Below are 57671 nucleotides of genomic sequence, written 5' to 3'. Positions count from 1 at the left end.
GGGATAATGCCGAACTTCTTCTTGTCCATGCGCACAAAGCGGCCCGAGAGGCCTTCAGCAGGTGTTGCAAGCAAGCTGAAGTTGAGGCCCAAGCGTTCGGATTCCTTGTCGCAGAATTCGCGCATGTGACCGATAATCTTAAGGCCGAGTTCCTGTGAAGCTTCGGATTCGCCGTGGTGCTTGCCCGTAAGCATCACGAGCGTTTCGGCAAGGCCGATAAAGCCAATGGAAAGCGTACCATGCTTGATGACTTCGCCCACGGTATCTTCCCAGCCGAGCTTGTCTGAATCAATCCACACGCCCTGTCCCATGAGGAACGGGAAGTTTTTCACCTTGCGGCGGCTCTGCACAGCAAAGCGTTCCATGAGCTGGTCGCTCACGAGTTGCATCATGCGGTCGAGTTCCTTGAAGAACAAATCGACGGACTTCATCTTGATAGCGATACGCGGGAGGTTAATCGAGGTAAAGCTCAAGTTGCCACGGCCATAAGAGATTTCGCGGCTCGGATCGTAATGGTTACCAATCACGCGGGTACGGCAGCCCATGTACGAAATTTCGGTTTCCGGATGGCCCGGCTTGTAGTACTGCAGGTTGTACGGAGCGTCCTGGAAGCTGAAGTTCGGGAACAGGCGCTTGGCGCTCACGCGGCAGGCAAGCTTGAACAAGTCGTAGTTCGGTTCGCCCGGATTCAGGTTGATGCCGTCCTTGACGCGGAAAATCTGGATCGGGAAGATAGCCGTTTCGCCACCGCCGAGGCCTTCTTCAGTCGTGAGGAGCAAGTTCTTCATGACCATGCGGGCTTCAGGTTCCGTACACATACCGTAGTTGATGCTGCTAAACGGAGTCTGGGCACCGGCACGGCTGTGCATGGAGTTCAAGTTGTGCACGAAAGCTTCCATAGCCTGGAAAGTGGCCTTGTCAGTTTCTTCGAAAGCCATCTTTTCGGCAAACTTCTGGGCGTTCTTCACCGTTTCGGCGTCATAAGTTTTGGAAAGTTCGTGGACTTCAGTTGTCTGGAACTTTTCATTCGGCACAAGCGTTGCGACCATGCCCATTTCGGCCATTTCAGTGTGAAGCTTTTTCACCACCGGCAAAATTTCTTCTTCGGTCTTGCCCGTCAAAAGGATAAGCGCCTTCACCATGTTCGAAAGGTAAGCCTTGCGATACGTGATGCGAACGCCATCGGCCATAGCGTAATCAAAGTTCGGCACGGACTGTCCACCATGCTGATCGTTCTGGTTACTCTGAATGGCGATTGCAGCAAGAGCGGCGTAACTGCGAATATCCTTCGGTTCGCGCAAGTGACCATGACCCGTATTGAAGCCATTCTTGAACAACTTAATGAGGTCAATTTGGCAGCAAGTCATCGTCAAAGAATAGAAGTCAAGGTCATGGATGTGAATGTCGCCATCCATGTGGGCGCGGCTGTGTTCCGGCTTGAGCATCATCATCGTGTAGAAATGCTTAGCGGATTCGCTACCATACTTGAGCATCGTACCCATAGCGGTATCGCCGTCGATATTAGCGTTTTCGCGCTTGAGGTCAGATTCCTTGGCGGAGCTGAACGTAATGTCATGAAGCGTCTGCATGAGGCGAGTATTGACTTCGCGCACGCGGGTACGTTCGGCACGATACAAGATATAGCTCTTAGCAGTATCGGCGTAACCACCTTCGGTCAAAGCCTTTTCAACGGCGTCCTGGATTTCTTCAATGTCCGGCTTGGTCTTGTTTTCGGCTTCGAGATGCCCAACAGCTTCGGCTGCAACCTTGAGGGCAGCGTTTGTAAGAAGGTCGTCGTTTCCAAGCAAATTCATTTGCGCTTGGGCGGCCTTAATCTGTTCATCCAATTCGCCAGAGGCTCTAAACGCTTTGATTACAGCGTCTGCAATCTTCTCGATATTGAACGGCATTTCGCGGCCGTCGCGCTTCTTGACAGTAAAAATCATCTACAAAAAAACCTTCAATTCCCTTTTTCACAAATATAGTCAAAATCCTCCGATTTTACTATATCTTGTGCTTGAGGTCGAACCACCCCCACAAGATGTAGATCAACCACACTACAAGTATAATAAATAACGGACCATTTTGGAAGATTTTTCGCACGTATTATGTAATTTTTTTATAATATTTCCTCAACTTATCAACAGAAAAAAAATAATGAACAATCAAATCACAATTCTTCTATCGCATCCGAACATTTCTAACTCCATGTTCAACAAACACTTAGTGGATATCAACAGAAAAAATCCCAATTTTGTGTTTCACCACCTTGACAAAATCAGGGTTAATGGTTACTTCGACTTGGAAGCCGAAAAAAAATTGCTCCGCGAATCGAAAGCAATTGTTTGGCAGTTCCCTATATATTGGTATAACAGCCCGGCAAGTTTGCGCGACTGGCAAGACCAAGTCATGAGCCCGATCGTGTACAGCGCCGACAACTTCTTGAAAGGCATGCCCGTTCGCGTAGTCTTTACCGCAGGCGCCGCCGCCGAGCACTACACCCACGAAGGCCTAAACCGCTACACCGCCGAAGAAATGCTCATCCCGTTCGAAATGACCGCAAATGCAGCAGGCATGAAGTGGTTTAAACCGTTTGGCATTTACGGCTGCGGCCCGGATATGCCAAAGGCAGCCCTCGAAAAGGCTGCCCAAGATTACGAAAATAGTTTGTTAGAATTACTTTAGTTCAAAAACAACTTGAACAGAAGCGCTGACCTCGACGGAATCAGCAATAGCGCTTTCGTCGGGAACAGCTTCTGCAGCGCCATCCATCATCACGCTTTTCGCCATCATAACGCCATTCGTGCGCAAGCGCATTGGCCTGTAGTAAACTCCGCCGCCTTCGCCATTGATTTGCAACACGCGGCCAATCTTTGCCCCAACGCCTTCGGCGTAATCCTTTGCTTTGGCCTTAGCCTTCTCGCCTACAGCCTTGATGACCTTAGATTGCACGCCATCCACGTCCTTGAGCTGTGCCGACGTGCGATGAATTTCAACATCCGCTTCCGAAGAAAGAGCCTGCACAAGAGCAGCAGCATCAATCTTTCGGTTCACCGTAATCACAAAATTCTGCGTGGCCACATAGCCAACGAGTTCGCGCTTGCTGTTGCGATAAGACCATTCCTTGCGAATGTCAATGCTGTTCTGTTCCACGTCCGATTGCGGAATGTCGAGCGATTTCACATTCTCGAAAATCACCGAGCGGCGTTCCGCCAAGCGCTTGGAAACAGCTTCTTTATCCTTACCGCGGATTTCGAGGCTAAAGCCCATCTCGAACTTGTCGGCGGCAAACTTCTTGGTTTCGGACGCCGAGACTTCGATGTGCGGCACATCGATTGCCGTAGTGCCATTGGCATTGGAGGTTGTAACTGCAGGAACGCTTGCCGGTTGCGCATTGAATACGCGAATAATCAAGCACACGCACACAACAAGAACGATGAGATAGATGATATTGAGCATTTTTTGCATCATCATTTTACCCCTTTTTTATTGGTTCAACTTTTATGAACTTAAAATAGTCATTTTCTAGACGAAAGACCACATTACTTGAGTTCCGCAATCACATTGACGCGAGAACTGACCTCGACGGAATCGGCAATCATGCCCGAAACATCGGCACCCCCCAAAAGACCGGCCAAACCTCCATCAAAATAAGCGCCATTCGAAATTCCACGGCTGTTCCCAAGCACGCTCTTGCCTCTAGCACTGGATTCATAAGAAATCTCGTTAACCACATTGTAATCGTAAGACGTGTTGTTCCCCACATACACGACATCGCCCACCTTGCCACCAAAGCCTTCGGCAATCGCATGCGCACGAGCCATGGCCTTACGCCCAGCAATTTCAGTCACGAGGACCTCAAGAGAATCGCGATTTTTCAATACAGAACGAACATCACCAACAGTCACATTTTCGGCGCCACCGACTTCCGCCAAGAATGCGGCCGCATCCTGCTTGGACGTAAAACTGACGGTCACAAACTGGCGAGCCCTAAAACGATTCTTTTTAGACTCGTTGTTCGTAAATTCCCATCGGGATTTAATACCTATCCTTGCCGTATGGACATCTATTTCAGATTCCGCGACACCCAGATTTCTGGCAAGAGCCACAATGGAATCCTTCACAAGCCCCACCTGACCGTAAATTTTCTCTCTGTCATCGCCATCTACGACAGCCCCTGCAGAAATCGTAAACAGATCCGCCAAGAATTTCTTCGATTCTTCCTGACTCACCTGGACATAAGATTGCTTGGGTTCATCACGTCCCTTTAGCTGCACAGACACATTCAATTCTGCGCGGATGCCAACAGAATCCGAATAGCTAGCATACTCTTTAACGTTGGAATTGCCTTCGGCAGCTAGAATTCTCCCCGCCGTAGCCCCGACGCTCCGGGCATATACATCGGCCTGTTTCAGCACTTTCTTACATGTACGCTTTATCGTTTCAACCTCTAACGAATCCGCATTTTTCAATACGCCAACTGTCTCAAAATCATCAATAAAATCAAGAGTTGCAAGTTTACGCCCAACCGCATCGCTAAGGGACTTGTTCGGAAGCTTTATCTCGACTCCCTGTCTGGCATCATAGCCCACCTTAACCCTCTTGCCATTGTTGCGACGTTCGAAATCACTAGAAATGCTCATCGAATAGAGATCGTAGTTTGATTTATCGACATTCAATTCCTTGAGCATCAAAAGAACCTTTTCTCGGCTTTCGTTCAGCAAGCTAAAAGCGCGGCTCTTTTCCTTATGCTTTTGAACAATCTTGAACGTTATCTTATACTCGTCAGCGAGAAACATTTCTTGTTCGCTCGTCGAAAGAGAAATGACATTCCAGCCGTCCTTGACTTTAGCCTGTTCGCTCGCAACCTCAGGAGCTGTCGATGCCGCAGCATCCCCCTTGTTCGCCAGGTCATCACGCCCGAGTTTCATCGAAAGAATCAGGCACACGAAAGCAAGTACAATGATAACGATGTACGAGACCTTGTTCTGCATATATTTCTCCTTTTTCAAAACATCCACAAAAAAAAAACGCAGGCGAATCATCCCTGCGGAATTCATTCAACGATAAACTACTTAATTTCTTAGTTGCAATTCAGAAAAATAATATTTACGGGATTTCTACAAAATATTTTTCGTTTGGGGAATATTTTTCATAAGAATCTCTTTTATCCCAATACCATGCGGTATAATGATAAAGAGTATCGTTTGTATTTGGAAAAACGATTGGCTCCACTTTATTCCAATCAATATTACGATCGGTTCTATACTTGTATTGCTCTTTATCAGTTCCAAAATACACTTGCGTTAACAAAACAGATCGAAAATAGCCATCCATATTAATGGTCTTTTTAGCAAGCAAAATACGGTTTCCATTTTTTTCATTCTTTAAAAAAATATCAAAGTTGGCTTTACCCGTCAACGGAGAGCCACAATTAAAAACATCACTGCCAGAGAATCGCCTATTACAGTATTTTTTTTTCAAAAGCTTTTATTCGACCATTTTCATTCCAATCATAATTTAAATCCCGATAAGTCATATAAAAGTCTGGACTTACATTTTTATCATTAAGAACATATTCTAAAGAATAATCATCGAAAATCTCTCTGGGGCCATCTAAATAGCCCCAAACAAACATCCGTTCAGCATTATTGTAATAAAAGCAGGACGTTAGTAAAAAGGACAATACTATCAGAAATAAACATTTAACCATATCAATAAGACCAATAATTTCTATAAGCCCATGGAATAAAAAGGAAAGCTTCAACAATAATAATTTTAAATTTCATGTTAAATCCTTTTTTTGAAATTTTACATTAAAATAAAAAAAATTATGGAATTTCAACAAAAAATCGGTCTTCAATGAGATTGTTTTCATACTTTTCTCTTTTATCCCAATACCATGCAGTATAATGGTAAAGAGTATCATTTGCACCTTCAAATACAATCGGCTTCATTTTACTCCAATCAATATTAAAATTCAACCTGTTTCTATATTTTGCAGTATCAGTCCCCAAATATACCTGCGTGAGTAAAACAGAACGATAATAGGCATCCATATCAATAGTCTTTTTCGCTAACAAAATACTGTGCCCCGTTACTACACTTTTCAGAAATACTTCCACATTAACTTTACCTCTCAAAATGTATCCACAACCAAACACATCCATAGCAGGAAATACCACATTACAAAAGCCTCGAAAAAATCTTTTTATCACTTTTTGAACAGCACCATTTTCATCCTTTTCAACCATCAACAGAATAGGAACATCAGCAGTATCTCCATTAAACCGGTACACCAACGTATAATCTAAGGTTTCACCGAGATCATAATTATTTTTTCTATCATTATCACTATCAATAATTCCCATCACAGCCAATCGTTCTGCTTTGTCATAATAACTAAAGCACGATGAGAGCAGAACAGACAGCGATATTAAAAACAAATTCTTAATCATACAAAACATAATGTATAAAAAAATCCGCAAGTGGGTAATCCTGCGGAATTCATTCTACGATAAACTACTTAATTTCGTTACCGCAATTCGGAAAAATAAACTTTACGGCAAAGACGCGATTTGCAATCTCTAAAAAAATCTTTTCCAAAAGTGGCTAATTAGAGCGAGTTTTGGTAATCTTTTCCGACCTTGTTCACCACAAAACTCTATTATGCTTGTAAACATAAATAAAAGTATATATCATATTCCCTAAAAAGACTATAGTAGAACTATACCACCGCACCCCATAAACAAAATCCGGATCTACCAGATTTGTCAAATATATACTGACCAAAATGGGACCACCAAAAGATCCCAATACAACGACACTACTCAATAGCCGTAAAAGAAGCAATACAAAATCCCATTTCTTATCCGTGACATAATCATGAGCCTTTACAAGCAGTACAAACAACGCTATAAAAGGAATACTGATTAAGAAATAAAGAACTATCATCCGCGTTTTGCGCAAACAAGGGGCGACACAAACTTCAACACCACCGCCACCACAATTGTCGTGGTCATGCTGATGAAGGGCATCCACGGCCAGCTGAACGTTTTTTCAAAAACCGCAGGCACATGAAATGCAGGGATTCCCTGGATAAGTACGAGGCTTACCATGCCGCAAATAACGGCGGTAATGACTTGCCAGCTTTTGAGATTCTTCACGAAGAACGCGAGGAGGAACATGCCAAGGAGCGGGCCGGTAAAGAGTCCTGTAAAGAAGAGGGCGTTCTTGAGGAGGCTCCCCTGCTGCGTTGCCGCGAATAGCGCAAAGAACACGCCGAGCACGCCCCAAATAACCGTCCAGATTTTAGCGCGCTTGAGACCGCCCATTCCCGCGGATTCATCCCAACCGAGAAAATCGTGTTCCGAAGTATTGCTAAGCGAATTGATGGCACCCGAAAGGCTACTCATGGCCGCCGCACAAATCGCAGCGACAATCAAGCCCGTCACACCGACCGGAAGCCCGTTCACGATAAAGTACGGGAATACGTCATTCTGCCCGATGCCCGCCGGAACTGTAGCCACTTTCGAAACGTTGTAATAAACATAAAGAGCGGCGCCCACCCAATAAAAGAGAATCGAGACCGCGCAACCGAGCACCATCGAAAGGATGCTTGAACGGTTCGCCGCCTTCACGTCCTTGCAGCTGAGGTAGCGCTGCACGAACTGCTGATCACAACCGCGAATGGCGATTTCAAGAATGGCATACGCAAAACCCGCCGAGATGAGCGTGCGCGCATTAGAAACATCCATCGACGCATTCCACCAACGCGTCTTGCCCGCTTCGCTTGCGAGAGTTGCCATTTCGCCAAAGCCACCCACTGCATTTGCAATAAGCAAAAGCACCAACGCGCCACCGCCAAAGAACACCACAAACTGCATAACATCGGTCCAGATGACCGCCTTGATGCCGCCAAACCACGTGTAGAAAATGGCGACCGCCGCCGAGACGATAATTGCAAGTTTCAAGTCGATGTGCAAAATCTGCGCAAGCACAAGCGATGGCGCATAAAGTAAAATTCCCGTGCGGAGCAGCAAATGCAAGCAGTAAAAAATCGCAGCCAAGCGGCGCACCGACTTGCTCCCGAAACGCACTTCGAAAAGTTCATAAGCGCTGGAAATGCCCGACGTGCGGAATCGCGGAATGAACACAAAACCCACCACGAAAATGCTGAGCAAGGCGCCAATCTGGAACATCAAAAACGTCATGTCGTCGCCATAGACGTCGGCAGGCGCGCCCAGGAACGTCGTTGCACTCACGGATGTCGCGATTAGGCTGATGCCCACGGCCACCCACGGCATGGAGCCACCGCCGAACATATATTCCTTGAGGTTCTTGTTGCCGCGAGAAACCCAGAGTCCAATCGCAAGCGAGAGGAGCAAGTAAGCGAAGAGAACTATCCAATCAATAGCAGTGAACATAGGTTAGTAGGAAGTAGGAAGTTAGAAGTGGGAAGTAGGAAGTTAGAAGTAGGAAGTTAGAAGTTAGAAGTAGACAGTGGTTAGTGGTTAGTAAACAGTAAAAATGAAATCGTCATCCTGAGGGGTAATCCCGAAGGATCCAGTGAAATTTATTGCATGCAGAACTTAACTGGATTCATCCTCCCGTTGGTCGTCAGAATGACGGCCCCCAAAGCTCGTGATACATTCAATACCTGACCTCTTTCGTCTATAGCCACGCAGCGGCGTTCTTTCGTCTTTCGTCTGTAGGCTCGTAGAGCCGTTCTTTCGTCTAAATCACACCGCATCCGTTTCAATTTTTTCAAATTGAACGACCTGATTGCGCCCGCCTTCCTTAGCCTTATAAAGCGCTTGGTCAGCATTATTAACAGCCTTCTTCATATCCGCAAATTCCGGTTCCACAAGGAAGGCGCCAATGCTCACCGTCACGCGGAGCGGATCCGTCAAGTGCACGTTGAATTCAAGCTTGCCCACAGCCTTACGAATACGTTCAGCCGTTTCAATCATGCCTTCCGGAGTCGTATCGATAAGAGCGACCACAAATTCTTCACCGCCATAGCGCGCAACGACATCAATTTCTTTACGGATTTCGCCGCTAATCGCATTGGCAATTCCTTTAATAACAACATCGCCGATCGGGTGACCATACGTATCGTTTACACGTTTGAAATGGTCAATATCCATCATCAAGACGCCAATGTTATACTTTTTGCGGTCTGCGCGAACTTTTTCTGTGCGGAGAGCTTCCTGCAAAGAGCGGTGGTTCATGAGCCCCGTTAAGCCATCGCGAGTAGCGAGGTCCTTGCCCTTTTCGAACTGGCAGGCGCGAGCATAGGCAAAACCGGCAACGCCCGCGAATGCCTTGAGCAATTTCTTTTCGTGTTCCTGATAGCGGTTGTTGTAGCGGCTTTCAAGGCAAATGGCAAGTTCAGCAGTCTTGGAATCCGGTTCCGACGATACCGGCATTACAAACAACTGACGAAGTTCCATATTGCGCTTTTCGGAATCATTCAAACGCGGCACATAATCGGCATAGCCCGAATTGAACGAGCGGAATACCGGGCGGTTCCTCATAAGAGCAAGGACAAAAATTCCCTTATCAGACAAGGTAAATTGTTTATCGACAAACTGTTCGGAATCCATGCCCACGCAGTAAATCACGCGGCCAGTCCCTTCTTTCGGCTTGTCGAGCAAAAGAATCGTCAAGCGGTCAAACGGCATGTTTTCCTTAACGTATTCAAACATTTGTTTGTAAATATCCTTCACAGACATCGTCTGGAAGAACTTGCGCTGGTAATGGTAAAGCGTACTGAACTGTTGCTGTTCAATGTAGTTCTGTGCCGAGATAAAGCTCTTGAAGCTCACCATGTACATTGCATGAGCAATGAACGTAAGCGCCTGCGCTTCGGCGGCCGTAAATGCATTCGGGTGCAGCGAGTCCACAAGCAAAACACCAAGGCGGCGTTCATCGCGGTCAAGCAGCGGGACACCCACCAAAGACCGAATTTGACGATTTTCAATGTAATACGTGAGGCGCTTTCCGACAAGCAAATCGCCTTCCAAAATGCGTGAAACTTCTGGGCGCAAGAGCTGGCTCAAGATGCCCATATTTTCTGTAATTTTTGCACTTGCGTCAATGATATTAGGAATATCGCTTTGGAACGTTCTCAAGCGAAGTTCGTTCGCGCTCCCGCCACTCGTAAAGATGGTAAGCGTATTCGCCTGCGGCATAAGCACCTTGAGGCAACGCAAAATATCGGCAAATGCTTTATCGACATCCGAGTTTGCACGCGCCCATACCTGATTGACACGGAGCGAAGAGTTCGGCTCGTTCGTATCCATTTTGACGTCGTTCGTAAACTCATTACGGAGATCCGGAGAGACCACCGGCGTAAGCGCTGTCGAACGTTTATTGCTCTTGATAACCGGAAGTACAGATGTGTTCGGCGGAACATTCGGGCGGTTCATACAAGCAAGCGAAAAAGCAACAACCGCAAACGGGATAAGGAACAGAAACATCCCCCCCTGAAAAGCGAGACCTAGCAACGCACCAGCAACCACAAACAAAATTTCAGACACGGACATTTAAAACCCTCTACAAGCGGAATGATCGGTATAACATGACAAACGCGAGACCGGCATAAATAAAGTGACTGTTCCACGCCGCCCAGAACGGCGACAAAGCCCCATTTTCACCCATTTTAAGGCCTATTCTCTCTAGAATATAATAGCTAAAAACGAGCAACAGACCAACACCGAATTTTTGGGAAAGGCCCCCAGAACGGCTATAACGGTGGCAAAGCGCCGCCCCGATCAAAAGCACAATCAAGTTCATCCAATGCGCAGAATATTTGAACTGGAGCGCAGTCTCCATGGCACGGGTATCTTCGCCCGAACGGCGCAGCACGTTGATGCGCTCCTTGACCATTTTGGAATCCATTTCGTCAGCGAGTTGCCTTTCGTTGATGAGGTCATTGGGGTGCGTATTGACTTTACCCTTCATGCTTTCCATGCGAACTTGCGAAACTTCGACAGAACCATCTTTGTTGAACACGCGATGGAAGCCGTTTTCAAAGCGCCAGAACCCCGCCTTAGTCACCGAATCTTTTTCGATCCAGCGGATTGCACGAACATCGTAACGTTCGACCAAGCGCCCACGATCGCGTACAAGCAGAACAACATCTCGGCCTATTTTGTTCTTACCGGAGTAATGCTTAAAGAACCAGCTGTTCTTTTCGCTATCGATAAACGTAAAGTCTTGTTTTTCCTTGATGCGCGGATTCTTACGTTTTTGCGCATTGGTTTCCATAATTTCAAAACGCTTGTGGTTTGCATCCGGGAGCCAGTGTTCGCTCATTTCGTACGAACCAATCGACATGAGAATGCCCAAGAAGAATATCGGCAGAAGCGTCTTGAACGGACTTTGCCCAGAGCTCTGCATCGCACTCATTTCAAGGTGACGCGCCATATTGCCCACCGAAGCGAGAACCGCAATAAACAAAGCAACCGGAGTAATCAAATACAAAATATACGGGAGATAACTCAAGTAATAATCGGCTACAGCCTTCATGTCACGGGCAAGCCAAGTCTTGATATTACCAACAAAGTCAATCACAACAAAGATGAGAATGGCCCCGCACACCACGATGAGGAACATCTTCAAGAAATTCCAGATAAGGTATCGAGAGAACTTCATCCGAACCTCTTCTTGAGTTTACCAAACAACCAACCAGCAGCCCTGATACAATAGATAACGCCTGTATACTTGCCAACGATTTTAAAGAAGCGTAAAACCTTGGAATTGCCCGAGAAGCGGTCGCGAATCATCGCTCGCGTAAGGAGAATCCCGATTATGCCGATGATGACGTTCGAAATCCACATGGCAAGTTCCGGAGAGACAATCAAGCGGTCGGCCAAGTTTTCGCCACCGATAAGGCAAATCCAATAAATGACAAAGAACGCGAGGCTATAGAGAATGCCTGTGCCAATGCCGCCCTTGCGCGCCATGATTCCAAGCGGAGCACCAATCAGCACGAAAATAAAGCAAGCAAACGCGGTGCTGAACTTTTTATGAATTTCAACCATGTACTGCGCAGCGCGTTTGAGTTCGCCTTCCATGCGGCCCCAAGCGCGTTCTGTTGCACGGAGCGAGGCTGCCTCTTGCACGCGGATTTTGCGGAGCCCCTGCACGAACTGTAAGGAATCACTCATCGGAACACCACTGGCATCCGCAGGCAAAACACTATCGCCCACAGCATATTCACGAATGCGGGCAAGCGTAGGCAAACGTCGAGACTTAGCCTGCACTGCCGCCGTATCGTACTTGGCACGAGCATCCGTCACCACGTCCCACATCATCTCGACTGGCATTTCGCGGTCGCTGCGGTAACTGCGGCTACGGCGTTCGAGGCGGTCATCCACGTTTTGCATGGCCAAATCCTGCGAGAAGAAACGGATACGGAAATAGTTGTCCGCATCATCAGGATCGACGAGATGCGTCTCGCCACTGCGGAGGCGGAGCATAAGCGTTGCGCCGTTATCCACATAGTCCATCGTAGCGCTGTCGGCATATACAATACGCGGAGCGCCCTTCTTTTCCATTTCAAAAATCTGGATCCCGTACAACGTTCCCGAAACAGGATCGATGCGGTTCACCCAGAGTTGCACACCCGGGAACTGCGTAATGAGTCGCCCGGCATCGACAAACACATGAGGCTTCTTGCGCGATACGGCGTTCATGAGTTCCACCGAGCGGTGGTTTGCCTCCGGGAGCACCCAGTTGTTGAACACGACCATCAAGACCGAAAGCAAAAGCGCTACAAGCAGCACCGGACGCATCAAAGACAAGGGCGAAATTCCAGCCGCCTTGACAGCCGTGATTTCTTGGTCACCGGACATGCGCCCAAACGTCATGAGGCTTGCCACAAGCACCGCCATCGGGATCGAAAGCGAAAGCATCCATGCCAAGTTGAGCGCAAAAATTTCAAGAACTGTAGATGTAGGCAAGCCCTTGGACAACACATTGTCCAAGATTTTGACTAAAAAGTCAACTACAAACAAAAAAGTAATGCCAAAGAGCGAAGCCAAAAAAGGACCTATTAGCTCTTTCAAGACATAGCGGACTAAAATCATTTTTCTCTAGAGTCGTTTTTTTCTACTTTACAGCATGAAAGTTAGAATTAACCAAAGAAAAAAAATGAAAAAAGTTTTCAAGAGTACCCTGTTCGTTCCTCTTTTCCTTTATATGGCAACCATGATAGGTTGTTCCTCTACTTCGTCGAACGAAAAAATGACCCACACCGACTGGTGCCAAAAGCGCTACGAAGGTGCAGAACAACTTTTCAAAGCCCAGAAATACGGACGCAGCGTCGAAAGGCTCGAAGAAATTCTTTCTACCTGTGCAGGTTCTGGCTACATGGAACAAGCGCAGTTCTTGCTTGCCGAAAGCCATTTCAACCTGGAGCAGTGGATTGAAGCCCGTGGCGAATACGGCAGCTTTATCGTGAACTTCCCCGGCTCTCCATTTGCAGAAACCGCCGAATTCCGCAAGGCAGTCTCTTCGTTCAACATGGATTACAAGATTGACCGTGACGAATCGAACACGACAACCGCCATGAAGGACTTTGAACGCTACCTCGCCAACCACCCGAGCACACCGCTCCGCGACTCGGTGGACTACTACTACAACTTGCTCGTGGACCGCGTCGCCGAAAAGGAATTCCAGACGGGTCGCCTTTACTTGCGCATGGAAAAGCCGCAGGCTGCCGTAATTTACTTCAAGGAATTTTTGGAAACATACCCGAAGGCAAAGCGCCGCCAAGAAGCGCTCTTCTTGATTTCGGATGCCTACACGGACCTCGACCAGTTCGAAACCGCAAGAGAATTCCTCGCCATCGCCCAGAACGAATCTAGCGAAGACAAGGAAATTCAAAAGCGCGTGAAGAAGGCCGAAGATAAGATTGTCAAGGCCGAAGAAGCCTACGAAAAGCGCCTCAAGAAGGAAGCAGAAAAGAAGCGCTTGCAGAAAGAAGAAAAGACTTTGGCTAACTAGGCGACCGGATGAAATCGAAGTCCAGAAATATCATTTTTTCGCTCGTTGCCGTTTTGTTGATTGCAGCAACAGGTTTTGCCGCGAGCGAAGAAAAGCTGGACCACGACAATTCCATTCTGTCGGTCTTTTTGCAACCGTCGATTTCGTTCATCAGCTTTGAAGAACGCAAATACTTCCAAGAAGCCATCGACACCCTCTATTATGGATTCAAAGAAAACGCTGTGAACAGCGCCGAATCCTTGAACGTCGCAAAACAGGATTTCCAGAAAGTCAATTTTTGCTTTCCGATTACCGCCGGAATCCAGTGGCAATTTGTCGAAGACCACTTTTTAAGCGCAGGCGTCGGCTTTATCTACGACAACGAATCAGTGGTTTTGACCGACCGCAAGAGCAACACGCACAGTTACGAATACACACTGCAAGGCATTCCTTTTTATTTGGAATACAGATTTGCATTGCCCAAGAATTTTATCACGCTCAGCACGGGCGGACTTTTCAGCTTGGCCGTGCGTTGGTACTGGGTGCTGCCGGGCACCGAAATTTACACCACCTGGGGTAAACTCGATGCCGAAACACCGCTCTTGGGTGCTGGTTTTGGCGTAAGCGTGGGCTACCTTTTTGCAACCTGGAAGAGCTTTAAACTTTATGGCGACATCGGATTTAATTCCATCTCCGTGAAGTCGAACAAGAAATTCTCGGACATTGTGCCAAATGGTCCAGATGAAAAAGCTAAGTGGAACCTTGGTGGGATACAATTGCAAATTAGAGGTTCATTTGGGCTGTGGAACAAACCAAAGCCTAAAGACGACGACGATGATGATGACGATGAAAAGAAACCCAAAGTCAAGATTATCGACGATACGAAAAAAGATTCGACAAACGTAATTGCAGATAGCGCGAAAGTTGACTCGACAAACGCAATCACCACTGTTACAGATTCGTTGAAAGCAGTTCAAGATTCTGCAAAAGTCGCAGCCGACACCGCAAAAGCAATTGTAGATAGCGCAAATGTTGTAACAGGTACCGCGAAAGTCGCAACAGATACAGCGAACGCAACTCTGGATTCCGCTAAAACCGCGCCAAAAGCTGCAAAAGAACCGGCTACACCAGAAAACGCACCGGCCAAAAGCTCGCCTACCGCACCCGCCGAAAAAATCAAAACGAAAGGGGACTGATGAGTTTTTTACCAGGGGAAAAATTGCGTTATGCCGAAACGCATTTTAAGTTCAAGCTACCCTGGTCGCTCCTTTACAAACCGTGGCCCGAAATCATTTTCGACGCACCGTTCCAATTCGTACCAGGTGTTGAACCCATGTTATGGATTGTCGTGCGTGACGCCGACCGATTCCCGACAACGATTAAAAATGCGGAAATCGTTTTAAAAGTGCGGGCAGAAGATGCGCAGCCTCAAGATTCGCAAATAAAAAATGCGCAACAATCGGGCATCGTCATCCGCAAAGACTTGAACATCGAAGTCCACGAGCAGATGAAATTTATCCCGATTGCGCTTGGAAAAATTCCGGCGAGCACTTACGAAGCGCACTGCAAATTGACAGTCGAACGCAACGGAAAAACGCAAACATTTGAACGCTGGAACTTGCCGCGTTTAAAGCCCGTTCCGCTCCGCTTTAAAGTTTTGAACGAAGAGTTGCCCATAGCTCTCGGCTACGCCGCGGGCGAAATGCATTGCCACACGTATTACTCCGCAGACCACGTGGAATACGGCGCCACGCCCGAAGTCTTGCAACAGGCGGCAAAAGCAGTCGGGCTCGATTTTGTGAGCTGCACCGATCACGCTTATGATTTCGCCTTCACGCAAGAAGACTTCACCAAAGAAGCCGATTCGCCTGTACCCAGATTCCAAAAATTGCGCGAAGAAATTGCGGCGCTCCCGAAAACAGACGAAAACGGAAATCGCTTACCGCTCATGATAGCAGGCGAAGAAGTTTCCGCAGGCAACAGCAAAGGCGAAAACGTGCACATGACCGTCCTCGGCCCCGAAGGTTACCTCCCGGGACTTGGCGACTGCGGCCGCTATTGGCTCGAAAACAGGCCCACACGCAGCATCAAGCAAATTCTGAACATGACCGAAGCGCATTGCTTTGCAGCGCACCCGTTCCAGCAAATGGGACTCTTGGAAAAATTTGTTTTCCGCCGCGGTTACTGGAAACCCGAAGACTTGAATATCAAAGGCTATCATTCCATTCGCGGACTCCAGTTCTGGAATGGCATTCGCGATGAAGGCTTCAAGCTCGGTCGAGAATTTTGGATAAATGAATTAGGCAAAGGCAATTATTTATTGCCCATCGGCGGGAACGATGCTCATGGCGATTTGAACAGCATGACCGCAGTGAGCTTACCGCTCATATCGCTCAAGCACACACGAGCGCATATTTTCGGAAATGTCCGCACGGTAATTAAAGTAGGAAGTAGGAAGTTAGAAGTAGGAAGCGAAGCAAAACAAGAATCCCCGCTTTCCCTCGACGCCATCAACGCCGCCTTCGCCGCAGACAACTGCTACATCACAGACGGGCCCGCCCTCTGGTGGGAACGCGACGACAACGGCATCACATTCCACGCCCGCAGCAACAAAGAAATGGGAGGCGGCTTCCGCTACATCCGCATCTACGGTCGCCGTGAGCTCCCGAACGGGAAACTCGCGCCCACCGAAGAAATCATGCTCGGCAGCCTCATCGCAGCCCCAGACCACGCCGATATTCCCGTCGCGACATTCGGCTTTGCCTATGTGCGCGCCGAATGCGAAACGGCTACAGGAAAATTCGCTCTCACCTCGGCAGCTCAGATATTCTGACAGAGTTTCAAAAAAATGCTTTAATCATTTGCTTTTGAAACATTTGCATGTTATCTTTTGAATAAGTGAGGAACCTATTGTTTTTGGTTTTTAGTGAATTTTTACTTTTTTGAGCAGATTTCCCTTTTTGGCACGCGGTTTGCTTTTAAACAAAAACAGTGAGAATAAAATGTCCGTTTTTACTAACGATGCAAAAGGAAGGTAGCCATGCCCCGTTTTATGTCGCCGATGATTCGCCGCAGGCCAGTTACAGATAAACTTGACGAAGAGTCTCGCGCCGTTGGCCCAAACGCAATCTTGCCGACAAATCAAGAGTCCGCTCAATCCTCCATCGAACAAAACGACGAGCCCGAACAGCCTTCCGACATCCGCATCAGCGAAGGCGCATTCAAACAAATTCGCGATGAAAGTCTCGTTCTCTTATCGCAGGGAATTTCGCACCGCATCGAGCTTTCCGAAGACGGTCCTTTCCAGATTTTTGTGGAGCCCGACAAACGTAGAGCCGCCCAATTCCAGATTCGCCTTTACCACCGCGAGAATCCACCGCGCAATGAGAATCCGCCCCTCCCGCTAAAGCTCACACTCCAGCCGCTATGGGTGCTAGCTGTTCCCGTCATCTGCACGTTGCTCGACTTTTCAGATGTATTCATCCAAATGCACAACGCAGGCATTGCCGATGCCGCAAAAATTCTGCGCGGCGAATGGTGGCGCACAATTACCGCCATGACACTCCACGGCGACAGCCGCCACCTTGCATCAAATCTCGTCTCAGGGTTCCTCGCTTTAAGCCTCCTGCACTACCGCATCCCGCTTGCAAAACTCGTGCCGTTTCTCGCCGTCGCAAGTGCAATTGCCAACTTTTTTGTAGCGCTTACAGTGCAGACAAACTTTCGTTCTATCGGTTTTTCCGGATTCGTTTTTGCAACCATCGGTTGCCTCGCCGTCATTGAATTCCGTCTCATGCCGCGCGAAACGCACGGCATGCTCCGCAGATTCGCGCCGCTCTGCGGCGCCGCCTCGCTCGCCGTATTCCTCGGCCTCGGCGAAAATGCCGACATCCTCGGCCACCTGTACGGTTTCATCGCAGGCCTCCTTTGCGGATTCATCCCCAAAAAGAAAACGCTCCGCTGGGGAGCGCCTACAGAAGTAACAGATATTTTTTGGATTCTCGCTTACTATGCATTATTCGCCATCGGCTGGGCACTAGCCATCTGATAGCGATTCATTAAAGAGCGGAGCCGACTTTCACATTTTTTTCATCCAGTTTTTTCAGTTCTACATAGAACCTTTCCACAACCTGTTTGCGAATTTCATCCTGTTCTTCTACGCTGAAATTGTGGTTACGCGATTTGAACTCAGCCACCAGCTGATCACACTTGGCCTTGTCGTACTCATGCGTTTCGCACTTGATGCCGCTGTCAACCACATCATTTACAAATTTCTCCGGCGAATCTCCACATGCTGTAAAAGACAATGATACGGCGACCACTGTTGATGCCCATAAAAATATTTTCATGGCGCTCCCTCCATATTTTTTGTTGTGGATAATAAGAATATAACTTATAAAGCTTTTACCAAGTGTAAATTCATTTTTATGAAGTTCTTTTTAATACAAAAAAGCCCGTCCCCGATAAGGAGACGAGCCTAAATTCAAAAAAATCAACAATTAAAGAGTGGCGAGGAACTTTCTTGCCTTGTCAGAGAGACCGCGGTTGTCGCCATAGACATGGAGCAACTTTTCAGCCGTAGCCTTAGCCTTGTCGCTTGCTCCGAGCTGCTGGTACACGAGAGTGAGCTTCCACATGGCGTCAGCAACCATCGGGACCTCGTCAGCCGGTTCGTCCTTCTGGAAGCGGTCTTCCTTGTCGCCAGTGCGCTTGCCGTATTCAGCAATGTACTTTTCGAGGAAGTTTGCGGCAGCAGAGAAGTCGCCCTTTTCCATCTTTACAGCGGCAAGACCGTGCATGGCAGCCGAACGCACGAGAGCAACGGAACCCGCATTGTCAAGAGTGGTCTGGAAAAGGAGTGCTGCACCATCGTAGTCCTTCTTTTCGAACTTGATGTTACCGGCGAAGAGAGCGGCCTTAGCAAGAGCAAGGCCTTCGAGCTTGCCAGAAGCAATCTTGTTTTCGAATTCAACGAGGGCGCTATCCTTTTCACCAGCATAGAGGTAAGTAAGACCCATGCCAATGAGTTCGCTCTGTTCAGCAGCAGCAACCTTGCGAGCTTCCTTATACTGCACAATGCCTGCAACAAGAGCAAAGAGAACGACGAATGCCACAACAATCTTCGTACCATGCTGGACAAAGAATGCTCTAAGAGATTGGTTATTATTAGATTCGTTAGCCATAGTTAAGCTTCCATGTTAAAAATTTTCTCGTAGACCAATCATAGAAAAAAAAATAAAGGTTGTCAGTAAATCTTGACAAGAATTAATCGTTTTACTATCTTTGTTCTCGCTTCGCCGCTCTAGCTCAGCTGGTAGAGCAGCTGATTCGTAATCAGCAGGTCGGCAGTTCAAATCTGCTGGGCGGCTCGAAAGACTCCTCGGATATAAGTCCGGGGAGTTTTTCTTTTGGTTGTAGTAAAAGCATCACGAGCTTCGCTCGTCTTCAAAAAGTGGCGAAGCCACAATTATTCACCTACCCCTAAAACCTAAAAGTAAGATTTTCAGCAAAAACGAACGACTTGCGAAACGCGCCCTAAATAACTAAATTTGTCGCTCTATGAATCCGAATGGCGCAATTATTGTACAAAGTAACCTCGAAATCATGGTCGAGGTCGATAATCCAAATTATACCACCGCACGTGATGCAATCGCCCCTTTTACAGAGCTTGTCAAAAGCCCGGAGCACTTGCACACTTATAAGATTTCTCATTTGAGCTTGTGGAACGCAGCCGCAACAGGCCTGCGCGCTCCCGAAGTTCTTGAAAGACTCGAGAGCCAAAGCCGCTACCCCATACCGCCGTCAGTCGTTACCGAAATCGAAGACTACATGGCCCGCTACGGCCTGCTTCGTTTAAAGAAAGAAGACGGCCGCTTGATGATGGAATCTGATGATAAATTAATGTTCCTCGAAATTTGCAAGCTGAGGGATGTGGAACCGTTCATCATCGAATACATCGACGACACGCATGTTGTTGTGGACCCGGAACGCCGCGGCCACTTGAAGATGGTCCTTACAAACTCTGGCTTCCCGGTTGAAGACTTGGCCGGTTACACCGTTGGCGACCCGCTCCCGATTAGACTCCGCGAAACAACAGTTTCCGGAAAGCCGTTCTACCTCCGCGATTACCAGAAGGATGCCGCACAAGTGTTCTACGCGAGCGGTAGCGAAAAGGGCGGCTCCGGCGTAATCGTCCTCCCTTGCGGTTCCGGTAAGACTGTGATTGGCCTTGCCACCATGGCTTTGGTACAAACTAAAACTTTAATTTTGACTCCGAACATTTCGTCTTCCCGCCAATGGATCCGCGAAATCTGCGACAAGACAAATCTCACGCTCGACCAGGTCAAGGAATACTCCGGCGAAGTGAAGGAAATCGGTCCGGTGACGGTTGCCACCTATCAAATCTTGACGCAACGCAAGCGCACCAAGAAGGGCGACGAAAACAAGGAAGGCAAGGAACCAGAAATGACCGAAGAAGAGGTCAAGAAGGAACTTGCAAACTTCCCGCTCTTTAGCCAAGAAAAGTGGGGTCTCATGATTTACGACGAAGTCCACTTGCTCCCGGCTCCGGTGTTCCGCTTGAGTACCGAAATGCAGGCCACTCGCCGCTTGGGCCTTACGGCAACGCTCGTCCGTGAAGACCATAAAGAAACTGAAGTGTTCAGCTTGATTGGACCCAAGAAGTTCGACATTCCGTGGCGCATCTTGGAAGCCCAAGGCTGGATTGCAACCGCCGACTGCAACGAAATCCGCATCCCGATGGATCCGGAACTCAAGATGAAGTACGCCCTTGCCCCCGTGCGCGACAAGATTACGCTAGCAAGCACGAACCCCGAAAAGACGGACATCGTCGAACGTTTGCTCAAGTATTTCAGCAAGCCAGACGACCGCGTGCTCATCATCGGCCAGTACATCGACCAGCTCGAAGCGCTTTCCGAAGACTTGCAGATCCCGCTGATTACCGGCAAGACACCGAACAAGGAACGTGAAAAGCTTTACGGCGCATTCCGTTCTGGCGCACAAAAGAACCTCATGGTCTCGAAGGTCGGTAACTTCGCTATCGACTTGCCGGATGCCAACGTGCTTATCCAGATTTCCGGTACATTCGGAAGCCGCCAGGAAGAAGCCCAGCGCCTCGGCCGCGTGTTGCGTCCGAAGAGCGATGGCGGTGCCGCACACTTCTACAGCATCGTGACGCAAGATTCCAAGGAACAGGAATTCGCGATGAACCGCCAGCTGTTCCTCACGGAACAGGGCTATGCCTATAAAATCATCAAGCGCGGCGACTGGGACATTCTTATGAGGACGCCCGAGGAACTCGCTGCAAGATCGTAGTCCCGTTATAAGCGTCATCTAGCGACGTTCTCGACCCACTCGCCGTATTTATATACGGCTTCGGGGTCTGCGGCCTTGCTATACTCGCTTCTAACTTCGACTATTATGCAAGCATTCTCGCTACTCTCGACTTCTACGTCATTCCTTTTCAAGGCTTGACTGGGGCGCCTCGGTAATCAGAATGCAAGCATTCTCGCTACTCTCGGCTTCTACGTCATTCCTTTTCAAGGCTTGACTGGGGCGCCTCGGTAATCAGAATGCAAGCATTCTCGCTACTCTCGGCTTCTACGTCATTCTGAGTGGCGAATAGCCGCGAAGAATCCAGTCAAGTCTCACAAAAAAGACTCCGCTTTCGCGAAGCCTTTTTTGCATTTTCACAATTGCGAACTATAAAAGCCGACCTTACTTCACAGCAATTCGTGCCGTACGCACCATGCCGACACTTTCTACGCGCACCAGATAATGGCCCCTGTTCAAATGAGCGAGACTAATGCTCTTTGTGCCATTCACAGGTTCCGCAAACGTTTCGACCAGATGGCCGGTCAAGTCGAACACTTGCACAAGCACCATCGAAGATGTCGGCACAGCAACCGTCAGCGCATTATTCGCATAGCCGAACTTCACACCGCTCGTCGCCACCGTCACAACCTTAGTGGTCATTTCGCTCGAAGAGGATTCGACCATTTCGCTAGAGCTGGACTGCACAGCAGAGCTGCTGGACTTCGCGGAACTTGAAGATGCCGCCTCCGAGCTCGAAGATGCCACAACGCTGGAGCTTGACTGCACGGCAGAGCTGCTGGATTTCGCGGAACTTGAAGATGTCGCCTCCGAACTCGAAGACCCTACAACGCTAGAGCTGGACTGCTTTGCAGAACTGCTAGAAGGCAGGACCTCTGCAGAGCTTGAAGAAGCAACCTCTGAGCTCGAAGATGCCACAACGCTAGAGCTGGACTGCACGGCAGAGCTGCTGGACTTCGCGGAACTTGAAGATGTCGCCTCTGAGCTCGAAGATGCCGCAACGCTAGAGCTGCTCAATTCACGCACAACATTAATCTTGCCCGTTACAGTCTTTGTTTCTCCATAATAGTCCGTCAGTTCGAACCAATAAACGTATTCATAGGCCGCCATTTCAGGATCCACAGTTCCATAAATCTTAACTTGCTTTTTTTCTTTATCTTGTTCCACTTTCAAATCAGCAAGGATTTTTTTACCATTAATAAGTTTCACATGGTTGTACTGATAAACTATCGGAACAATCTCTTGGCCAGCAACAACCGTTTGATTATCGCTACCTTCAATAACATCGAACGACATAATCCCAGCTGCTACATTAATCGTCGCCTTTGCACTCGCATTGTTGTCGGCACCAGTGACTTTAAGCACAACTTCATACGGGCCCTTAGCATTTTCTTCAACCAGCCCTGTAATAGTCACCGTATTACCATCTTTTTTAAGCCCGAAACCACCCGGGAAATTCGCAAGCTCACAATTAGAGCCATGTTCTACCTTGAAAACAATCGGCTTGATAGAATCGCCGGCAGTCAGCGACTGCGTTTCATTTTCAATGACATATACCTTCGTCTCTACAGACTTATGAATCACATCAACGTTTGCAAAAGCAGTATCATTGTTATTTTCACCAATTGCAATAATTCTTATCGTGTATAATCCACCCTTCAAATTCTACAGTTCCACTGCACGTGAGCTTATTTCCTTCTACACTATACGCAAACGATCCTTTTAACGATCCTTCGAACTTAAATGAAGATAAACTTTCATCGACATGAACATTTGCAAACTCGAACACGACAGGCTCAATCTCATTGCCCGCCAGGACTTCCTGTCTTGCTTTTTCACTAACAAGTTTTATTGATGTGCGAGCCTTGCCACTTTTCACAACAATCGTTCCCGACATGCTCTTTTCATCGCCTTGGTCGTTCTTAACAGTGACTTTGTATTCATAATCACCAGACATTACATCGCTATTTACAGAGCCGACAATCATGATTTTATGTTTTTTTTCATCAATATTCTTTACAAGTCCAGACGGGAGTCCACTCACGCTATAACTTGTTATTCCCTCGTAATCGAAAACGATAGGTGTAATAGACTTACCCGCAGTAACTTCCTGATTCACGTCACCGCTACTTTTATTCCATTTTAAAGACAACGTTTCTTCTTTTTCCAGCACAGTGAACTTGAACTCAGTCTTGGCGTGCTTGCCTTCATTGTCCTGGACGACGATAAATGCATTGTACGTACCAGCGGGAATATCATCTCTCATCTCTCCCGCAATTTCACATCTAGAGCCCACCCACCTTTTCGACAATCCAAAATTTTCCAAAAAGTTCGTCGATGAATATTCTGGAACAACATTTTCGGCAAGGCCAGTATTTTCATATAGAATCGTAATCGGCTTAATTTCATCGCCAGCATACACGGTCTGGGTAAGTACCCCTGACAGAACCTGTTGCGTGATCTTTTCCGAAGCTACGTAAGTTTCAGCGGCATTTGCTACCGCAAAGAACAAGGCAAAAGCCAACGCCATGATTTTTTTCATATAGCCCTCCTATCTCCTCTATACACAACCCAAAACAAAAAGTGGGTCACCCTTTGGGCAGTAAATATAAAAAAGTATCATAAGATGCTCGCCCCGATTACTTCGACAGGCGGTGGTTCACGTGCGCCTCGACGACGTTCACCACGTAGTCCCCCAGCTTTTCGCAGTCGTTAATGATATCCATGTAATGTACACCAATCTGATAGCTATAACGTTGGGCATTGATATCTTCGACGTTCTTTTCCTTGAGCGTCTTGCGGAAATCGTTAATCAGGTATTCAAACTTCAACGCATCTGGAGCATTTGCCAAAGGAACATCTTCAACAACAGCCACCATGTGCGCAAGTGCATCGTTACAGAGTTTAATCATCTGGTCAATGTGGCTATACTGTTCTTCGGTAAAGTCTTCTTCGCCTTGGAACTTTCGACGAATGACACGAGCCATATTGAAACAGGCATCGCCAATACTTTCAATTTCAGAAATTTCCTTCATCATGGACTGGAGAGCCATTTTACTAGCCGGGCTCAACCGACCCGCCGACACCTGGTTCAGGTAATTTGCGATTTCGACTTCAAAACTATCGCTAATAGATTCGTACTTTTCAATATGTTCAAAAAGCTTATTGAATTCATTTTCATCTTTTATTTTTAAAAGATCCGGCACCATGTGGAACATTTTTTCGGTCTTTTCCACAAACAAACTAATTTCCTGACGAGCTTCGAACAGCGAAAGTTCTGCAGTGCTCATAAGGCCTGCACTGATAAACTGAATCTTGAAATCCTCGCCATCGTCCTTGTCCTTGATAATCTTGCAGATGAGCTTTTCCATCGGCTTGATGAACCAAATCAAAAGGAGCACGTTGCAAAGGTTGAATGCCGTATGGAATCCGGAAAGCGCATACGTCACACGAACGCTCGCCTGGGCGATTTCTTCTTGAGTTTGCGGCACAAATGTCGGATCGAAGCCAACCACATGGCAAACCATATTCACGAACGGGTTAAATACAATGAGAATCCACACCACGCCGAACACGTTAAAGAGCATGTGAGCCAAAGCCGCGCGCCTAGCCTGCGTACTTGCCGAAAGAGCCGCCAAGTTCGAAGTCACCGTCGTACCGATGTTTTCACCCATCACAAGTGCAATGCCCTGGTAAATCGGGAGCACGCCGCTACTGCAAAGGATAAGCGTAATGGCCATGATGGCTGCCGAAGACTGCACGCACATCGTGAGGATGCCGCCGAGCAAGAGGAACAAAAGCGTACTGAAAATGCCCCAGCCACCCGTCGAGGCAAAGAAGTCGATAATCGTCTGGTTGTGCGACAAATCCATCGCCACGGCGTTTTCGCGGAGCGTCGTAAGGCCGAGGAACATAAAGGCAAAACCGAAAACAAATTCACCAAAGCTCTTCACGCTATTTTTGCGGACATACGTGAGCACGATTCCAAGCCCAAAGAACGGCCAAACAACGCTGCTCATGTTGAACTGGAATCCGAAAATCGACATGATCCACGCGGTCGCTGTCGTACCGATGTTTGCGCCCATAATCACGGGGATAGCCTGTTTCAGCGTCAAGAGTCCCGCGTTCACAAAGCTCACGGTCATCACAGTCGTTGCCGTCGAAGACTGCACGGCGGCGGTCACGAACGTACCGGTCAAAAGTCCGCCCACGCGATGCTTTGTCATAGTCCCAAGAACAGTACGGAGGTGTCCACCGGTAAGTTTCTGCAAGCCTTCACTCATCGTCTTCATGCCGAACATGAGGAGAGCAAGGCAACCTATCATTTTTAAAATAGCGAGTATCATACGACCTTAGTTGTTTTATAAGATTTAAAATCAATTCTGACTTCGGTGCCGAATCCGACAGTCGATTTCAGATGTATTGCAGCATGATGGACTTCGGCAATGTGCTTGACAATGGAGAGTCCAAGGCCCGTGCCGCCAGTTTCCTTGGAACGGCTCTTGTCCACGCGGTAGAACCGTTCGAATATGCGGGACTGGCATTCTTCAGGAATTCCAATGCCCGTATCTTTCACGACAATGGCGTTTTCTTCAACGACGACAACGACCTTTCCGCCTTGTTCCGTGTAGCGGATGGAGTTGTCCACCAAGTTGAAAATCATTTCGAAAAGCAATTTCGAATTTCCTGTAATTTCGGAATTGCGGTTGCCGTCAAGCGAAAGCTGGATATTTTTCTTGTTCGCATTCAGCATCAAGCCTTCGATACAGCTCTGAGCCAGATTCCAAAGGTTGATTTCTTCGTTGAGGTCCAAAGGTTCGCTTTCACGGTCATTGAGCTTGGAAAGTGTAATGATATCGTTGGCAATCGACTGGAGGCGTTTCGCTTCCTTGTGAATCTTGCCTGCAAAAATCTTGACGTCTTCGGGTTTCGCCATGCCGCTTTCAATCAGTTCCGCATAGCCCGAAATGGAGGTCAGCGGAGTCTTCAGTTCGTGCGAAGCGTTCGCAGTAAACTCATCCTTCAAGTGCGAGATTTTCTGCTTTTCGTTCGAAAGCTGCTCAATCGTCAATTGCAATTCGAGATCCTGCTTGCGGATAGTATTGACGAGCGGCTCAATTTCCTTGTACACGTTCTCGATATTCATCCATTCGGGAGTGCCTAACTGGTCCACGAGCTTCCGAAGCGGGCTGATAAACGCACGGCTAAGCCCAATCGCAATCAGAATCGCCGCCGCGACAACCGCCGCAAACAAGGCAATCAGGTAAGGCATCGTCTTTGAATAGGCTTGCTGCAAATTCGCCTGACGCATCCCCAAGCGCAAGACATTGCCGTCTTTCAGTCGCTTTGCAAAATAAAACGCCTTGGCCTGCAAGGTAGAAGAATAGCGGAGGTCTTCGCCAAAGCCCTTTTCCATCGCATCGAATACTTCTTCGCGATTGTAATGGTTTTCCATTTCGGCGGCTTTCGCATCGCTATCGTAAATGATTTTACCGGTCGAATCGATCAACGTGATTCGCAAGTCGGCACTAGCAAACCGTGCCAAATTTTGCGGTTTGCTTTCGAGCGATTCGTCAATGTAGGCAGTTTCGATCAACCGCAGGTTTTCACGCAAGTGGACCTTGAGCTGGTCCGCCATTTCGTCTTCGAAGACTCGCACCGTAAAAAATACAGCCAAGAGGGCGGCAATGACACCCATATAAATCAAGCTGTATCGTATACGGTCTTTCATTGCGCTTTATACCCGACGTTACGTATAGTTTGAATGATTGACCCTTGCTCGCCCAGTTTTTGTCGGAGCGTCTTAATGTGCATATCGACGGTCCGCGTGTCCATCTTGAAATCGATACCCCAGATTTTTTCCAAAATCTGTTGCCTTGAATAGACAACCCCCGGGTGCGACAAGAGCAATTTCAGAAGTTCGTATTCCTTGTACGTCAATTCCACATTGTCGCCGCCAGCCACCACGGTGTGTTTTGCCTCATCGAGCGTAACGCCATCCAGCGAAATAACTTTCGATTCTTCGGCTTCAAGATTTATACTCGATCGACGGAGCAACGCCTTGACACGCGAAACAAACTCCAAAATGCCAAAGGGTTTTGCAATATAGTCATCGGCCCCCAAATCAAGGCCCTTGACCTTGTCCAGCTCGGAGCCCTTGGCCGTCAGCATGATGACCGGGACGATCCTAGTGCTTTCCTGAGCACGGAGACGCTTTAAAATGCTAAGACCGTCTTCGCCGGGGAGCATAATGTCCAAAATGAACAAATCCGGAACGCAGACTTTGACCTCTTCATCCAGCTTTTTAGCACAATCGAATGCACTAACTTCAAAGCCACTGCTCCTAAGTGCATAGGCTTCCATTTCGCGGATTTCAAGATCGTCTTCTACAATGTATATCATACCTAAAATATACGATTTTAGCAAATATCAAGATAAAAAGTCCATCGAAGGAATGCAATGGCAAAAGCAAAGACTTCGCAAAGGTTTTATTTGCACTTTACACAGATTTTACAAACGGAAGACGCCCAGTCGAGGCCGGACATGACAACGAAAAAGCCGGCACTAAGGCCGGCATGATAATCATCTTCGTCATCCTCACGAAGGTGAGGACCTAGCGCAATTACACAGAGAGTCTTCTGTTGGCGTGGGCTTCGACCACGTTCACAATGTAGTCGCCCAGCTTTTCGCAGTCGTTCACAATATCCATGTAATGAACTCCAATCTGGTAGCTGTACTTCTGCGATTCAATATCCGCCACGTTCTTTTCCTTGAGGAGCTTGCGGTAATCGTTGATTTCGTTCTCGAAATTCAGCGTGCGGTTCACATCGATTTGCGGGACATCGTTCAAAACGCCGATCATGTGCGTCATAGCGTTGTCGCAGAGTTGCATCAAATGCTTGATGTGTTCGAGCTGGTCTTGCGTAAATTCGCCCTTGCACCTGAACTTGCGATTGATAGCACGAGCCATGTTGTAGCAAGCGTCGCCCATGCTCTCGATTTCAGAAATTTCCTTAAGCATGCACTGCAAAGCGGTCTTACTTTCCGGGCTCAAGCGGCCCTCGCCCACCTTGTTCAGGTAATCGCCAATTTCGATTTCCATGTTGTCGCTGATGCCTTCGTACTTTTCGATGCGGGCGAAGAGCTTCACAAAATCGTTCTCGTTCTTCATGGCCAAAAGGTCCGGCACAAAGTGGAACATCTTCTGCGTACGCACGGCAAACAAGCTGATTTCCTTGCGGGCTTCGAGGAGCGAAAGTTCAGGCGTACCCATCAAGCCAGAGCTAATGAAGTGCAAGCGGGAGTCTTCTTCTTCATCGGAATTCTTCGGCTTGATCACGCGGCACACGAACTTTTCGATGTACTTGATGAACCAAATCTGGAGGAACGTGTTAGAGACGTTGAATGCGGAGTGGAACGTGGCGAGCACCACGGAAATCTTCGCGAGGTTAGCGGCATAGCCTTCGTCGCCCGGACGGATGCCAAGATCAAAGCCGACCACATGGCAAACGGCGCCGAGGAACCACTTGAGCACAATCACCACCCAAATCACACCGATAACGTTAATCGTGAAGTGAGCGAGAGCGGCACGGCGGGCCTGCGTATTGGCCGAGAGTGCCACAATGTTTGCCGTAATCGTCGTACCGATGTTTTCGCCAAGCACAAGCATAATGCCCTGGTCAATATGCAAAACGCCGGTTGAGCAAAGAATCATCGTAATGGCCATGATAGCAGCGGAAGACTGCACGCAAAGCGTAAGCACCGTACCCATCACAAGGAAGAACAGCGAATTGAAGAAGTTCGGATCGCTAAAGCGGGCAAAGAAAGCACTGATCGAAGCGCTTGCCGCCGGGTCCTGCACCACAGCAAAGCCAGTTTCCTTAAGTGTCGTAAGGCCCAAAAAGAGGAATCCAACACCGAACAGGAAATCGCCCACAACGCGTTTCTTGTTCATGTACACAAGGATAATGCCGATGAAAAACGCCGGGTAGACAAAGTTTGCGATGTTGAACGAGAATCCAAGGCTCATGATCCATGCAGTCACGGTCGTACCGATGTGGGCACCGAGAATAATCGAAATCGCCTGCATGAGCGTTAAAAGCCCCGCATTTACAAAAGAGACCGTCATCAACGTGGTGGCGGTCGAACTCTGCACAGAGGCAGTCACAAACATACCGGTGAGCATACCCGTAAAACGGTTCGTGGTCATCGTGCCGAGAACATGTCTCAGCTGCGGACCAGCCATTTTCTGCAAGGCTTCGCTCATCGACTTCATGCCGAACATGAGGAGAGCCAAGCAACCCAACATTTTAAGAGCCATCCAGGCCATATAGTTTTATTCCTATGTTGCGCCACTACCGGATCATCGTCGCTGCCGTTCAGCTAGTTCGGACTCATGGCGGTGAATTGTTATTTGTAAAACAAATGTAAAGTATATAAAGACGATGTAAAATATAGAAAAAGCAATGTAAAATTCGCGGTCAAAAAACAAGAGAGCCCCGGTCGTGTTGAACCGGGGACAACGAGTTTGTGGTTAGTGGTTAGTGATTAGTGGTTAGTAGACTGTAGGAAGTTGGAAGTAGACAGTAATTACTTCGCCCTTCGGGCTAGTTAATAGTTAGGAGTTACTAGAGATTGCTGTATAAACATTTCTAGTAACTTGGAACTCTTAACTCAACTTCAGTAACTAGCAACTCGGAACTTAGAACTCACCTTACAGTCACAATTTTTGACAGCGAGCCACTGCGGACGATGTATTGACCAGTACGCGGAACAGTCAAGCGAACCTCAGCCCCAAGCACGCGAGCCGATGTGACCTTGCGACCGCGCAAATCGAACACTGCCACCGCATGATTTTCAGGAAGCCCCGTCACGGAGATATTCCTATCCGAAACAGCAACGCGCATCGAAGGCAACAGCTTCAAAACGTAGTTCGGCTCTACAGCAACCGTACCACCTTCACCACCCGAACTTGAGGAATCCGCAAACACGACCGTTTCTTTATAGCCTACGACATACGGTTCATCCGAATCCCCAAACGAATCCTTCATGGACGATTCTGCGCAGCCTGTTGTCGTATCATGCTTGAGCACCGGCAAGCAGCCCTTGTCCATCCAATAATTTTGCGAAAAGCCGTCCAAAGCCTGCACCATAGATGCATACTTCATTTTTTCAAAGCTCATCGGCAACATATTATCGTTTTGGAAAGTCACATTACCCGGCTTTTCCACATAAGCAGGATAGTTCATGTTAGAACCATAAGCAATATCGCCCACAATATTATCGCCCTGAATTTCATAAACCACATTAGCAACATTTTTCCCGGACAGAGCATCTTCATAGCTATACAAATCGCCCACTGTCGAGGTATCTAGCATTGCAATAATGCCCGCCGACACTGATTTCTGAGCATCATTTTTTACAGTTCCTCTATTATAGTCCCTCACCAATGAAAGCCCCTTGCCCTTACCGACAAGCCCTGCGGCATACGCCTCATTCACAGATTCCTTAACAGTCACAGGACCATAGTTAAAGTTTTCCGCGACACCAGTCACCGCAACATGAACATCCTTAGCATAAGCGATATATCCATTTGCAAATCCAATCAAGCCACCGACATAGGCACGTTTCCCGGACAACGCATGCACGCGTCCCCAGTTACCGCTATTTTCGACCCTCGTAGAATCCATGTTTCCAACAAGTCCGCCAACCGAAAGCGATCCCGATTTAGAAGCACCTTCGACCAATCCCGTATTTATCATCTCATGTACACCAGCATTCAGGCCGTAGCCGACAATGCCACCGCCCGAGACAGCCCCTTCTCCAGAGGCAATCACCATGCCCGTATTATACCCCTTGCTCACCAACGCCGGAGAAGAAAGAAGCCTATAAGCGTACCCGACAATGCCCCCTGCAAGGCGCCCGTAAACACGTCCCGTATTGCTCACATTTTGCAGCACACCGTAGGAATCTCCAGCAATACCACCGGCAATATTTGAAGATATGACTGTCGTATTCTCATTCTTGGAATTCAGCAAAACACCGTAATCATTTAAGCCTTCATTGTAAGCCACAATGCCACCGACAGCATCACCACCTTGCACAAGGCTATTGCGAACCGTCACGTTTCTAATGCAGCTCCCATTCTTGATGGCAACTGCCGCCGCAGACATTCCATAATCATTTGCGAAACGGCTATTAGCAATCGTCATGTTTTCAATAACGGCACCATCGGCCACGCAATAGAACATCGCTCTCGTCATGTTCAAGCCGTAAACAGTATGGCCTTGACCGTCAAACTTCATGTTAATGCATTGACCGCTCGTATCGATAGACATCTTGCGCATCGAGAGGTGTGTAGAATCTTCGCCCATCACAATATCGTTTGCAAGTTTGACCTTGAACGTTTTGTCGCCAAAAGACGAACCTATCTCTAACAAAGTTGCAAGTTCATTTGCTGTCTTTATAGTGTAAACCGCCGTATCGTTCACGACTTCAACAGACGGGAGTGCATACTTTTGCGTATCGAAGAAAATCGAATCATTTTTATATAAACTATCAAATGTCAAAACTGGGTATCCACCACGGCGCACCCACAATTTGCGGTCTGCCACTTCACCATTTTTCGTGTTTAACATAGCGAGCATTTCATCGCTTTGCAATTCCGCAGTTGTTTTCTTGCAATCCGGGTCTTTTTCCGTTTCAAAATAATTTTTGCCATACGACTTTACATCAGCAAGAGTCTTGTCAAAATAAGTATTGACCGGCACAGCGGTTTCAAGCGAATAACCGACCACGCCACCCGCGGTATCGCCCACAAGTTCCGAAGTGGCGCTATACGCATTAGAAATATAAGACGTCGAGTAACTATTCAAGCCAACGATACCGCCCACAAAGCTTCCGCCATATTTGAGCTTGCCTTTTGCCAAAAGTTTACCACGGTTGTAAACATCACTGAAAATAACCACATTGCTATAACCTGCGATACCGCCTACATTCAAATTTTCGGACACACTTGACGTATCCGCAACAACGCCAGTCACAGCTCCGTAATTAAAAGACCGTAAGAACTTCGGTTCATTTCCAACGTATCCTTCCATCCAGCCCATAAGGCCACCGACATGCGTGCGGAAAGTTCCCCCACCATAGACACCACCACGATTTTTAATCTTATCAAAGCCACTAGAATATGCAGTCATTCGCGCCTGGCCAATAACGCCACCCACAAAAGTTTTCGTCAACTTGCCAAAACCATGTGCCACAACAGAACCGCGATTAAGCGCATTTAAAATAGTCGTCCTGTCAGCGTTACCCACAATGCCGCCGACCGAGAACTGACCATTTTCAATTTTGTTATCGAAAACAGCAAGAATATCACCTTCGTTCAAGAAATCTCGATTATCACCCGATAATCTGCTAGGCAAGCTATGGATACCGACGATGCCACCCACAGAAGAATAAGCCACCCAATCCGAAGTCGCCTGCTCCAATGAAAAATCAACCTTCGATGTTACATTGCCGTAGTTCTGAAGATTCTGGATATTTCCATAAACAATTCCCGCGATACCGCCGACATAAGTCAAACGGAACGGAGATTCTATTTCGATGGTTCCGCGATTTATGCAATTTCCTATAGCAATTCCCGTTCTCACATCAGAATAACCAACAATACCACCGATATAAACCGAGGAATATAAAGCATCCCCTTGTACCGAATTTTCTTTTATAGGATTCTTGGAATAATAGACCCGTGCAGAATTCGAACAACCCAAAATCTGTCCAAGAGAATTCCCTGCAATACCACCAATGTAATTGCTGCCACCAACTGAACCGCCAACAACATTGCTATTAATGATAAACGGTGTATTAGAAGCGTTTACAAAAGCAGCAATGCCACCAGCATCAAAAGCAGCACGGACATCTGTGGCAACAACATTCACATTCCATATTTTACCAATCAATTCATCTACAATTGGCGCAGATCGGTAAACAGAATCGCTACCAAACAAGCCATGAACCACACTAACATCATGGACAGAGCCTGCACTGATGCCAATAGTCTTGAACAAACTATTTTCAGCGTTCAAACCGTAAATGGAATGGCCACGACCATCAAAATCTCCCGTAAACAACGACTGATTCTCATTGCGATACCATCTTTTTTCGCAAACCTTAGAGGTATCTGCACCGAATACGATGTCATTTTTCAAGTAAGCCTTGAGAGATTCGTCACCGCCTTTATTGACCAGCACGGAATCCAAAAAGCCAATCAATTCTTCAGGAGATGTAATCTCGTAATAATTCGATTCACCATCTTTGACAACCTTCGGGATTGCAGCAGAGCCACCCCACGCCGCCATTGAAACTTGAGCCAAAGCGGCCACCATAAAAGCTACGGCCGAATAAATATTTCGGGACATACAAACTCCTTCCAAAGCATTTTGAATACAATATACAAAATACGCTTCAGACAAAATAGCCATTCGGAGCAGTTTTTTATTCGACCGACAAAAAAAGCCCCAGTCGAGCTGGGACAATATCAATAAATAGCGGTTAGGAATCGTCAACGAAGGAGGATGACGGCTGCAACACTCGCCTCGCAAGGATGTCTCGCTGTGCACGGACGGCGGTATAGCATTCTACTAAACGCTGCGCACCATCGCAATAGCCTGGCTTGCGATTCCCTCACCACGGCCCGTAAAGCCGAGTTTCTCGGTTGTCGTGCCCTTAATGCCAATCTGCTTTACATCGAGGCTGAGCACGCGGGCGATATTCGTCTTCATTTGCTCCTTGTGCGGGTTCACCTTCGGGCGTTCGCACATCACAATGCTATCGATGTTGATGATTTCGTAGCCAGCCTTCTTGACTTCTTCGCCAACTTTGCGCAAGAGTTCCAAGCTATCGGCGCCCTTGAATGCCGGGTCCGTATCCGGGAAGTACGTGCCGATGTCGCCGAGGCCAGCAGCCCCGAGCAGAGCATCGCTAATCGCATGCAGCAAAACGTCTGCATCGCTATGACCGAGAAGGCCCTTTTCGTACGGGATGTCCACGCCACCGATAATGCACTTGCGGCCTTCCACCAGCTTGTGAACGTCAAAACCAATACCAGAACGATAAATTTTGTCCATAATAAATCCTTTTTTATCTACGCTCGGAAAAGTAGAAAAAACATCCCGGCAATTTAGCCAGGACGTTTTTAAACAATTGCAATAACCCATTAATCTTTAACACAACGAACAGAAACACCACCGTCTTTTTTTGTAGTCCAAAAATCAGCACTATCCCACATATCGCCTAGATGGACTAGATACGCATAGATAGCATCAGGCGATGTAGAACTCCAAAACACCGCACTTCCTCCAGCATAATTAAACCAGCTTTCGTATATTTTATAACCAACAGGCAATGCCGAAAAGCCAACGGCATCAAGGCAAGCATCGCAATTAGCCCAGCCCGTCTGCGATTTGAGATACTTGGCAGCAGTTTTTTTCCCACCCACATTCTCAAACAGTAGTTCCCACTCTTCGTACTTGGGCAAATGCCATCCTGATGGGCAAGCCCCCTGCACAATTTCGTCCCCAATATCGCAATATGCTCGTCCCTGGCCACATTTTTCGTACTCTTTAGCCACAGCAGCAGACCAACTGTAAAGGCGGCCGGCCACATCACAAACAGCCGTTTGATCACTTTCTTTTGTACCGAAGCACCAGCTATGTCCATTAAGTGTTGAATCACTTGCTTTATAGTAATTCAAGTTTTCGGCCATCCAGATCTGTTTCTTTTCACCTTCGCCGATTTCCACAATACTATACTTTTTTCCGTCGCGAGTATCAGTCATTTCACCATAGGATATTGCCGGATTAAAACGATATTTAGGAGGGACTTCCCAATTCCAGCCATCCGCTGGACTAAACCAACCATTTGCAGAACAGTAATACAGCTTTTCATTCTCATTTTTAACCGTTAAACCAATACGCTTGTTTGTACATGCATTATCCAAAGCCACATCCAAAGCACTCGCAAATTTCCATTCATTCAAATTTTCATCATACTTGTATTTATTTCCGCTTTCAGTCACAATCAAAAAATCACCATCAGCACCTTTTTTATTAAACCCATAAGCCTTTTCAAACTCCGAAGCCTCAACCCATGCACTATCCTTGCATATTAAGCGAACATTCGACCCAAACAAAGCGCTATGCTCATTTTTTACCTCAAGCATTTTGCCGTTGTTATTTGAATTACATTCACCCAATCCATAATTCGCATACCAAAAGTCTCGTACAATGTGTTCAAATTTTGGCACAAGCCCAACATTCCACTTTTCAACATTGCTACGAATCGCCTCAAGTCCGCCCATAAGATCTTTTTCTCGTGCGCAATCAGCAATCTTCGCCTTAGAGGTTTTATCATCCCAACTACCATCTGCCTCAAAATCATCAACAATATTGGTCAAATTTCCACTAAGACTATCTTCTCCTTGGCAAAGCATAAGTGCACTCATCGCCAGCAGTGCTGCATTTTCATTGTCCCTACCAAAAATATTCAAATCTTCAGAACTTGCAAATTTTTCCTTAATACCAAACGCTTCAAGAACTTCTGATTCAGCCTGTTTCTTCGCATCCGAAAAATTGATTCCCGATTTCACCAAATAAAGAACTCGCTTATATTCCAAATGCGTAAGTACATTTATATTCACCTTATTACGATTGGAAAGATCCGAAAGTCCATTCAATGAAATGGTTTTATTTGATCTCTTACCATCGAATTCATTATAGAAATAACCATTCACTTCAAAAAACGCATACTGAGTAGCCAACGTCACATTCGGAACTTTGAACGTCCCAGATGCAGTATACCAGTCTATGTTTTCTATGGAATCAATTATGCTATTATGAGTCAGAGCGTAATTACCATCTAGTTCGTAAATAGTTATCGTTGAACCGATTGCAAATGGTCCTTTTTGCGCAACACAGCTAAGGGATTTGTCCTTGATCGGAACAGCGCTAAACAAAACACTAGACGAACTGTTATGTTTTTGAACTACGCTACTAGAAGATCCAATCTCATTACTTGACGAAGACGTTTTTTTTTCAGCACCACTGGAACTAGCAAGGACACTGCTAGAAGAGGACTGTCTGACTTCATCCTTTTCTTCGCTAGAGGACGACTGCTCCTTTTTTTCACTCGAAGACGATTCACTCGCACTTTCGTCGATGTCAACCGACACCGAAGAACTATCATCGCAAGCAACGAAAGTGGCTGACACAATCATGCAAGTTGCCACCATCACAATCTTTTTAATCAAGTTCATACAAATATTCCTTTCAACAACCAAAATATAGATAATCTAACTTGAATTACGGGCAATACAGCCTCTTCATAGCTTCTGCAACTTCAGGGAAATCACGTTCGCCTACATGGTAATATTGCCCATTTTGGCAAAAAACAAATATTTTGCGCCCAAAGACATCGTTTTCAATTTTATAAGGTTCCGTACTATCAATTGGAAAAATTATTTCACCATAGCGTGTGCATAGAACAAACCGATCTTTAAAAAACTTTATTTCATTTACCCAATTTTTTGAATCGTAAAGCTCAAAAAATATTGTAGCAGGAATCGACAGAATCAATAATCCTACAACAATAAATTCTTTTTCAAAAGACAAAAGAATTAGAATGCCGAAAAATCCCAAAAAAAACGCGACAAAATAACACGCAAAAAAATAAGCTGTAAAAGCATTTTGTTTCCAGGACTTAGGCTTGTACGTGAGGCATTCTGCCTTTTCTTCGGCAGCCTTAATTTCAGGTTCCGGCAAAGCAACCTCATCCGGCTCAAGCGACTTCGAGTCCGCAAAATTCGGATTGTCCGCATAGCACCAAGGGCAACGAGGTTCCTTTTCATTGTAATTTTCACCGCACTTCGGACAAAACATTTTTAATGAATCCTATTCTTGCGGATAAAATACAAAAAAAACATCCCGGCTTTTTCATCCGGGACGTTTTTAAATGTTTTGAGATCCTTCGATTTCGGGCTTCGCCCTCCACTCAGGATGACACGTATGATTATCCAATCAAAGCCAATGCCGGGCGCACGCTAATCACGAGGAGCGAGATTGCGGCTACAGCCACAGCAAAGCGGAGCAGATAAACATAGGTTGCTTCGAACTGGCCACAGCACTTACCTTCACCACAGCAGCAATGAGTTGCACCTTCGTCCTTTTTCGGGGCAAAGAGCACGTAGGCAATGCGGAGGTAGTAAACCGCAGCCACCAAAGAAAGGCCAAAGCCAACAGCGGCAAGCCAGCCGAGATCAGCATTGAAGGCTTCGGTGAACAACGTGAACTTGGCAAGGAAACCTGCAACTGGCGGAAGGCCTGCGAGAGAAGCTAGGCACACGGCAACGCCAAGCGCCACGAACGGACGGCGGCGACCAGCGCCCTGGAGTTCATCGAGATTTTCCTTGTGATCTTCCCTGCCGGACATGTAAGCGATACCCGTCAAGGCACCTGCAGATGCAATCGCGTACGTGATGAGGAAGTAGAACATCGGGCCCATCTGGATTTCACCTTTGCCGAGGTAATTCGGGAGCAAGAGGCCGATCACAATAAAGCCAGCGTTCATCACGGCGGAGAAAGCCAAGATGCGACGCACAGACTTCTGAGCAAGGCCGCTAAAGGCGCCAATCACCATGGAAAGGAGCGCCACAATCAAGACCACGTAGAAGAGCGGCTTGGACGGATTTGCAATCGTCACCTTTTCAGCGAGGTTCCAAACAGCTTCGGCACCGGAGCGCGTCACGAGAACGCTGATCCAAACTGTACCGAGAGCGGCAAGAGCACCGACCTTCACGACAGCAGCCATAAAGCCCGTCACGGCAACAGAAGCGCCCGTATAGACGTCAGCCACCCAGAAGTGGAGCGGAGCAGCGCCAGCCTTGAAGAGGAGGCCCGCAATCACAAAGAGCATGCCCACGCCATAGATAGCTTCACGACCGTTAAGCACGTGACCGCAGAAATGCGTAGAGCCCGTTGCACCGTAAATCAGCGAAACACCGTAGAGGAAAATTGCACTGAAAACAGCACCCGAGACAAAGTACTTGAACACACCTTCGTTCGCATTGACGTCCTTGCGGCGGATGCCCACGAGAGCGTAAATCGGGAAGCTCGTGAGTTCCATGGCAATGAAGAGAGCAACAAAGTCAATGGCCTGCGTCATGAGCAACGCACCGCTTGTAGCAAGGAGCATTAAGCCATAAGCTTCACCACCCTTGAACTTTTCACGGCCAAGTGTCCACTGGAGACCGGAAATGCCGAGGAAAGCGCAGAGGAGAATGGCCATGCAAAGCACGCGGCGGATCGGATCCATTGCGTAGAGGTTCAAGAGTGTTTCGGTCTTGGCGTAGTACAAAGCGACAACGCCCAAAACGATAAAGAACGCAGAAACCCACGGAAGCACCTTGTGCTTGTTTTCGTCATCGAAGAACGGTTCGGCAGCGAGAGCCACCATGCCGCCCAAAACCACAAAAATAACCGGCAAGAGATAAACAAGATTACTTAGCATCGGAAGCCTCCTTTACAGAATTTTCAGATTTTGCAGCAGCTTCGGAGCCATTTTCACCCTTCATCTGGGCGATGATGGAAGCGCGTTCATCGTCCTTGAAGCCGGCGGCTGCAAGAGTCGAATCCAGCTGATGGATTTCTTCGGCAGTCATCGGAGCTTCGCCATTGTTGAGAGCGGCATCGTTAAGCACCTGAGCGGCAGCCGGGTCTTCCTTCGATTCAGCTTCCACAAGAGAATCCGTCACAAATGCCGGATGGAAACCGAACACGAGGAGGAGCAAAAGCATGATGCCAACCGAAGTTCCTTCGAGAAGCGTCGTGCGACGGCCATCATTGTATATGCGAGAAGGCTTACCGAAGATGACCTTCTGGATAAAGCGCAGCATGTAAGCGGCAGAAAGAATCAAGGTGAAACCTGCCACGAGTGCCGGGAGCGGGCCCATGTCCCACAAAGTGAGGAGCACGGAGAATTCACCGACAAAGCCAGCCGTTCCAGGAACAGCGAGAGCCATGACGCCAGCAAATCCAAACAGCGTACCGAACACCGGATTCGTAGAAGAAAGACCACCGAGCTTTTCGAGTTCACGCGTACCGGCCATGCGTTCTGCAATTCCCATGAGGAAGAACTGAGCGCCAGCAGAAATACCGTGAGCCACAAGCAACACCAACACTGCCGGGAGCATTGCTTCGGAGAGGCTAAACACGCCAGCCACAGCAAGGCCAAGGTGACCCATGGAGCTGAAAGCGAGGAGCTTTTTGCCATCCGTTGCGCGGAGAGCCATGAGCGCGCCATAGACCGCCGTGAAGAGGCCAAGCCACATCAAGCCCGAAACAGCATTCATCGAAAGCGGGAAAATCGGGAGGATCCAGACGATAAAGCCAAACACGCCAGCCTTACTCATTGCACCCGTGAGGATTGCAGAAAGCGGAGCCGGAGCTTCGGCGTAAGTAATCGCCTGCCAGCCGTGGAACGGGAAAATCGGGGTCTTCACGAGGAATGCCAAAAGGAAGCAAACGAGAAGCACATTCTGCGTAGCTTCCGGGAGGCTCTGGACTGCAACGGCAAGAGAGATAAGCGTCGAGTTATCAGCAACCGTCAAGAGATACCAGAGAGCAACCATCATCGGAGCAGAACCCACCAACGTGTAAATCGCAAACGTCATCGCCGCCTTCATTCTGTCCTTGCCACCGAAACCGGCAATCAGAATTGCAGCCGGAATCACCATGGCTTCGAAGAAGAAGAAGAAGAGAACCGCATCAGCAGCGAGGAAGGTGCCGTTCATGGCGCCCATCAACGAGAAGATGCCAATGGCGAAGTTGCGATAGCTTCTGCAAGTAATGTCACGAGCAGAAATCAAAGCCACGAGAGAAAGCCCGCAAGAAAGGAGAACCATCCAAGAGGCAAGTCCGTGACTCGTCAAGTAGTAGTAAACAGGTCCCTTGCATCCAGGGATACGGAACCATTCGATTTCTTCCGTCGAGACGCTACCTTGAGCAATGAGAGCGACAGACATAGCCGTAAAGCCAATACCCATCAAAATAGCAAGACGTGAAGAAGACTTGGAGTCATCCTTGGAGGTCATCACCATGAGGATGGCAGCAACGAACGGAGCGAGGACAAGGAGATGTAATAGCATTAGAAAGAACCTCCAGTCAAAAGAACAATAGCCACAAGAGCGACTAAGCCAAGAATGCTAAGGGCAATTTGGAGACGCACCTTGCGCACCTGGAAGGTCGCGGCACCGTCACCGAGAATCGTAGCGATAGCACCAATCGTCCACTGGGTCGCTGCAAGAATCTTATCCACGACCACATCGCAAATCCATGCAAGCACGTTGACCGGAATGATACCGATGTACTTGTGGATGGAATCGAACAGGAACGTCCATGTAGCCTTGCCACCTTCCGGAGCAGAAGAGCCCTTGGCAGCCGGGATACGAGCGTTAGCGTAGATCTTGTAAGCAATAAACATACCGAGCAAAGCGGCAACCGTACCGAGAGCGGCAAAGACAGCCGGGTTCAAGTGTGCGGTCACAGCCGGAGTGTTGTATGCCTGAGCGGCGCCCACAACCGGAGCGAGCGATTCGGCAAAGAACTTGATGCCAATAGAATCGGCCCAGAGGTAACCGGCAAACACGGCACCGAAAGCAAGAATCACCATCGGGATGAGCATGACAGCCGGAGCTTCGTGGATGTGTTCTTCACTTTCCTTGGAACCGCGGTAGCTACCGAAGAACGTAAGGATAATGAGACGACCCATGTAAACAGCGGTAATAACAGCGGTAATAAGGCCAACGACGTAAACAGCCTGACCCATCGTGCTGCTCATGAAAATCTTTTCGAGAATCAAGTCCTTGGACCAGAAACCAGAGAAGCCCGGGAAACCGACAATCGCGAGGAATGCGAAAATCATCACGCAGGCGGTCACCGGAGTCTTTCTGAGGAGGCCACCCATCTTACGCATATCCTGTTCACCGGCGAGAGCGTGGATTACGGCACCAGCACCGAGGAAGAGAGCCGCCTTGAAGAAGGCATGGGTAAACACGTGGAAGATAGAAGCGTCAAAGGCGCAAACACCAGAAGCCATGAACATGTAACCAAGCTGGCTAATGGTAGAGTAAGCGAGAACCTTCTTGATGTCGTTCTGGAAAAGACCTGCAACAGCAGCCCAGAAAGCCGTAAGCATACCGACAATCACGATAATGTCGAGCACCACCGGGAGGAGGGCGAACATGCTGCCGAGACGGGCAAGCAAATAAACGCCAGAGGTCACCATCGTTGCAGCATGGATCAAGGCAGAAACCGGAGTCGGACCCGCCATAGCATCCGGGAGCCAAGTCAGAAGCGGAATCTGAGCGGACTTACCCGTACAACCGATGAAGAACAGGATGCCAGCGATAGAAAGAACCGGAATGACCAATTCAACGTGGTTTCCACTAATAACCATGCTGATGAAGTTCGAAAGCACATCGTAATTGAGGATGGCAGAGCCGCCAATCGTCACGAGGCAGAGCATACCGAGCAAGAAGCCGATATCGCCCACGCGGTTCACGATGAAAGCCTTGTTTGCAGCCTTGCAGTTCTTAATGTCCTTGTTCCAGAAACCGATGAGGAGGTAAGAGCAGAGGCCGACACCTTCCCAACCGAGGAATGTGAGGAGCAAGTTGTCCGAGAGCACGAGCACGATCATGCTGAACAAGAAGAGGTTGATGTAGGCGAAGTAACGGGCAAAGCCGCGGTCGCCATGCATGTAACCGATCGAGTAGAGAGCAATGAGAGAGCCGATGCCCGTCACAAACAGAAGCATGATGCGGGAAAGACCATCGTAAAGGAATCCGATATCCACGCGGAACATCGGGATGTCAATCCAGTTGCAGAGCGTTTCACGAACGCCACCTTCGGGCATGTTGAGCGCGAGCAAGGCAACACCACCAAAGGAGAGTGCCGGGAAGAGCACGGCGAGCGTTCCAACGAAACCTTCTGCAGGGCCCTTCTTGCTACCCGAAGAAATAACGGCAATAGCACCGAGAATAATGCATCCCAACAGCGGGAAGAGAGGTATCAAACCAAGAGAAATCATTGCTTATTACCCCTTCATGTTAGAATACGTGTCGGCGTCAACGCTTTCACGGTTGCGGAAAATGAGGATGACCATAGCAAGGCCGACGCAAGCTTCGGCAGCGGCGACTGCAATGGAGAACAGCGGAACAACCTGGCCCACAATGCTCAAATCGTTAGGCAAAGTCTTTGCAAAACCCACGAACGAGAGGTTCACGGCATTCAGGGCAAGTTCAACGCCCATCAGCACAAAGAACACATTGCGGCGGGAAACCGCGACGATAAGGCCGATGGCAAAAATAACCAGGGCCAAAATCTGTACGTACATAGCTTGGAGTTCCATTAGTGTTTACCCTCCGTTTTTTCGGAATCCACGGAACCAAGGCGCTTCTTAGCGAGAAGCACTGCGGCACCCATGGCAGAAAGCAGAAGAACTCCGAGAACTTCGAACAACACGAAGTAACCCGGGCCCGTCTGAGCTACATCAAAAAGAGTCTTAGAAGTGATTGCCACAGAACCGCGGATCGTCGCTGCATCGAATGCAATCGGAGAGCGGACAAGGGCAAAGCCCACGAGACCAGCAAGCACGATGACAGCAGGAATCACAAAGAGCGAAACCTTGTCAAACATCGGCGTGTGGGAATCGCGAGCACCGTTCAGCACCATAATCACGAACGTAAGAAGCATCATGATGGCACCGGCATAGACCATGATCTGGACCACGCCGAGGAACGGGCTTCCGAGAAGGCCGTAGATACCGGCAAGAGACACCATCGAGACGACCAACGAGAGGGCGCCATAAAGCGGGTGCCTAGAGAGGAGCACGCATACGGCACTGCCGACTGCGATTACTGCGAGGACAATGAAATAAATCAATGCAAGCATTATTTGACCTCCATGCCCCAGACCTTGCGGGCCTCGGCATTCTTTGTACCGCCCGGAGCCATCTGGCTCTGTTCGTCATTCGGGTAATCCTTCGGATCCCAGTTGGTGAGATCGTAAAGGTGTGCCACGAAATCTTCGCGGGAACGGTGTTCGAAAATGATTTGCTTTGTATCCATGCGAAGAGCATCGACCGGGCAAGCTTCTGCGCAAAGACCGCAGAACACGCAAGTCAAATGGTCGATATCGAAACGCATCACACGCTTTTCGATACGCGGGTCATCGCTCTGCGTTGCTTCGATGAAAATGCAGTGGGCAGGGCAAGCCGCAGCGCACATGCCGCAGGCAACGCAGCGAGGCGTACCATCCGGGCGAAGCATCAAGCGGTGCTTGGCGCGGTAGGTATTGCGGACTTCCGGCTGACCTTCCGGGTAAGAAATCGTCGGAAGCGTTTCGTAACGGAACAAGCCGCGAGCCGCATGCTTAAGAGTAGTCCACAGACCGCGAATCGCCTCGAAAATGTAAAGGCGTTCGATGACGGTCATCGGTTTTTGCTTAATAACGCGCATTAGTTACCCCCTAAAAGTTTTGCAATGACCGCAGTCACCACGAGGTTGATGAGGGCGATATTCAAGATAATCTTCCAGCCGAGGTGCATCACGTGGTCATAGCGGAAGCGCGGGAGCGTCCAGCGGACCCAAATCCAGACCCAGCAGAAGATGAGGCTCTTTGCCACAAGGACGAGCAAGTGGATGAGTGCCGTACCGACAGCCGTTGCAAGGCCACCGACAGCCATGCCATCGACCACGAAGTTTTCAGGATTGTAGAACAACCAAGCGGCAACACCGAGAGCAATAAATACGAGAGTTGCAACCCAAGCTACAATCTTGTAGAGCTTGTATTCCTTGAGGACTTCGAAGCGATGCGTAAGGTTTGTAGCCTTGAGCTTGCGGGAATAGCGGTAAATCATGTGGAGGAATGCAAGCGCGATGAAAGCGAGCACGCCACAGAGAACAGCAAGAGAACCGCCCATGTGTTCCTGCAATGTTTCGGTCGTCACGAACGGAACGGCATAACCGCCAAGGAACAGCGTGGCAATGAGGAAGCTGTTGATGCAGATGTGCGAGTATTCGCCCATGTAGAAGAGACCGAACTGCATAGCGCCATATTCGGTGTGGTAACCGGCGACGAGTTCAGGTTCACCTTCGGCAACGTCGAACGGAGCACGGCCCGTTTCAGCAATGCTTGCAATGAGGAAGCAGAAGAAAGCCACCGGCTGAGCAACGATACCCCACACGTGATTTTCCTGCCACTGCACAATGTCCGTGAGGTTGAAGGAACCGGCGAGGAGCAAAATGCCCATGAGCGAAAGTCCGAGGCAGACTTCGTAGCTGATGGTCATGGAACTCGTACGGAGAGCGCCAAGGAAGCTGTACTTAGACTTGGAAGCCCAACCAGCGAGCATGGCACCGTAAGCCGAGATGGAGGAGAAGCCGAACAGCAAGAGCACGCCCACATCGGAATCGATGATGGAACCTGCAATGCTAACCGTTTCGCCACCCCAATCGAAAATCATCGGTCCGAACCAAGGAATCACGCACGGGGAAAGGAACACGATGGCAAACGGAATTGCAGGCGCCACGTAGTACAAGAGCTTGTTCACACCAGCGGGCGCAAACATTTCCTTGAAGAAGAGCTTCGTACCGTCGCACATGTTCTGCACGTAACCGAGCAAGCGGATCTTTCCAAAGTACGGGATCTTGATGTAGGAGCGGTTCGGGCCCTGACGGTCTTGCATAAAGCCAGCGCCACGACGTTCCATCGGGATTAAAAGAAGGATGTAAAGGACCGGCACGAAGCAGAAACCGAATTTTGCAATCGTGATGACCCATTCAATCCAGGTTTTGGATTCAATAATATCCATTATGCGTTACCTCCCAGGAGCTTTCCTGTGCTCTTGATGGCATCATAGGTAATGTCGGCGAAAGCCGGCACGTATTCACGAGCCTTCTTGAAAGCTTCGCAAGCCGAATTGAACTTGTTTCCGGCGAGTGCAGAAATCACTTCGTAAGCCGGGGCAAGCGTTTCGTCCGGGCAAGTCGGAGCCGCAGAGAGCTTCTGCAAGATGTTGAGGCTGTTGACCATCGTACCCTGGACTTCGCTCCAGTGGCGGATACCGAAAGCAATCTTGGCCTTCTTGGCGGTAGCGTCATCGAAAGCAGAAAGAGCAATGCGGTTCGAAATCTTGTCGAGAGCCTTGGCTGCAGCAGCGTCTTCACCGTAGAGGTCAGCGTTCACCGTGATGAGGTTGCTGAATTCGCCTGCGCGTTTGAGGAGTTCCGCAACGTCTGCAAAGCCCATGAGCTGCATGCCTGCGCGGTTTGCCACCGGGTCACCGCTCTTAGCGATACCGTCCGGAGCGCCCACCTTGAGGAGGGAACCACCGAAGAGTTCAGCGCGGTCACCGAGAGCTTCCTTGAGCATCTTGAGAGCAGCGAGGTCTTCGTTCGTGCAGGAGCCACCAGCCACCAAGGCAACCTTGCCTCCGCTAATCTGGAGAGCGGAAGCGTCGATTGATGGCAAGCGGTTCTTGTCGAACTGCTGGAAAGCGAGACGGCTCGTGTTGGAGAGCCAGCTGCGGTTCACTTCCGGGTTGCAACGCGGCATCACGCGGTAGATGCGGCCATCGGCATGATCAAGCCAAATGTTTGCACCGAGGGAGTCGTCCATCGAAATCGTCGGCGTATGGGCAAGGAGCCAAACGCGCTTCTGGAAGCGGAAGTACTTTGCCGTCATGGCGCCCGTCGGGCATACGTCCGTAACGCAGAGGTCGTATTCGTGGTCGAGCTTTTCGCCCGGGAAGGTAGTAATGTAAGTATGGTCGGCACGGCCAGCAAGCTGGAGCTGTTCGTCTTTGGCGATGCTACGCATAAAGCGTACGCAACGGTCGCACTGCACGCAACGTTCTTCGTCGAGCAAAATGCGCGGACCGATGTCCACATGCTTACCGCCACGGAGCTGGCCCTTCGCATCAATGAACTGATGTTCCGGATTGCCGTGGTAGTTCTTGCCGTATTCCGGACGGAGGCGGCCTTCGTTCTGGCCTGCTTCCATGTAGTTTTCCTGCAAGGTGCATTCACCAGCTTTGTCGCAAATCGGGCAATCGAGCGGGTGGTTCACCAGCATGAATTCCTGTGTGGCCTTGCGGGCGTTCTTCACGCGGGCGCTTGATGCCGGAGTATAAATCTTCATACCCGGAGTCACAGGAGTATAGCACGAAATCACGAGCATGCGACCGCGCGGGCCTTCCTGCTCTACCAGGCACTGACGGCAGTTACCCGACACCGGCAAATACGGATGATAACATACGTGAGGAGTTTCAATCCCGACAGCCTTCAAAGCTTCGAGGAGGTTGGTATCGCCAGGAACCATCACGGCCTTGTCATCCACGAAGATTTCCACCTTCGGGCTTGCTTCGGTCGGGAGTTTCGGCATATTGTAGTAGTTACTCATATTATTACCAGAAAATTCCAGGACGACTTGTTTCTTGAATACGCGGTTTTGCGTGTTCGGGGTTCTTAGCGATATATTCGTCAAAGTCCGCACGGAACTTTGCAGTGTAGCTCGAAACCGGGCCACCCAAAGAAATGGAGAGCGGGCAAATCGTCACGCCACCAAATCCGCTAGAAAGGCTCTGCATGAGTTCCACATCGCCATCGTGACCATTACCGGCCACCATCTGGTTCAAGATGCGGTGCAAGAGGCCTGTACCTTCACGGCACGGCGTGCACTGGCCGCAAGATTCATGGCTGTAGAAGTTGCCGAGGCAATTCAAAAGGTCAACCATGTTGTGCGTATCGTTAATCACGATCATAGCGCCAGAACCAAACATCGTCTTCATCGAGGCGAGGCATTCATAGTCCATCGTGGCGACAGCAGCTTCTTCTGCCGTCAAGGGAGCGCAAGAGGAACCGCCCGGAAGCACAGCCTTGAGCTTACCCCCAACAACGCCACCGGCGTAATCGTTAATCATAGTCATCATCGGAGTGCCGAGAGGAGCTTCATACACGCCCGGATTTTTGACGTCACCGGAAATGCAGAACACCTTCGTACCGCCGGCGCGCGGAGTACCCATCTTGGCGTATTCGCTCGGATCGTGCTGCAAAATCCACGGAAGCGACATGATCGTTTCGACGTTGTTCACGCAGGTCGGGGACTTCCAAGCACCGCAAACAGCCGGGAACGGCGGCTTCAGGCGCGGCTGACCCTTCTGGCCTTCGAGAGAGTTGATAAGAGCAGTTTCTTCACCGCAAATGTAGGCGCCAGCACCGCGATGCACAAAGATATCAAAGCTGAACTTCGTGCCGCAAATGTTTTCGCCGAGGTAACCGGCAGCGTATGCCTGGTTCAAAGCCTTGTTCAAGGCTTCGATGCACGGGAGGAATTCGCCACGGCAGTAAATGTAGGCTGCGCGGGAACCGAGAGCCCAAGCGGCAATGATAAGGCCTTCGATCAAGCGGTGCGGATCTTCGAGCATGAGGAAGTGGTCCTTGAACGTACCGCCTTCGCCTTCGTCAGCGTTTACGACAATGTAAACCGGCTTGCCCGTACCACGCGGCACAAAGCTCCACTTCATGCCAGTCGGGAAGCCTGCACCACCACGACCGCGGAGGTTAGAACGTTGCACGTAATCGATGAGCTCGAACTGGCTCATGTTGAACAAACGTTCCGAAATGTTAGCGTAGCCGCCCAACTTCTTATAGACTTCGATGTCCTGGGCGCCCTTGCCAAAGTTCTGCGTACAAACTTTTACACATTCAGCCATAATTAAACCGCCTTTTGTTCCGGTGCGGGCTTCTGCGTCGTAACCGCAACAGCCGAGGGTTTAGCAACACGTTCACCGGAGGTCGCAATCATACGGTATTCGTCGCCGACCTTGCCAGAAGCATCGACAAAGCTCTTGTCCTTAACGCCCGGCTCGCCCACAGCGACCCAAGATGCACCGTTCTTCTTTTCAACAACAAGCTTCGTGAATTCCGGAGCGCCCTTCCAAGTAAGGGTTGCGCCCGTTTCGTCCGCTTCGGCCTTGACGTTCAAAACCGGAGAAGGAGGTGCATAGTCAGCCACCTGCGGCTTTGCAATTGCACCCGGTGCGCCCGGATGTCCGCAGTGACCCTTTACCGTTCCACCAAGCACATCGTGCTTCGGGATGTTGTCTTCATGAGCATAGCACCACTTGAGAATGCGGTCGATGCTGTCGGTCGTAAGCTTTGTGCCCGGCTTCATCGTGAGCACGTCGCCATCGGCGTCCGTTGCAAAGTCGTCGTTCACGAGCATCATCGGGCCATTGCCGCAGCTACCCAGGCATTCCACCTGGAGAATCGTGAAGAGACCATCCGGAGTCGTTTCGCCGGTCTTGATGTTCAAAGCATGCTCCACATACGCGATAAGGCTCGGAGCGCCCTTGATGGTGCAGCTGATGTTACGGCAGAACTGCAACAAGAACTTGCCCTTCGGAGCGTGGTTGTACATCGTGTAGAACGTAGCAACGCCAAGAGCATGAGCCGGAGCGCAACCGCAAACGCCTGCGGCCCAGCGGATACCTTCGCGCGGAACCCAACCGAACACGCCCTGCACAAGCCAGAGCACTTCGAGGAGAGCGGCCTGACCTACCGGATAACGGCTAAGGAGGTCGGCGCAACGTTCCTTGATTTCGGGAGTGTTGAGCTTGGCAAGCACTTCAGCCGTAGGAGGCTGCGGCACAGGCTTGTTCACATAACCAAACGTCTGACCCGGATCCGGGAGAGCGTCGATCGGCTGTGCCGGACGGTCGAACTTCAAATGATTGTTCGAAACAAATTGGACAGCACCAGTAATATGTTCTCTCATCGGTCAAGTTCTCCAGCAATAATGTTGAGACCCGAAAGCACGGCCATGGAGTCAGCCAAGAGGCCGCCTTCGACGAGTTCATGGAATGCAGCAAACTGCGTAAGGCAAGGCGGACGCACCTTGATGCGGTACGGATGGCCAGAGCCGTCAGAAATAATCGTGAAACCAAGTTCACCGTTAGCACATTCGGAACCGCAGTAGTATTCGCCTTCCGGCACGCGGATGCCTTCGTAAACGCTCTTGAAGCGACCGATAAGGCCTTCCATGTCCTGGTAAGCGAGCTTGTGAGATGGCACGCGGATACGCGGATCAACGATATCGACCGGGCCCGGAGCAAGGCGTTTGAGAGCCTGGCGCACAATCTTTACAGATTCTTCAATTTCGGCCAAGCGAACTTGCAAACGGTCGTTGCAGTCGCCCTGAGTGCCGACCACGACTTCCCAGTCGTAGGTTTCATAATCGTAATACGGTTCATCCTTGCGGAGGTCTGCGGCAACGCCAGAGGCGCGGAGGCACGGGCCAGTCCAGCCGTAGCTGATAGCCTTTTCAGCAGAAATCTTGCCGATACCCACCGTACGATCGAGGAAGATGCGGTTGCGGTCTAAGCAAGCGTGCAAATCCTTCAAAGCCTTTTCGGTAGAATTGAGGGCAGCGAGAACATCTTGTTCAAAACCTTCGTAACTATCGCGAGAAAGGCCGCCAATGCGAGCAAAGCTGTTCGTAAGGCGAGCACCCGTGAGCTTTTCCCAGATGCACATGATTTCTTCACGCGGGTTGAAGGCGTACATGAACGGAGTCGTACCGCCCAAGTCCTGGAACGCAGCAGCAACGCACACAAAGTGGTCGTTGATACGGGAAAGTTCGTTCACGATCACGCGGAGGACCTTGGAACGTTCCGGGATTTCAACACCGAACATATTTTCAACTGCACGGCAGAACGCAATGTTGTTCATGATTGCAGAGCAGTAGTTCAAGCGGTCCGTGTACGGAACAACTTGCTGCCATGTACCGCGTTCGACCATCTTTTCGAACCCGCGGTGGAGGTAGCCGATTTCTTCCACAGAGGCGACGATGGTTTCACCATCCATAGCCGCCAAGAAGCGCAAGCAACCGTGAGTCGCCGGGTGGCTAGGCCCAACGTTCAAGGGCATCAAATTCAGCTTTTCGCCATTCGGATCTAATACGATCATTCCTTGATACTCCCTTCCAAAAATTCGTTGTCGTTCGTTTCCACTTCCTTACTGCGCTGGACGACCTTGTAACCAAGTTCTTCAAGGCGCTGTTCCAACTGCGGAAGCAGGTAATCGTTCGTCGAGAGCCACTGGCGCTTCTGGGCAGGGTAATCCTTGCGGAGCGGATGGCCAACAAATTCAACATGGTTCAACAAGCGGCGGAGGTCCGGATGACCCTTGAACACAATACCGTACTGGTCAAAAACTTCACGTTCGTACCAGTTGGCGTTCGCATAAAGGTCGCTAATCGTCGGAACCTTCAAGTCTTCTTCGGACACCAGCACCTTCAGACGGATGCGGCTCACCGGCTTGGACATGCTCTTGAATGCGTAAGCAACAGCAAAACGCGGGCCTTCGTGATTCGGGTAAGTCAGGTAATCGATACCGGCAATATCTACGAGCATTTCGAACTTGATGCCGGATTCTTCCTTGAGGAACTGGACTGCGTTATGCAGATAGGAGGCCGAAATAACAGCGGTCACGCCCCACTTGTCCTGCACTTCGCGTTTCGCGCCATATCTTTCTTCAAGGATGGCGAAGATTTCTTCAACAGTCATTCTTCTACTCCTTCCAGAATTGGGCTTTCTTCACGAGGTTCTGTTCTTTTTCCTTCATGAAGTCCTTGATGTCCACGACCTTGTCGTGAATAGCGGTCTTGGCTTCGCACTTTGCTTCGGCAGTCTTCACCTTAATCATTTCAAGCTGTTCCTTGACACGTTCAACGCGCTGCTTCATGAAAGATTCATCCTTGATCTTCTTCTGCAAGTCAAACATGGCATCGAAGAAAGCTTCCGGACGAGGAGGGCAACCACCGATATAGACATCCACCGGAATAATGTGGTCGATACCGGGCACCGTGCAGTAGCAGTCATAAAAACCGCCAGAGCTAGCGCATGCGCCCATGGCAATCACCCAGCGGGGTTCAGCCATCTGTTCGTAAATGCGCTTTAAAATCGGAGCCTGCTTGTAAGTAATCGTACCTGCAACAAGCAGCACATCGGACTGACGCGGCGTAAAACGCACGTATTCAGAACCGATACGTGAAAGGTCATAACGACCCACTTCCGTACTCATGAATTCGATTGCACAACAAGCCGTACCGTAAGGGAACGGCCACAAGGAGTTAGTTCGCCCCCAGTTGACCAAAAAGTCAAGCGAGGACGTAATGATATTCGGCTTTTCTGCCTCATTACCCATAGGAGTTACCTCATAAATTTCGCGCCTAAAGATAGAAATTTAATAGTAGGAAGTAGGAAGTAGGAAGTAAGAAGTAGGCAATAGGAGGTAGACAGCAGGAAGTAGGAAGTAGGACAAATGCGTAGGTCGAGAGTCGCGGCCAAACTTGTTTGGACATGACCGAGACCAGCATTTGGGACTTGAGCGAAGCGAAAGGCCAAAGAAGGGGGTCGTAGGAAGTAGACAGTAGGAAGTGGTTAGTAAACAGTGGTTGGTGGTTAGGGGGGGGGGAAGCCTCCCCCTCGCAAAAGCCTCGTCTTTTGCTACCCCTTCGAGCGGGCTTCAGACGCCAGCCCGCAACGCCCGGCTTTATCGTAATAAAAAAGTAAGAAGTCGTCAAGCGAACATTCATCACATTCTGGAGATGTATCAAAAAAATGTTCTCACCATAGTTCTCATAATTACTATATTAGACATGTGGAAAATTATATAGACATTTATCAATTTACGCACTTCCGCAAGTACTTGGAAGAATACCAGGCGGCACGAGTCCAGTCCGACCCGGAATTCACCCGTACCGGGATTTGCAATATGCTCGGACTCCCCAAGACGCGCAGTTACTTCGCCGATGTTCTCAGAGGAAAAAAGGTCAGCCCCCGCATGACCGCGAAATTCATCGAAGTCTTGGGACTCAATAAAAAAGCCGCAAAATACTTCGAAACCATGGTCAAGCTCGACCAGGCAAAGACCGAATCGGCCCGCAGTTCTGCCATGGAAGAGCTATTGCACCTGCACCCGAACCCGCAGCATATTCTCGATTCAAACACTTACGAATATTATAATCACTGGTACCATAGCGCAATGTTTGCTATTCTTGATGCTATGGACGTTACAGATGACTTGACCCCCGTGCAAAAGAGAATCTTCCCGAAAATTCCACTAGGGAAGCTCAAGGACTCGCTTGCTCTTTTGGAAAAGTTAGGCCTCGCCCGCAAGAACGAAGCGGGTTTTTGGAAGCCGACCAAGGAATCCATTTCCAGCGGTCCGTACAACAACGCCGAACTCATCAAGCAATACCAGTTGCAATGTTTTGAACTTTCCAAGCAGGCTCTCATCACGCGCCCCAAGATGCCGACCGTCATGAGTACGCTCACATTCAGTATTTCGAACAACGCCTACAAGAAACTTGAATCCGAACTTCAGGAATTTAAGTCCAAGGCAAGACGAATCATCAGCGAGGACAACGAAAAGGCAAGCGGAGTTTACCAGATGAACCTCCACCTGTTCTCTAACCTCGATCCGGAGGTTAAGGCATGATGCTATTTAAAACTCTAAAACATGCAGGGATTGCAGCCCTCGCTACAACGCTATTTACGGCTTGCTCCGACGAAAATCACGCCGGCGTCCTCACGGAAACTGAATCCGGGACAACGATTGCAAGCATCGTCAGGGACGAAAACGGAAATCCGGTCACAAGCGCAAAGGTAAGCCTCATCTCGGCGACACACGTTGCCGCTCGCATGGCGCCTATCAAAACGACCGAGACAGACGAAGAAGGCCGGTACACCCTCGATAGCATTTCTGCAGGCGAATACGCTTTGCAAATCAGCAACACTGAACATACGCAGTCAGCTTACCTGACCCTTTCCATCGAAGAAAACAAGACGGAAGTGCAGACGCTTACGCTCCCCGAAGCAAGACTCGAAAAGAACGCAAGCCTAGAACTCGGGTTAAGCACTTACGGACTCAGTTCAGGCGATTCACTTTGCATCACGGGAACGCTCAACTGCGCCGGAGTAGGCGACACGGATGTCAACGCAGGGATTGTGACCCTCAATGAAATTCCTCCAATGGAATTTACGAAGATTACGCTCATCAGAGGCGCAGGCCGCGATACCTCGACAAGAGACGTCAAGTGGGACTTTGTTCCTGGCGAAAAATTGGAAATCATACCGGGTTATGTAACAGTCAAAGTTACGCAAGAAGCCATGTCTGCAGCCTCGAGATTAAGCTCTGCAAAAACGCTGGATTCCATGATTGTCCCGGTTTCTGTTACAACAGACCACAAGAATCCCGTCCTTGTTAGCGACAAGGGCGATACACTCGCTCTCTATAAGTTCGAAAACGACCAAAGCGATTCGAAATACCTGACAGTTATCCCAAACATCGGTATCGGAACATACAAATTCAAAGTTGCCTCCAGTGATGCGATTTCCCCGTCCATGCAAATTCAAAAAGCCTATGCAGAAACAACACCCGGCATGACCATCGTCAACAACCAAAGCTGGGAAGCTTTTGGCAGCATTCTTGGCATCAGTTTCTGGATAAACAAAGACAGCTTATCCAGTGCTAAAGATTCCATTTACATAGACACTCGTAAAAAAAGCGATGTCGCCTTCAGTATAAAAGCTGGACACAAATCAGATGAGCTTTGTGCCGAATTTTACAAGAGGGATTCCACGGGTTCCAAAGATACCATTAGCTACTACACACGGAAGGACACGTCCTGCCACAAAGTCCTGGACGGGGAACGCCACCACTTTTCAATATTCATCCAGAACCATCATGTCGTTATCGTAATAGATGGCAGACTCGCCGACAACAAAGACTTCAGCGACCAATTCCAATCGATTCCTCCCATAGCATTAGGGAATCACAAACTCGAAGACCTCGTTATCTATACGCTCGGTGATTCCATCACGCAAAGCAGCGATGGTTGGGAGCGCCTGCATGCTTGGCTCAGCGCGTTCTACATGTTGCAAAAGTAAAACAGACGAGAGACAAAAGAACGCCACGGAAGCGGCTACAGACGAAAGATGTCATCCCGGCCACCGAGCCGGGATCTCTTTTTTAACGCCCCTAGAAACTACGAACTCATAAATTTATATATTAAACTCTATGAAAATTCTCGTTCACGATAGAGGCTTATGCCTAGAATGTGCAGGATGTGTCGGCGTGTGTCCCCAGATGGCGCTAGATATGTATGGACTCGACTTGCAAATTGATCAAGAAAAATGTGTCAAATGTGGACTCTGTGCAAAAGCGTGTCCCGTAGGCGCCCTCAAGCTTCAGGAGTTGAACGATGTTCTGTAATCAGGAATACGATGTCGTAGTCATTGGTGCCGGCCCCGGCGGAAGCGTTGCCGCCAGAAATCTTTCCCGTGCAGGGCACAAGGTACTCCTCCTCGAAAAGCGTGAGAAGGTCGGCATTCCCGTGCGCTGCGGCGAAGCAAGCACCAAGCTCGCCGATTTGCAAACTTACGGCCCTATCGATGACAGTTGCATCGAAACAATCATCAATGGACTTTATATTTACGGACCGAACGGCGTGAACATTGACCTCGCGCAAAAAGGCACGGGCATCATGCTCAACCGCGAAAAGTTCGACCCGTGGCTCGCCCACCTCGCCGAAAACGACGGCGTAGAACTCGTCAAGCTCGCCCGCGCTGAATTTGTCGGTGATGTAGAAAATGGAATGCGCCTTGTCCGCGTGAAGCTCGGCGATGGAGCAGGCGACACCACCGAAGAAGTCCGCGCCAAGATGGTCATCGCCGCAGATGGCGTTGAAAGCCGCATCGGAAGGCAACTCGGGCTCGATTGCTTACAAAAGCCGGCATTCACTTGCACGGGCGTTGACATCCAAGTTCAAGGAATTCTGACCAAGCCGGATTACCTTACGTTCTGGCAAGGCCATGACTTTATCAATGACGGGTACATCTGGAGTTTCCCGAAAGTCAAGTCCAACGTCACGAACTTCGGCGCCGGATTCCTGATTTCTGGCAAGCACAGCCAAAACGTTTTGGACACCACAATGGAATGGCTTTACAAGCTGTTCCCAGGTTCAAAAATCAACCACGTTGTGGGCGGCGCCATCCCAGTTTCAAGCGTCTTGAAAGATTACACGCTCGACCGCTTTGCCCTCGTGGGCGATGCCGCGCACCACACGAACCCACTTACCGGAGGCGGCATCGCGGCCGCCATGCGCGCCGGACGGTTCTGTGCCCAGACCGTCCACGAAGGTTTCGAATGCGGCAACTTGAGCAAGGCATTCCTCAAAGCTTATGAAAAGCGCTGCTACGATTACTTTGGTCGCATGCATGACTTCGAGTACAAATTCCGCAGATTTTTGCTCAACGTCAACAAGCCAGACCAAACGGAACTCTACAAGGTTCTGCAGAACTTCGCAAAGCACGGCTGCAAAAAGCGCGCCTTCTTGCAAACGCCACTCTCCTCCGCGAAAATGCTTTACAAGTTCTTGAAGTTCAAATAACAACCCATCTTCTATAAACACAAAAAGGAGTTCCTCAAAGGAACTCCCTTTTATTTAAAAGGGATCACCCCCTTATCCAAGACTATTTTTTATAGAGACAACATCAGCCTCTGAAAGACCTGTTACAATCCGAACTTTTTCCACAGAATCGCCCAATTGCAACAAAGTTCGGGCCATTTCACGAGCCTTTGCCTCAGCACCTTCAGCCAATCCTGCAGCATGACCTTCAGCGCGGCCCTCTGCACGACCTTCTGCGCGGCCTTCTTCCAAACCTTCCTTACGAGCATGTTTTTTTTCTACATAAAGTTCATATTGACGGTCGCTCATTGCCATAGCCTCATTAACAAGAAACTCTTCTGTAAAGATACTCAATTCTGCTTTTTTCTGCAATAGAGCAAACATAGAATCCTCAGGAACCGAAATAGCCATTTCGTTGTTGAGCCCATCAATTACACGGAGCCACTGAGCCAAAAGGCTTTGGTCAGACGGATAGCCAACCTTAAGAAACTTCGGAATTTCTACAAGAGTAACCGTCTGCTTTTTAAAGAATTCCTCGTTATCTTGATTCCTGAGGCGGATGCTATGCCGATAATTCTTGGAATTAGGGAATCCATCGAACATCTGCAAACTGATAAGGTTCAGGTCACGCAACCAGTAGCTATCGCCTCTTGGCTTACTTGCAATAGTATGCTTTGCCGTATAAAACACCAACCGATCGCTGAAAGTTTCATCCTCGACATGTTGAACTTCCAAAACAATGCGTTCCAGATGCCGGTTTTCAACAACAACATCCGAAGTGATAGTCTTGACAAAAGCTCCATCTACCGCAGGGTTTACAAAAGTGAGATTGTCGATGCAATCATCCCCATCTAATTTGAGAATTGCATTCAAGAAATCCGCAGTCATCTTCATATTCTCAGGATTTCCAAAAAGCAACTTGAAGATAGAATCATTGTAGATGTAAGCGTATTTATACTTTGCACGAAATTCCATAATGCACTTGTGAATGTCACCACCCGCTTTATGAACTTCGCTGATAGTACGGAGCATCTCTGCATACTGTTCTTTTTTCATAAAAAAGACCTTCGCCATTTTAAATGGCATAAAAACCGTTCGGGAATGTGTAAAAATACTGCAATATCCAAGCAATAAAATTCAAACACTACCGAACACGGCAGTTAACGTTTTGTTGAATTTTAAAGCCAACTTTTTTCTCTAAAAGTTGGGATATGTATCGCAGTGTATTCCGCATGGGTTTTCCAAGGCAGGGATAGTCAAGCTATCGCTTCCGTCAATACCGGACCTACAACTACGAGAAGGAATGAACCCGCCCGTGGATGCCTACGCCTCGGTCGGCAGGATTTTCTCGTCGTAATATGGAATATATAAAAGAACAAAAAGAAAGTCAATATGGCAAATGTTTGGGAAATTACAAACAAAAAAATCCCGCAGATTTCTCTACGGGAAAAAGTCACAGGTTACAGGTTGTAGGTTATAGGTTTTAGGAATAAAGAATCATTCGCTTTGCGAATCTATACAGAGTGGCGAAGCCACGATTATTCACCTAAACCCTAACCCCTATTACCTAATACCTACTACAGATCCACCACTTCAGTCCAGCCGAACGGATCTTCAGCTTCACCAAACTGGATTGCAGTGTACTTCGTGAAGAGTTCCGTGCAAACCGGGCCCGGATTCTTGCCGTCACCGTAGGTGAATTCCTTGCCGGCAACCGGATCCACAATCTTCTTGATC

The 57671-nt window shown here is 48.8% G+C and carries 45 protein-coding genes and 1 tRNA gene (1 of these 46 running past the window's edge); 11 read left to right on the top strand and 35 right to left on the bottom strand.

The features are described from left to right. Positions 1–1946: the 5' portion of an anaerobic ribonucleoside triphosphate reductase gene (locus HUF13_RS04400; protein ID WP_173473989.1), read on the bottom strand. Its footprint begins 385 nt before the window's first position; the window shows 1946 of its 2331 coding nt (coding positions 1–1946); the start codon lies at positions 1944–1946; its stop codon lies beyond the left edge, outside the window. Between the two features lie 211 nt (positions 1947–2157). Between HUF13_RS04400 and HUF13_RS04395 the strand changes: the two genes are divergently transcribed. Next, positions 2158–2685: an NAD(P)H-dependent oxidoreductase gene (locus tag HUF13_RS04395; protein WP_173473988.1), complete on the top strand. Its 528-nt coding sequence runs from the start codon at positions 2158–2160 to the stop codon at positions 2683–2685. Here the strand turns inward: HUF13_RS04395 and HUF13_RS04390 are convergent. From HUF13_RS04390 to HUF13_RS04355, 8 genes are all read right to left on the bottom strand, one after another. Continuing rightward, positions 2677–3474 (bottom strand): SIMPL domain-containing protein, encoded by a 798-nt coding sequence (locus HUF13_RS04390; protein WP_304038809.1) that lies wholly within the window; start codon positions 3472–3474, stop codon positions 2677–2679. The two genes, HUF13_RS04395 and HUF13_RS04390, sit on opposite strands and share 9 nt — an antisense overlap. Positions 3475–3542: 68 nt before the next feature. After that, positions 3543–4994 (bottom strand): SIMPL domain-containing protein, encoded by a 1452-nt coding sequence (locus HUF13_RS04385; protein WP_173473987.1) that lies wholly within the window; start codon positions 4992–4994, stop codon positions 3543–3545. A 115-nt stretch (positions 4995–5109) separates the two neighbouring features. Continuing rightward, positions 5110–5484 (bottom strand): hypothetical protein, encoded by a 375-nt coding sequence (locus HUF13_RS04380; protein WP_173473986.1) that lies wholly within the window; start codon positions 5482–5484, stop codon positions 5110–5112. Between the two features lie 347 nt (positions 5485–5831). Further along, positions 5832–6458, bottom strand: coding sequence for a hypothetical protein (locus HUF13_RS04375; RefSeq protein ID WP_173473985.1), 627 nt, complete (start codon positions 6456–6458; stop codon positions 5832–5834). Positions 6459–6950: 492 nt separating this feature from the next. Next, entirely contained in the window at positions 6951–8426 is a 1476-nt protein-coding gene (locus tag HUF13_RS04370; protein ID WP_173473984.1) for a sodium:solute symporter, read from the bottom strand. Between the two features lie 315 nt (positions 8427–8741). Continuing rightward, a complete protein-coding gene (locus HUF13_RS04365) occupies positions 8742–10550 on the bottom strand; it encodes a diguanylate cyclase (protein WP_173473983.1) in 1809 nt (602 codons plus the stop codon). A 10-nt stretch (positions 10551–10560) separates the two neighbouring features. Then, complete coding sequence (locus HUF13_RS04360) at positions 10561–11661, bottom strand: LptF/LptG family permease (RefSeq protein WP_173473982.1); 1101 nt, start codon at positions 11659–11661, stop codon at positions 10561–10563. Continuing rightward, positions 11658–13097: an LptF/LptG family permease gene (locus tag HUF13_RS04355; protein ID WP_304038807.1), complete on the bottom strand. Its 1440-nt coding sequence runs from the start codon at positions 13095–13097 to the stop codon at positions 11658–11660. The genes HUF13_RS04360 and HUF13_RS04355 overlap by 4 nt, the downstream gene beginning before the upstream one ends. 64 nt (positions 13098–13161) lie before the next feature. Here HUF13_RS04355 and bamD point away from each other — a divergent pair, with 64 nt between their 5' ends. The 4 genes from bamD to HUF13_RS04335 all read left to right on the top strand — a co-directional run bounded on the left by bamD (position 13162) and on the right by HUF13_RS04335 (position 18043). Then, a complete protein-coding gene (gene bamD, locus HUF13_RS04350; RefSeq protein WP_173473981.1) occupies positions 13162–14016 on the top strand; it encodes an outer membrane protein assembly factor BamD in 855 nt (284 codons plus the stop codon). 8 nt (positions 14017–14024) lie between these two features. After that, on the top strand, positions 14025–15191 hold the full coding sequence (locus HUF13_RS04345; RefSeq protein ID WP_173473980.1) for a hypothetical protein: 1167 nt from the start codon (positions 14025–14027) through the stop codon (positions 15189–15191). Continuing rightward, entirely contained in the window at positions 15191–16828 is a 1638-nt protein-coding gene (locus HUF13_RS04340; protein ID WP_173473979.1) for a PHP domain-containing protein, read from the top strand. The genes HUF13_RS04345 and HUF13_RS04340 overlap by 1 nt, the downstream gene beginning before the upstream one ends. 207 nt (positions 16829–17035) lie before the next feature. Continuing rightward, entirely contained in the window at positions 17036–18043 is a 1008-nt protein-coding gene (locus HUF13_RS04335; protein ID WP_173473978.1) for a rhomboid family intramembrane serine protease, read from the top strand. Between the two features lie 10 nt (positions 18044–18053). Here the strand turns inward: HUF13_RS04335 and HUF13_RS04330 are convergent, their stop codons facing one another. Then, positions 18054–18344, bottom strand: coding sequence for a hypothetical protein (locus HUF13_RS04330; RefSeq protein ID WP_173473977.1), 291 nt, complete (start codon positions 18342–18344; stop codon positions 18054–18056). Positions 18345–18494: 150 nt separating this feature from the next. Then, positions 18495–19178: a tetratricopeptide repeat protein gene (locus HUF13_RS04325; protein WP_173473976.1), complete on the bottom strand. Its 684-nt coding sequence runs from the start codon at positions 19176–19178 to the stop codon at positions 18495–18497. A gap of 113 nt (positions 19179–19291) precedes the next feature. Between HUF13_RS04325 and HUF13_RS04320 the strand changes: the two genes are divergently transcribed. After that, positions 19292–19364, top strand: a tRNA-Thr gene (locus HUF13_RS04320). Between the two features lie 190 nt (positions 19365–19554). Continuing rightward, the gene (locus HUF13_RS04315) at positions 19555–21330 is read left to right on the top strand and encodes a DNA repair helicase XPB (RefSeq protein WP_173473975.1); all 1776 of its coding nucleotides are present in this window, start codon (positions 19555–19557) and stop codon (positions 21328–21330) included. A gap of 402 nt (positions 21331–21732) precedes the next feature. Here the strand turns inward: HUF13_RS04315 and HUF13_RS17250 are convergent, their stop codons facing one another. The 23 genes from HUF13_RS17250 to HUF13_RS04205 form a co-directional block, all read right to left on the bottom strand. Continuing rightward, positions 21733–23010, bottom strand: a complete 1278-nt coding sequence (locus HUF13_RS17250) for a T9SS type A sorting domain-containing protein (RefSeq protein ID WP_304038805.1) — start codon at positions 23008–23010, stop codon at positions 21733–21735. Further along, positions 22967–23890: a hypothetical protein gene (locus HUF13_RS04310; RefSeq protein WP_304038804.1), complete on the bottom strand. Its 924-nt coding sequence runs from the start codon at positions 23888–23890 to the stop codon at positions 22967–22969. The genes HUF13_RS17250 and HUF13_RS04310 overlap by 44 nt, the downstream gene beginning before the upstream one ends. 97 nt (positions 23891–23987) lie before the next feature. Next, positions 23988–25694, bottom strand: coding sequence for a Na/Pi cotransporter family protein (locus HUF13_RS04305; protein ID WP_173473974.1), 1707 nt, complete (start codon positions 25692–25694; stop codon positions 23988–23990). Next, entirely contained in the window at positions 25691–27079 is a 1389-nt protein-coding gene (locus HUF13_RS04300; protein WP_173473973.1) for an ATP-binding protein, read from the bottom strand. Before HUF13_RS04300 ends, HUF13_RS04305 begins: the two co-directional genes overlap by 4 nt. Then, positions 27076–27750 (bottom strand): winged helix-turn-helix domain-containing protein, encoded by a 675-nt coding sequence (locus HUF13_RS04295; RefSeq protein ID WP_173473972.1) that lies wholly within the window; start codon positions 27748–27750, stop codon positions 27076–27078. Before HUF13_RS04295 ends, HUF13_RS04300 begins: the two co-directional genes overlap by 4 nt. A 220-nt stretch (positions 27751–27970) precedes the next feature. Continuing rightward, the gene (locus HUF13_RS04290; protein ID WP_073423376.1) at positions 27971–29677 is read right to left on the bottom strand and encodes a Na/Pi cotransporter family protein; all 1707 of its coding nucleotides are present in this window, start codon (positions 29675–29677) and stop codon (positions 27971–27973) included. Positions 29678–30056: 379 nt separating this feature from the next. After that, complete coding sequence (locus tag HUF13_RS04285; RefSeq protein WP_173473971.1) at positions 30057–33767, bottom strand: peptidase A26; 3711 nt, start codon at positions 33765–33767, stop codon at positions 30057–30059. A gap of 222 nt (positions 33768–33989) precedes the next feature. Then, positions 33990–34475 (bottom strand): 2-C-methyl-D-erythritol 2,4-cyclodiphosphate synthase, encoded by a 486-nt coding sequence (gene ispF / locus HUF13_RS04280; protein WP_304038802.1) that lies wholly within the window; start codon positions 34473–34475, stop codon positions 33990–33992. An 89-nt stretch (positions 34476–34564) separates the two neighbouring features. Further along, positions 34565–36661, bottom strand: a complete 2097-nt coding sequence (locus HUF13_RS04275; protein WP_173473970.1) for an FISUMP domain-containing protein — start codon at positions 36659–36661, stop codon at positions 34565–34567. 46 nt (positions 36662–36707) lie between these two features. Beyond that, complete coding sequence (locus tag HUF13_RS04270) at positions 36708–37166, bottom strand: hypothetical protein (RefSeq protein WP_173473969.1); 459 nt, start codon at positions 37164–37166, stop codon at positions 36708–36710. Positions 37167–37413: 247 nt separating this feature from the next. Further along, positions 37414–38910, bottom strand: a complete 1497-nt coding sequence (locus HUF13_RS04265; protein ID WP_173473968.1) for an NADH-quinone oxidoreductase subunit N — start codon at positions 38908–38910, stop codon at positions 37414–37416. Then, on the bottom strand, positions 38900–40546 hold the full coding sequence (locus HUF13_RS04260; RefSeq protein WP_173473967.1) for a NuoM family protein: 1647 nt from the start codon (positions 40544–40546) through the stop codon (positions 38900–38902). The genes HUF13_RS04265 and HUF13_RS04260 overlap by 11 nt, the downstream gene beginning before the upstream one ends. Beyond that, a complete protein-coding gene (nuoL, locus tag HUF13_RS04255; RefSeq protein WP_173473966.1) occupies positions 40546–42489 on the bottom strand; it encodes an NADH-quinone oxidoreductase subunit L in 1944 nt (647 codons plus the stop codon). The genes HUF13_RS04260 and nuoL overlap by 1 nt, the downstream gene beginning before the upstream one ends. A gap of 6 nt (positions 42490–42495) precedes the next feature. Next, positions 42496–42810 (bottom strand): NADH-quinone oxidoreductase subunit NuoK, encoded by a 315-nt coding sequence (gene nuoK / locus HUF13_RS04250; RefSeq protein WP_173473965.1) that lies wholly within the window; start codon positions 42808–42810, stop codon positions 42496–42498. Continuing rightward, positions 42810–43352: an NADH-quinone oxidoreductase subunit J gene (locus tag HUF13_RS04245; protein WP_173473964.1), complete on the bottom strand. Its 543-nt coding sequence runs from the start codon at positions 43350–43352 to the stop codon at positions 42810–42812. Before HUF13_RS04245 ends, nuoK begins: the two co-directional genes overlap by 1 nt. Continuing rightward, complete coding sequence (locus HUF13_RS04240; protein WP_173473963.1) at positions 43352–43918, bottom strand: NADH-quinone oxidoreductase subunit I; 567 nt, start codon at positions 43916–43918, stop codon at positions 43352–43354. The genes HUF13_RS04245 and HUF13_RS04240 overlap by 1 nt, the downstream gene beginning before the upstream one ends. Then, the gene (locus tag HUF13_RS04235; RefSeq protein WP_173473962.1) at positions 43918–45273 is read right to left on the bottom strand and encodes a complex I subunit 1 family protein; all 1356 of its coding nucleotides are present in this window, start codon (positions 45271–45273) and stop codon (positions 43918–43920) included. The genes HUF13_RS04240 and HUF13_RS04235 overlap by 1 nt, the downstream gene beginning before the upstream one ends. Then, positions 45273–46862 (bottom strand): 2Fe-2S iron-sulfur cluster-binding protein, encoded by a 1590-nt coding sequence (locus tag HUF13_RS04230; protein ID WP_173473961.1) that lies wholly within the window; start codon positions 46860–46862, stop codon positions 45273–45275. The genes HUF13_RS04235 and HUF13_RS04230 overlap by 1 nt, the downstream gene beginning before the upstream one ends. A 4-nt stretch (positions 46863–46866) precedes the next feature. Beyond that, the gene (gene nuoF, locus HUF13_RS04225) at positions 46867–48174 is read right to left on the bottom strand and encodes an NADH-quinone oxidoreductase subunit NuoF (protein WP_173473960.1); all 1308 of its coding nucleotides are present in this window, start codon (positions 48172–48174) and stop codon (positions 46867–46869) included. A gap of 2 nt (positions 48175–48176) precedes the next feature. Further along, positions 48177–49238, bottom strand: coding sequence for an NAD(P)H-dependent oxidoreductase subunit E (locus tag HUF13_RS04220; RefSeq protein ID WP_173473959.1), 1062 nt, complete (start codon positions 49236–49238; stop codon positions 48177–48179). Then, on the bottom strand, positions 49235–50428 hold the full coding sequence (locus HUF13_RS04215; RefSeq protein WP_173473958.1) for an NADH-quinone oxidoreductase subunit D: 1194 nt from the start codon (positions 50426–50428) through the stop codon (positions 49235–49237). Before HUF13_RS04215 ends, HUF13_RS04220 begins: the two co-directional genes overlap by 4 nt. Then, positions 50425–51027, bottom strand: a complete 603-nt coding sequence (locus HUF13_RS04210; RefSeq protein WP_173473957.1) for an NADH-quinone oxidoreductase subunit C — start codon at positions 51025–51027, stop codon at positions 50425–50427. The genes HUF13_RS04215 and HUF13_RS04210 overlap by 4 nt, the downstream gene beginning before the upstream one ends. A gap of 4 nt (positions 51028–51031) precedes the next feature. Then, positions 51032–51667, bottom strand: a complete 636-nt coding sequence (locus HUF13_RS04205; RefSeq protein WP_173473956.1) for an NADH-quinone oxidoreductase subunit B — start codon at positions 51665–51667, stop codon at positions 51032–51034. A 456-nt stretch (positions 51668–52123) separates the two neighbouring features. Between HUF13_RS04205 and HUF13_RS04200 the strand changes: the two genes are divergently transcribed. The 4 genes from HUF13_RS04200 to HUF13_RS04185 all read left to right on the top strand — a co-directional run bounded on the left by HUF13_RS04200 (position 52124) and on the right by HUF13_RS04185 (position 55916). Continuing rightward, positions 52124–52963, top strand: a complete 840-nt coding sequence (locus HUF13_RS04200; RefSeq protein ID WP_173473955.1) for a TIGR02147 family protein — start codon at positions 52124–52126, stop codon at positions 52961–52963. Then, positions 52960–54414, top strand: coding sequence for a carboxypeptidase-like regulatory domain-containing protein (locus tag HUF13_RS04195; RefSeq protein WP_173473954.1), 1455 nt, complete (start codon positions 52960–52962; stop codon positions 54412–54414). The genes HUF13_RS04200 and HUF13_RS04195 overlap by 4 nt, the downstream gene beginning before the upstream one ends. A gap of 130 nt (positions 54415–54544) precedes the next feature. Further along, positions 54545–54739, top strand: coding sequence for a 4Fe-4S binding protein (locus HUF13_RS04190; RefSeq protein WP_173473953.1), 195 nt, complete (start codon positions 54545–54547; stop codon positions 54737–54739). Further along, entirely contained in the window at positions 54729–55916 is a 1188-nt protein-coding gene (locus HUF13_RS04185; protein WP_173473952.1) for an NAD(P)/FAD-dependent oxidoreductase, read from the top strand. Before HUF13_RS04190 ends, HUF13_RS04185 begins: the two co-directional genes overlap by 11 nt. A 72-nt stretch (positions 55917–55988) precedes the next feature. Here HUF13_RS04185 and HUF13_RS04180 read toward each other — a convergent pair whose 3' ends face one another. Then, entirely contained in the window at positions 55989–56990 is a 1002-nt protein-coding gene (locus HUF13_RS04180; protein ID WP_173473951.1) for an Rpn family recombination-promoting nuclease/putative transposase, read from the bottom strand. Positions 56991–57671 lie beyond the last annotated feature (681 nt).

It is taken from the genome of Fibrobacter succinogenes (assembly GCF_902779965.1).
GTDB lineage: Bacteria > Fibrobacterota > Fibrobacteria > Fibrobacterales > Fibrobacteraceae > Fibrobacter > Fibrobacter succinogenes_F.
This window is presented reverse-complemented; position numbering and strand designations above follow the sequence as displayed.

Coding starts and splice junctions, on each gene's coding strand:
- HUF13_RS04370 (WP_173473984.1), bottom strand. CDS start 8,426: ATGTTCACTGCTATTGATTGGATAGTTCTCTTCGCTTACTTGCTCCTC.
- HUF13_RS04325 (WP_173473976.1), bottom strand. CDS start 19,178: ATGGCTAACGAATCTAATAATAACCAATCTCTTAGAGCATTCTTTGTC.
- nuoK (WP_173473965.1), bottom strand. CDS start 42,810: ATGGAACTCCAAGCTATGTACGTACAGATTTTGGCCCTGGTTATTTTT.
- HUF13_RS04210 (WP_173473957.1), bottom strand. CDS start 51,027: ATGACTGTTGAAGAAATCTTCGCCATCCTTGAAGAAAGATATGGCGCG.
- HUF13_RS04355 (WP_304038807.1), bottom strand. CDS start 13,097: ATGATTTTAGTCCGCTATGTCTTGAAAGAGCTAATAGGTCCTTTTTTG.
- HUF13_RS04335 (WP_173473978.1), top strand. CDS start 17,036: ATGCCCCGTTTTATGTCGCCGATGATTCGCCGCAGGCCAGTTACAGAT.
- HUF13_RS04285 (WP_173473971.1), bottom strand. CDS start 33,767: ATGTCCCGAAATATTTATTCGGCCGTAGCTTTTATGGTGGCCGCTTTG.
- HUF13_RS04260 (WP_173473967.1), bottom strand. CDS start 40,546: ATGCTATTACATCTCCTTGTCCTCGCTCCGTTCGTTGCTGCCATCCTC.
- HUF13_RS04235 (WP_173473962.1), bottom strand. CDS start 45,273: ATGGATATTATTGAATCCAAAACCTGGATTGAATGGGTCATCACGATT.
- HUF13_RS04330 (WP_173473977.1), bottom strand. CDS start 18,344: ATGAAAATATTTTTATGGGCATCAACAGTGGTCGCCGTATCATTGTCT.
- HUF13_RS04365 (WP_173473983.1), bottom strand. CDS start 10,550: ATGTCCGTGTCTGAAATTTTGTTTGTGGTTGCTGGTGCGTTGCTAGGT.
- HUF13_RS04205 (WP_173473956.1), bottom strand. CDS start 51,667: ATGGGTAATGAGGCAGAAAAGCCGAATATCATTACGTCCTCGCTTGAC.
- HUF13_RS04310 (WP_304038804.1), bottom strand. CDS start 23,890: ATGAAAAAAATCATGGCGTTGGCTTTTGCCTTGTTCTTTGCGGTAGCA.
- HUF13_RS04315 (WP_173473975.1), top strand. CDS start 19,555: ATGAATCCGAATGGCGCAATTATTGTACAAAGTAACCTCGAAATCATG.
- HUF13_RS04275 (WP_173473970.1), bottom strand. CDS start 36,661: ATGAACTTGATTAAAAAGATTGTGATGGTGGCAACTTGCATGATTGTG.
- HUF13_RS04265 (WP_173473968.1), bottom strand. CDS start 38,910: ATGCTAAGTAATCTTGTTTATCTCTTGCCGGTTATTTTTGTGGTTTTG.
- HUF13_RS04220 (WP_173473959.1), bottom strand. CDS start 49,238: ATGAGAGAACATATTACTGGTGCTGTCCAATTTGTTTCGAACAATCAT.
- nuoF (WP_173473960.1), bottom strand. CDS start 48,174: ATGGCTGAATGTGTAAAAGTTTGTACGCAGAACTTTGGCAAGGGCGCC.
- nuoL (WP_173473966.1), bottom strand. CDS start 42,489: ATGATTTCTCTTGGTTTGATACCTCTCTTCCCGCTGTTGGGATGCATT.
- HUF13_RS04300 (WP_173473973.1), bottom strand. CDS start 27,079: ATGAAAGACCGTATACGATACAGCTTGATTTATATGGGTGTCATTGCC.
- HUF13_RS04195 (WP_173473954.1), top strand. CDS start 52,960: ATGATGCTATTTAAAACTCTAAAACATGCAGGGATTGCAGCCCTCGCT.
- HUF13_RS04240 (WP_173473963.1), bottom strand. CDS start 43,918: ATGCGCGTTATTAAGCAAAAACCGATGACCGTCATCGAACGCCTTTAC.
- HUF13_RS04230 (WP_173473961.1), bottom strand. CDS start 46,862: ATGAGTAACTACTACAATATGCCGAAACTCCCGACCGAAGCAAGCCCG.
- HUF13_RS04395 (WP_173473988.1), top strand. CDS start 2,158: ATGAACAATCAAATCACAATTCTTCTATCGCATCCGAACATTTCTAAC.
- HUF13_RS04345 (WP_173473980.1), top strand. CDS start 14,025: ATGAAATCGAAGTCCAGAAATATCATTTTTTCGCTCGTTGCCGTTTTG.
- HUF13_RS04290 (WP_073423376.1), bottom strand. CDS start 29,677: ATGGCCTGGATGGCTCTTAAAATGTTGGGTTGCTTGGCTCTCCTCATG.
- HUF13_RS04305 (WP_173473974.1), bottom strand. CDS start 25,694: ATGATACTCGCTATTTTAAAAATGATAGGTTGCCTTGCTCTCCTCATG.
- HUF13_RS04390 (WP_304038809.1), bottom strand. CDS start 3,474: ATGATGATGCAAAAAATGCTCAATATCATCTATCTCATCGTTCTTGTT.
- bamD (WP_173473981.1), top strand. CDS start 13,162: ATGAAAAAAGTTTTCAAGAGTACCCTGTTCGTTCCTCTTTTCCTTTAT.
- HUF13_RS04190 (WP_173473953.1), top strand. CDS start 54,545: ATGAAAATTCTCGTTCACGATAGAGGCTTATGCCTAGAATGTGCAGGA.
- HUF13_RS04215 (WP_173473958.1), bottom strand. CDS start 50,428: ATGATCGTATTAGATCCGAATGGCGAAAAGCTGAATTTGATGCCCTTG.
- HUF13_RS04385 (WP_173473987.1), bottom strand. CDS start 4,994: ATGCAGAACAAGGTCTCGTACATCGTTATCATTGTACTTGCTTTCGTG.
- HUF13_RS04180 (WP_173473951.1), bottom strand. CDS start 56,990: ATGAAAAAAGAACAGTATGCAGAGATGCTCCGTACTATCAGCGAAGTT.
- HUF13_RS04340 (WP_173473979.1), top strand. CDS start 15,191: ATGAGTTTTTTACCAGGGGAAAAATTGCGTTATGCCGAAACGCATTTT.
- HUF13_RS04360 (WP_173473982.1), bottom strand. CDS start 11,661: ATGAAGTTCTCTCGATACCTTATCTGGAATTTCTTGAAGATGTTCCTC.
- HUF13_RS04375 (WP_173473985.1), bottom strand. CDS start 6,458: ATGATTAAGAATTTGTTTTTAATATCGCTGTCTGTTCTGCTCTCATCG.
- HUF13_RS04245 (WP_173473964.1), bottom strand. CDS start 43,352: ATGCTTGCATTGATTTATTTCATTGTCCTCGCAGTAATCGCAGTCGGC.
- ispF (WP_304038802.1), bottom strand. CDS start 34,475: ATGGACAAAATTTATCGTTCTGGTATTGGTTTTGACGTTCACAAGCTG.
- HUF13_RS04185 (WP_173473952.1), top strand. CDS start 54,729: ATGTTCTGTAATCAGGAATACGATGTCGTAGTCATTGGTGCCGGCCCC.
- HUF13_RS04295 (WP_173473972.1), bottom strand. CDS start 27,750: ATGATATACATTGTAGAAGACGATCTTGAAATCCGCGAAATGGAAGCC.